50 protein-coding genes (1 of these 50 cut by a window edge) are annotated in these 56,440 nt (G+C 72.5%); 28 read left to right on the forward strand and 22 right to left on the reverse strand.

Features of this window, described 5'->3' with window-relative positions:
• The 3 genes from PSQ21_RS01995 to PSQ21_RS02005 all read right to left on the reverse strand — a co-directional run.
• Nucleotides 1-180: the 5' portion of a hemolysin family protein gene (locus PSQ21_RS01995; protein ID WP_274028660.1), read on the reverse strand. Its footprint begins 1,206 nt before the window's first position; only the first 180 of its 1,386 coding nucleotides appear in the window; it begins with the start codon at nucleotides 178-180; the stop codon falls past the left edge of the window.
• 322 nt (nucleotides 181-502) lie between these two features.
• Complete coding sequence (locus PSQ21_RS02000; RefSeq protein ID WP_274028661.1) at nucleotides 503-1,438, reverse strand: M56 family metallopeptidase; 936 nt, start codon at nucleotides 1,436-1,438, stop codon at nucleotides 503-505.
• Nucleotides 1,439-1,440: 2 nt separating this feature from the next.
• Entirely contained in the window at nucleotides 1,441-1,872 is a 432-nt protein-coding gene (locus PSQ21_RS02005) for a BlaI/MecI/CopY family transcriptional regulator (RefSeq protein WP_274028662.1), read from the reverse strand.
• A 255-nt stretch (nucleotides 1,873-2,127) separates the two neighbouring features.
• Here PSQ21_RS02005 and PSQ21_RS02010 point away from each other — a divergent pair, with 255 nt between their 5' ends.
• The 3 genes from PSQ21_RS02010 to PSQ21_RS02020 all read left to right on the forward strand — a co-directional run bounded on the left by PSQ21_RS02010 (nucleotide 2,128) and on the right by PSQ21_RS02020 (nucleotide 4,264).
• Nucleotides 2,128-2,703: a TerD family protein gene (locus PSQ21_RS02010; RefSeq protein ID WP_274028663.1), complete on the forward strand. Its 576-nt coding sequence runs from the start codon at nucleotides 2,128-2,130 to the stop codon at nucleotides 2,701-2,703.
• Nucleotides 2,704-2,772: 69 nt separating this feature from the next.
• The gene (locus tag PSQ21_RS02015; protein ID WP_274028664.1) at nucleotides 2,773-3,354 is read left to right on the forward strand and encodes a TerD family protein; all 582 of its coding nucleotides are present in this window, start codon (nucleotides 2,773-2,775) and stop codon (nucleotides 3,352-3,354) included.
• Nucleotides 3,355-3,493: 139 nt separating this feature from the next.
• Nucleotides 3,494-4,264 (forward strand): hypothetical protein, encoded by a 771-nt coding sequence (locus tag PSQ21_RS02020; RefSeq protein WP_274028665.1) that lies wholly within the window; start codon nucleotides 3,494-3,496, stop codon nucleotides 4,262-4,264.
• A gap of 76 nt (nucleotides 4,265-4,340) precedes the next feature.
• On the opposite strand, the gene PSQ21_RS02025 is transcribed toward PSQ21_RS02020, so the two are convergent.
• From PSQ21_RS02025 to PSQ21_RS02035, 3 genes are all read right to left on the reverse strand, one after another.
• Nucleotides 4,341-5,084 (reverse strand): gamma-glutamyl-gamma-aminobutyrate hydrolase family protein, encoded by a 744-nt coding sequence (locus tag PSQ21_RS02025; protein ID WP_274028666.1) that lies wholly within the window; start codon nucleotides 5,082-5,084, stop codon nucleotides 4,341-4,343.
• Nucleotides 5,085-5,191: 107 nt separating this feature from the next.
• Nucleotides 5,192-6,661 carry an ethanolamine permease gene (gene eat / locus PSQ21_RS02030; protein ID WP_274028667.1) on the reverse strand — a complete coding sequence of 490 codons (1,470 nt, stop codon included), beginning with the start codon at nucleotides 6,659-6,661 and terminating at the stop codon, nucleotides 5,192-5,194.
• Between the two features lie 212 nt (nucleotides 6,662-6,873).
• Nucleotides 6,874-7,644: a FadR/GntR family transcriptional regulator gene (locus tag PSQ21_RS02035; RefSeq protein WP_443334366.1), complete on the reverse strand. Its 771-nt coding sequence runs from the start codon at nucleotides 7,642-7,644 to the stop codon at nucleotides 6,874-6,876.
• Nucleotides 7,645-7,807: 163 nt separating this feature from the next.
• Between PSQ21_RS02035 and PSQ21_RS02040 the strand changes: the two genes are divergently transcribed.
• The 3 genes from PSQ21_RS02040 to PSQ21_RS02050 are packed head-to-tail and all read left to right on the forward strand — an operon-like array spanning nucleotide 7,808 to nucleotide 11,397.
• On the forward strand, nucleotides 7,808-9,172 hold the full coding sequence (locus PSQ21_RS02040; RefSeq protein ID WP_274028668.1) for a glutamine synthetase family protein: 1,365 nt from the start codon (nucleotides 7,808-7,810) through the stop codon (nucleotides 9,170-9,172).
• A 51-nt stretch (nucleotides 9,173-9,223) separates the two neighbouring features.
• Entirely contained in the window at nucleotides 9,224-10,606 is a 1,383-nt protein-coding gene (locus PSQ21_RS02045) for an aldehyde dehydrogenase family protein (protein ID WP_274028669.1), read from the forward strand.
• 5 nt (nucleotides 10,607-10,611) lie between these two features.
• Nucleotides 10,612-11,397 (forward strand): 3-oxoacyl-ACP reductase, encoded by a 786-nt coding sequence (locus tag PSQ21_RS02050; protein ID WP_274028670.1) that lies wholly within the window; start codon nucleotides 10,612-10,614, stop codon nucleotides 11,395-11,397.
• 47 nt (nucleotides 11,398-11,444) lie between these two features.
• On the opposite strand, the gene PSQ21_RS02055 is transcribed toward PSQ21_RS02050, so the two are convergent.
• Both PSQ21_RS02055 and PSQ21_RS02060 read right to left on the reverse strand, forming a co-directional pair.
• Nucleotides 11,445-12,650, reverse strand: coding sequence for a helix-turn-helix domain-containing protein (locus tag PSQ21_RS02055; protein WP_274028671.1), 1,206 nt, complete (start codon nucleotides 12,648-12,650; stop codon nucleotides 11,445-11,447).
• A complete protein-coding gene (locus PSQ21_RS02060; protein ID WP_176739579.1) occupies nucleotides 12,647-12,799 on the reverse strand; it encodes a hypothetical protein in 153 nt (50 codons plus the stop codon). The genes PSQ21_RS02055 and PSQ21_RS02060 overlap by 4 nt, the downstream gene beginning before the upstream one ends.
• Before the next feature lie 182 nt (nucleotides 12,800-12,981).
• On the opposite strand from PSQ21_RS02060, the gene PSQ21_RS02065 reads away from it, so the two are divergent.
• The 9 genes from PSQ21_RS02065 (at nucleotide 12,982) to PSQ21_RS02105 (ending at nucleotide 24,581) form a co-directional block, all read left to right on the forward strand.
• Nucleotides 12,982-13,965 carry a DUF3068 domain-containing protein gene (locus PSQ21_RS02065; protein ID WP_274028672.1) on the forward strand — a complete coding sequence of 328 codons (984 nt, stop codon included), beginning with the start codon at nucleotides 12,982-12,984 and terminating at the stop codon, nucleotides 13,963-13,965.
• Between the two features lie 305 nt (nucleotides 13,966-14,270).
• On the forward strand, nucleotides 14,271-15,464 hold the full coding sequence (locus PSQ21_RS02070; protein WP_274028673.1) for a glycosyltransferase family 4 protein: 1,194 nt from the start codon (nucleotides 14,271-14,273) through the stop codon (nucleotides 15,462-15,464).
• Nucleotides 15,461-16,180, forward strand: coding sequence for a class I SAM-dependent methyltransferase (locus PSQ21_RS02075; RefSeq protein ID WP_274028674.1), 720 nt, complete (start codon nucleotides 15,461-15,463; stop codon nucleotides 16,178-16,180). Before PSQ21_RS02070 ends, PSQ21_RS02075 begins: the two co-directional genes overlap by 4 nt.
• Nucleotides 16,177-20,571, forward strand: a complete 4,395-nt coding sequence (locus PSQ21_RS02080) for an alpha-(1->3)-arabinofuranosyltransferase domain-containing protein (protein WP_274028675.1) — start codon at nucleotides 16,177-16,179, stop codon at nucleotides 20,569-20,571. Before PSQ21_RS02075 ends, PSQ21_RS02080 begins: the two co-directional genes overlap by 4 nt.
• Entirely contained in the window at nucleotides 20,571-21,899 is a 1,329-nt protein-coding gene (locus PSQ21_RS02085) for a condensation protein (protein ID WP_274028676.1), read from the forward strand. The genes PSQ21_RS02080 and PSQ21_RS02085 overlap by 1 nt, the downstream gene beginning before the upstream one ends.
• Nucleotides 21,896-22,621: a class I SAM-dependent methyltransferase gene (locus tag PSQ21_RS02090; RefSeq protein ID WP_274028677.1), complete on the forward strand. Its 726-nt coding sequence runs from the start codon at nucleotides 21,896-21,898 to the stop codon at nucleotides 22,619-22,621. Before PSQ21_RS02085 ends, PSQ21_RS02090 begins: the two co-directional genes overlap by 4 nt.
• A 4-nt stretch (nucleotides 22,622-22,625) precedes the next feature.
• Nucleotides 22,626-23,519, forward strand: a complete 894-nt coding sequence (locus PSQ21_RS02095) for a hypothetical protein (protein WP_274035613.1) — start codon at nucleotides 22,626-22,628, stop codon at nucleotides 23,517-23,519.
• Nucleotides 23,520-23,583: 64 nt separating this feature from the next.
• Nucleotides 23,584-23,814, forward strand: a complete 231-nt coding sequence (locus tag PSQ21_RS02100) for a Trm112 family protein (protein WP_274028678.1) — start codon at nucleotides 23,584-23,586, stop codon at nucleotides 23,812-23,814.
• Nucleotides 23,811-24,581, forward strand: coding sequence for an FkbM family methyltransferase (locus tag PSQ21_RS02105; RefSeq protein WP_274028679.1), 771 nt, complete (start codon nucleotides 23,811-23,813; stop codon nucleotides 24,579-24,581). The genes PSQ21_RS02100 and PSQ21_RS02105 overlap by 4 nt, the downstream gene beginning before the upstream one ends.
• 127 nt (nucleotides 24,582-24,708) lie before the next feature.
• Here the strand turns inward: PSQ21_RS02105 and PSQ21_RS02110 are convergent, their stop codons facing one another.
• On the reverse strand, nucleotides 24,709-26,547 hold the full coding sequence (locus tag PSQ21_RS02110; protein WP_274028680.1) for a serine/threonine-protein kinase: 1,839 nt from the start codon (nucleotides 26,545-26,547) through the stop codon (nucleotides 24,709-24,711).
• 454 nt (nucleotides 26,548-27,001) lie between these two features.
• A complete protein-coding gene (locus tag PSQ21_RS02120) occupies nucleotides 27,002-28,921 on the reverse strand; it encodes a P-loop ATPase, Sll1717 family (RefSeq protein ID WP_443334367.1) in 1,920 nt (639 codons plus the stop codon).
• 172 nt (nucleotides 28,922-29,093) lie between these two features.
• Here PSQ21_RS02120 and PSQ21_RS02125 point away from each other — a divergent pair, with 172 nt between their 5' ends.
• Nucleotides 29,094-30,881, forward strand: coding sequence for a hypothetical protein (locus tag PSQ21_RS02125; protein ID WP_274028682.1), 1,788 nt, complete (start codon nucleotides 29,094-29,096; stop codon nucleotides 30,879-30,881).
• Nucleotides 30,878-32,032 (forward strand): serine/threonine-protein kinase, encoded by a 1,155-nt coding sequence (locus tag PSQ21_RS02130; protein WP_274028683.1) that lies wholly within the window; start codon nucleotides 30,878-30,880, stop codon nucleotides 32,030-32,032. The genes PSQ21_RS02125 and PSQ21_RS02130 overlap by 4 nt, the downstream gene beginning before the upstream one ends.
• Nucleotides 32,033-32,106: 74 nt before the next feature.
• On the opposite strand, the gene PSQ21_RS02135 is transcribed toward PSQ21_RS02130, so the two are convergent.
• A complete protein-coding gene (locus PSQ21_RS02135) occupies nucleotides 32,107-33,858 on the reverse strand; it encodes an acyl-CoA dehydrogenase family protein (protein ID WP_274028684.1) in 1,752 nt (583 codons plus the stop codon).
• A gap of 62 nt (nucleotides 33,859-33,920) precedes the next feature.
• Entirely contained in the window at nucleotides 33,921-34,487 is a 567-nt protein-coding gene (locus PSQ21_RS02140; protein WP_274028685.1) for a PadR family transcriptional regulator, read from the reverse strand.
• A 176-nt stretch (nucleotides 34,488-34,663) separates the two neighbouring features.
• Here PSQ21_RS02140 and PSQ21_RS02145 point away from each other — a divergent pair, with 176 nt between their 5' ends.
• Nucleotides 34,664-36,136, forward strand: a complete 1,473-nt coding sequence (locus PSQ21_RS02145; protein ID WP_274028686.1) for an aminotransferase class I/II-fold pyridoxal phosphate-dependent enzyme — start codon at nucleotides 34,664-34,666, stop codon at nucleotides 36,134-36,136.
• 107 nt (nucleotides 36,137-36,243) lie between these two features.
• Here PSQ21_RS02145 and PSQ21_RS02150 read toward each other — a convergent pair whose 3' ends face one another.
• The gene (locus tag PSQ21_RS02150; protein ID WP_274028687.1) at nucleotides 36,244-38,277 is read right to left on the reverse strand and encodes a CocE/NonD family hydrolase; all 2,034 of its coding nucleotides are present in this window, start codon (nucleotides 38,275-38,277) and stop codon (nucleotides 36,244-36,246) included.
• A gap of 56 nt (nucleotides 38,278-38,333) precedes the next feature.
• Entirely contained in the window at nucleotides 38,334-39,650 is a 1,317-nt protein-coding gene (locus PSQ21_RS02155) for an ATP-grasp domain-containing protein (protein ID WP_274028688.1), read from the reverse strand.
• 273 nt (nucleotides 39,651-39,923) lie between these two features.
• On the opposite strand from PSQ21_RS02155, the gene PSQ21_RS02160 reads away from it, so the two are divergent.
• From PSQ21_RS02160 to PSQ21_RS02170, 3 genes are all read left to right on the forward strand, one after another.
• A complete protein-coding gene (locus PSQ21_RS02160) occupies nucleotides 39,924-40,250 on the forward strand; it encodes a plasmid stabilization protein (protein WP_274028689.1) in 327 nt (108 codons plus the stop codon).
• 69 nt (nucleotides 40,251-40,319) lie between these two features.
• Nucleotides 40,320-40,793 carry a DUF5709 domain-containing protein gene (locus PSQ21_RS02165; RefSeq protein ID WP_274028690.1) on the forward strand — a complete coding sequence of 158 codons (474 nt, stop codon included), beginning with the start codon at nucleotides 40,320-40,322 and terminating at the stop codon, nucleotides 40,791-40,793.
• A 21-nt stretch (nucleotides 40,794-40,814) separates the two neighbouring features.
• Nucleotides 40,815-41,483: an HAD family hydrolase gene (locus PSQ21_RS02170; protein ID WP_274028691.1), complete on the forward strand. Its 669-nt coding sequence runs from the start codon at nucleotides 40,815-40,817 to the stop codon at nucleotides 41,481-41,483.
• Between the two features lie 72 nt (nucleotides 41,484-41,555).
• On the opposite strand, the gene PSQ21_RS02175 is transcribed toward PSQ21_RS02170, so the two are convergent.
• Genes PSQ21_RS02175 through PSQ21_RS02190 form a run of 4 tightly spaced genes read right to left on the reverse strand, consistent with a single transcriptional unit; the run spans nucleotide 41,556 to nucleotide 43,816 of the window.
• On the reverse strand, nucleotides 41,556-42,587 hold the full coding sequence (locus tag PSQ21_RS02175) for an iron-containing redox enzyme family protein (protein WP_274028692.1): 1,032 nt from the start codon (nucleotides 42,585-42,587) through the stop codon (nucleotides 41,556-41,558).
• Nucleotides 42,584-42,817, reverse strand: coding sequence for a CDGSH iron-sulfur domain-containing protein (locus PSQ21_RS02180; protein WP_274028693.1), 234 nt, complete (start codon nucleotides 42,815-42,817; stop codon nucleotides 42,584-42,586). Before PSQ21_RS02180 ends, PSQ21_RS02175 begins: the two co-directional genes overlap by 4 nt.
• Nucleotides 42,818-42,830: 13 nt before the next feature.
• The gene (locus PSQ21_RS02185) at nucleotides 42,831-43,550 is read right to left on the reverse strand and encodes a HemK2/MTQ2 family protein methyltransferase (protein WP_274028694.1); all 720 of its coding nucleotides are present in this window, start codon (nucleotides 43,548-43,550) and stop codon (nucleotides 42,831-42,833) included.
• Nucleotides 43,551-43,591: 41 nt separating this feature from the next.
• Nucleotides 43,592-43,816: a hypothetical protein gene (locus tag PSQ21_RS02190; protein ID WP_274028695.1), complete on the reverse strand. Its 225-nt coding sequence runs from the start codon at nucleotides 43,814-43,816 to the stop codon at nucleotides 43,592-43,594.
• Nucleotides 43,817-44,038: 222 nt separating this feature from the next.
• Here PSQ21_RS02190 and PSQ21_RS02195 point away from each other — a divergent pair, with 222 nt between their 5' ends.
• Nucleotides 44,039-44,725, forward strand: coding sequence for a DNA alkylation repair protein (locus tag PSQ21_RS02195; RefSeq protein ID WP_274028696.1), 687 nt, complete (start codon nucleotides 44,039-44,041; stop codon nucleotides 44,723-44,725).
• Between the two features lie 18 nt (nucleotides 44,726-44,743).
• Here the strand turns inward: PSQ21_RS02195 and PSQ21_RS02200 are convergent, their stop codons facing one another.
• Nucleotides 44,744-46,195, reverse strand: a complete 1,452-nt coding sequence (locus PSQ21_RS02200) for an MFS transporter (RefSeq protein ID WP_274028697.1) — start codon at nucleotides 46,193-46,195, stop codon at nucleotides 44,744-44,746.
• A 152-nt stretch (nucleotides 46,196-46,347) separates the two neighbouring features.
• On the opposite strand from PSQ21_RS02200, the gene PSQ21_RS02205 reads away from it, so the two are divergent.
• The gene (locus PSQ21_RS02205; RefSeq protein ID WP_274028698.1) at nucleotides 46,348-47,037 is read left to right on the forward strand and encodes a TetR/AcrR family transcriptional regulator; all 690 of its coding nucleotides are present in this window, start codon (nucleotides 46,348-46,350) and stop codon (nucleotides 47,035-47,037) included.
• Nucleotides 47,038-47,168: 131 nt separating this feature from the next.
• Here PSQ21_RS02205 and PSQ21_RS02210 read toward each other — a convergent pair whose 3' ends face one another.
• From PSQ21_RS02210 to PSQ21_RS02220, 3 genes are read right to left on the reverse strand one after another with little or no spacing between them, the layout of a single operon-like run.
• Nucleotides 47,169-49,331 carry a xanthine dehydrogenase family protein molybdopterin-binding subunit gene (locus tag PSQ21_RS02210; protein WP_274028699.1) on the reverse strand — a complete coding sequence of 721 codons (2,163 nt, stop codon included), beginning with the start codon at nucleotides 49,329-49,331 and terminating at the stop codon, nucleotides 47,169-47,171.
• Entirely contained in the window at nucleotides 49,328-50,320 is a 993-nt protein-coding gene (locus tag PSQ21_RS02215; protein WP_274028700.1) for an FAD binding domain-containing protein, read from the reverse strand. Before PSQ21_RS02215 ends, PSQ21_RS02210 begins: the two co-directional genes overlap by 4 nt.
• The gene (locus tag PSQ21_RS02220; protein WP_274028701.1) at nucleotides 50,317-50,895 is read right to left on the reverse strand and encodes a (2Fe-2S)-binding protein; all 579 of its coding nucleotides are present in this window, start codon (nucleotides 50,893-50,895) and stop codon (nucleotides 50,317-50,319) included. Before PSQ21_RS02220 ends, PSQ21_RS02215 begins: the two co-directional genes overlap by 4 nt.
• A 193-nt stretch (nucleotides 50,896-51,088) precedes the next feature.
• On the opposite strand from PSQ21_RS02220, the gene PSQ21_RS02225 reads away from it, so the two are divergent.
• From PSQ21_RS02225 to PSQ21_RS02245, 5 genes are all read left to right on the forward strand, one after another.
• Nucleotides 51,089-51,670: a TetR/AcrR family transcriptional regulator gene (locus PSQ21_RS02225; RefSeq protein ID WP_274028702.1), complete on the forward strand. Its 582-nt coding sequence runs from the start codon at nucleotides 51,089-51,091 to the stop codon at nucleotides 51,668-51,670.
• A gap of 108 nt (nucleotides 51,671-51,778) precedes the next feature.
• Nucleotides 51,779-52,879: a hypothetical protein gene (locus PSQ21_RS02230; RefSeq protein ID WP_274028703.1), complete on the forward strand. Its 1,101-nt coding sequence runs from the start codon at nucleotides 51,779-51,781 to the stop codon at nucleotides 52,877-52,879.
• A gap of 394 nt (nucleotides 52,880-53,273) precedes the next feature.
• Nucleotides 53,274-54,122 carry an MIP/aquaporin family protein gene (locus PSQ21_RS02235; protein WP_274028704.1) on the forward strand — a complete coding sequence of 283 codons (849 nt, stop codon included), beginning with the start codon at nucleotides 53,274-53,276 and terminating at the stop codon, nucleotides 54,120-54,122.
• A 27-nt stretch (nucleotides 54,123-54,149) separates the two neighbouring features.
• On the forward strand, nucleotides 54,150-55,667 hold the full coding sequence (gene glpK / locus PSQ21_RS02240) for a glycerol kinase GlpK (RefSeq protein WP_274028705.1): 1,518 nt from the start codon (nucleotides 54,150-54,152) through the stop codon (nucleotides 55,665-55,667).
• A 112-nt stretch (nucleotides 55,668-55,779) separates the two neighbouring features.
• Nucleotides 55,780-56,307, forward strand: coding sequence for a GNAT family N-acetyltransferase (locus tag PSQ21_RS02245; protein WP_274028706.1), 528 nt, complete (start codon nucleotides 55,780-55,782; stop codon nucleotides 56,305-56,307).
• Nucleotides 56,308-56,440: the final 133 nt, after the last annotated feature.

A 56,440-nucleotide genomic window follows, 5' to 3' on the forward strand; every position in this document is an offset into this window, starting at 1 on the left:
CATGAAGGAGAGCCGCTCCAGCACCTTCACGGCACGGGCGGCCCGCTTGTCCCCGGCGGCGGCCTCCCGGGCGAGGGTCAGCCGGTCGGCGGAGACGTACGCGAACTCCTGGGCCACGAAGTAGCCGGTCCCGGCGGTGAGGACGAACACGGCCAGCAGGCCGAGCAGGGCGGAGGTCATCGGTCACCCGCCCCGCGCTGGAGGCGGCGGGCGGCCCTGCCGGGGGCCGCGGGTCGGCGGCTGTGGGGGTCGGGCCCCGAGGGGCCCGGACTGGCGGACAACGCGTGGCTCCTGTCCGGCTGGATTCTCCAGCCATGGGTTCGAGTGGGGCGCACTCCGGCGGGAGGTGAGCACCCGGGCATGATTCTGCATGCCGGGCGGGTGAAGAACCGCCGTCGACGGGGCCCACGTTCCGCGGCTGATGAACTCTACAACTCTGTAGCGAAAGGGGTCGGGCCGGTCTTCGCGGCTCCGGACCGGCTCACCCGAGGGGCGCTCCGGACTACAGCGGCGTCGCGGCCTCCAGGACCAGGAACAGCGCGACGGCCGCGTTCAGCGCGGAAAGCGCGGAGACGGTCGTCCCGGCCGCGGCGACGAACGCGGCGATACCGGCCGGGGTGAGGGCGGGGGGCCAGCCCCGGTCCGGCGGTACCGGGCCCAGGAGCGCCGCGACCCGCCGCGGCACCGGCCCCGCGGCGGCGAAGGCGGCGAAGGCCGCGCCGCCGGGCACCGGGCGGGAGACGAGCGCCGCCTTGCCGACCGCGCGTGCGGTCAGCCGGCGGTCGCCGGTGATCCGGGCCGCCTCCTCGTCCGCCCAGCGCTCCGTGCTGTAGACCAGGGCCCCGAGCAGCGGCCACAGCAGCGGGTTGACACAGGCGGCCAGCCGGGTCGCGAGCAGCAACCGGTGGTGGCGCCCCGCCAGATGGGCCCGTTCATGGGCGAACAGCGCCCGGCGCTCGGCCGGTTCGAGGGAGGCGAGCAGTGCCGTGGAGACCATCACCCGCCCCGGGGAGCCGGGGAGCGCGTAGGCGTACGGGATGGCGTCGGGCAGCACGGCGACGTCGCCACCGCCCGGCAGGCCCGCGAGCGCCCGGTGGGCCCGCGCCCGGAAGCGGTAGTGGCGGCGGAGGGTGAATCCGCAGGCGGCCGTCACGACGACGATCGCGAGGATGGAAGCCTTGCCCGCGAACGCGTCGTGCGGCACGGCGTCGCGGACCTCGGCGTCGGACCAGCCGTCCGGCAGCGGGTTGCCGGGCAGCTGGGCCGTGCCCACCACCACCAGCAGTCCGAGGCACACCAGGCTGCAGGAGGCGAGGATCACGGCGACGGTGGTGAGCAGCCGGGCGGCCCTGCGGGGGTGCAGGTGCTGCTCGGCCAGGCGCGCGATCGGCAACGCGGTCAGGGGCAGAACGAGGGGCAGGTAGACGAAGACGCCCATCGTCAGCGCTCCGGCCGGTCCGAGGGCGTGCCGGGGCCGTCGGGACCGTTCTCGGCGAGCAGGGCACGCAGCAGGTCCTCGTCGTGCGAGGAGAGGACGGAGACGAAGCTGGAGAGCACCGCGTCGCGGTCGCTCTGCTTGTCGAGGAGCCGGCGCATCCGCAGGGCGGCGAGCCCCGCCTCGTTCGCCACGGGCTCCCACAGGACGGGGCGCCCCCGTCCGGTGCGCGTGACCGCCTGCTTGGCGTGCAGCCGCGTCAGGATCGTGATGACGGTGCTGTACGACAGGCCGGCGCCGAGCCGTTCCTGCACCCAGGCGGCGGTCACCGGCTCACTCGCCCCGCCCAGCACCGACAGCACCTGGGCCTCCAGCTCGCCCTGGCCACGCCTGCGGACAGGCGATTCCCGCTCGCCACCGGCTCCTTCGGCGTCCACGGCCCGACCCCTCTCTCCGTCCGTCCGCCCGGCTTCGTCCGTTCGGCCGCCCGGCCGTGGCGTTCCGCCCGCCGGGTGTCGGGAAATCGTATCCAGTCGGCGGAGCGACCGACGACCGGCCAGGGGGGCCGACACACCTCCTGGCCCCAAAAATCTACAGTGCTGTAGATTTTTCTCGTAGTCGCAGCGTGCCCGCGCCGTCACCCATGGCGTGGCCGCCACCACGTGAACACCCGTCGCACAAGGGAGAACATCATGGGCGTGAGCCTCGCCAAGGGCGGAAATGTCTCGCTGAGCAAGGAGGCCCCGGGGCTGACCGCGATCCTCGTCGGTCTCGGCTGGGACGTCCGCACGACCACCGGCACCGACTACGACCTGGACGCGAGCGCGCTGCTCTGCGACGAGGCGGGCAAGGTGGTGTCCAACGAGCACTTCGTCTTCTACAACAACCTCAAGAGCCCCGACGGGTCGGTCGAGCACACCGGTGACAACCTCACCGGCGAGGGCGAGGGCGACGACGAGATCGTCAAGGTCGACCTCTCCTCGGTGCCCGCGACCGTCGCGAAGATCGTGTTCCCGGTCTCGATCCACGACGCGGAGAGCCGGGGGCAGAGCTTCGGCCAGGTGCGGAACGCGTACATCCGCGTGGTGAACCAGGCGGGCGGCGCGGAGATCGCGCGTTACGACCTGAGCGAGGACGCTTCCACCGAGACGGCGATGGTCTTCGGCGAGCTGTACCGGCACGGCGCCGAGTGGAAGTTCCGTGCGGTCGGGCAGGGTTACGCATCCGGCCTGAGCGGCATCGTCGCCGACTTCGGCGTCAGCCTCTGAGCCGCCGGGCCCGGAAGCACACGCCCCCACCGAAGCCACCCCAGGCACCCAGTCACCGAAGGCGGAACGATGACGATCAACCTCACCAAGGGCCAGCAGGTCAGCCTCACCAAGTCCGGCGGCGGCGAGCTCGGCGTCGTACGGATGGGACTGGGCTGGAAGTCCGCTCCCCGGAAGGGATTCCTGGCGCGGCTGACCGCCCGCGAGATCGACCTGGACGCCTCGGCGGTGCTCTTCTCGGGCCGGACCCCGCAGGACGTGGTCTTCTTCCAGCATCTGACCAGTGACGACGGTTCGGTCCAGCACACCGGGGACAACCGGGTCGGCGGGGCGGGCGAGGGCGGTGACGACGAGTCCATCGTCGTCGACCTGCGGCGCGTGCCGGTCCATGTGGACCAGATCGTCTTCACGGTGAACTCGTTCACCGGCCAGACCTTCGAGGAGGTCGAGGCGGCCTTCTGCCGTCTGGTCGACGAGAGCAACGGCCAGGAGCTGGCCCGCTACACCCTGACCGGCGGCGGGCGGAACACCGCCCAGATCATGGCCAAGGTCCAGCGGTCCGGCGCGGGCTGGCAGATGACCGCGATCGGCGCGGCGGCGGACGGGCGGACCTTCCAGGACCTGATGCCCGCGGTCGCACAGCACCTCTAGAACGCCTTTCCGGAACGGCTCGAACGCCTCACCGGACAGCCGTGGGGGTGCGCACGCGGCACGCGCGCACCCCCACGGCCCGGCGGGCGGAACACCCACCACACAGGTGTCGGCACATCTGTGTCGACCGAGGGACAGCATGGGCAGACCTTCCCGGCTCGGGGACGAGGACAGATCCGACTACGGACGCGCACTCGACGAGGTGATCGCCTCCCCCGACATCCAGCGCCTGCTCGAACGCTCGGGGGTTCCCGGCGGGCGGCTGCGCGTCAGGGGCCTGGCGGCCGTGGCACGCACGACGTCCGCCGCCGACGCCGAGTACCGGCGGTACGCGGCCCTGCGGCGACGGGCCCAGGGCGGGCGGCAGGGCGCCGGGGTGTCGCCGCTCTCCGGACCGGGCGATCAGGAGCGGCCGGGGGCGGGAGTCCTGGCGGTCCTCGGGGTGCTGACGCCGGTGCTCGCCGCCGTGGCCGCGGCGACGTTCCTGCTGCTGGGCCACGGTCTGCGGCTCGCGGGGGCCCTGCCCGACCTGGCGGGCACGCTCGTCGGCGTCGGCTGGTTCAGTCTGGTGGTCGCGGCGGTCACGGCCCTGGTCAGCGTCGTCGCCCTCTACCGCACGGCGGCGAAGCAGTCGGCGGACGTCACGGCGACCGAGCCCGACCGGTCACCCGTTGTCGAGGACGCCCGTGCGGCATGGCTCACGGCGCTGCGCGACCGGGGTATCAGGCCGTTCCTCCTCCAGGAGCTGGCCGGGGCGGCATCGCCCGCGCCCCGTGCGGGCGACGCCCACGGCTCCCGCTTCAGCTCGCCGGCGTTCGCGGGACCGGACTTCTCCGGCCCCGGCTACGAGGGCTCCGGCTTCGAGGGCTCCGGCAGGCCCGCCCCGGGCGGCTCCGGCCCCCGCCGCTGACCGGCAGGGGCGGCGACCGCGAGACCGCCGCCCCTGCCGGGTCGGACCGGGGCGGTCAGGTCAGGGCGGTGGGCGGTCAGGTCAGGGCGCGTACGGGCGCTTCGACGGCGGGAAGGGCACCGGGCGGGCCCGACCGGCCCTGGGCGGCCTGGACCAGGGCGGCCATGACCCGGGGGTCCTCGCCCATCTCCGGGTGCCACTGCACCCCGAGCACCAGGCTCCCGTGCCCGGGGAGTTCCAGGGCCTCCACGGTCCCGTCGGGTGCGTGGGCGGAGGCCACCAGGCCGCCGCCGAGCCGGTCGACGGCCTGGTGGTGGTAGGCGGGCACCACGGCGGTCTCCGGCACGGCGTCCGCGTACGCGGTGCCGGGGACGGGGGTCACGGGGTGGCTGCCGAAGACGCCGGTGCCGCCGGTGTGGTCGTCCAGGTGCTGGTGCAGGGTGCCGCCGAGGGCGACGTTCAGCAGCTGCATGCCCCGGCAGATGCCGAGCAGCGGTACCTCGTGTTCGATCGCCGCCCGGATCAACGCCAGCTCCCAGGCGTCGCGTTCGCGGGCCGGGGGGCCGGTACGAGGATCGGCGACCGCCCCGTAGCGCGCCGGTTCGACGTCCGCTCCCCCGGCGATCACCAGCCCGTCGAGGGCGGCGACGGTGTCCCGGGCCGCGTCCCGCGCGTCGTCGGGCGGCAGCAGCACGGCGAGCCCGCCCGCCGCCCGGACGAGTCGGGGGTAGGCGGCGGGCAGCAGCACCGCGGGCATCTCCCACACACCCCAGCGGGCCGGGTCCTGGTAGGTACTGATGCCGATGACGGGCCGGGGCATGGAACGGGCTCCTTCGGGTCGGGATGATCGCGTGGCCGCTCTCCGGGGCGGGCTTCCCTCCCGTACGCCTCCGAGCGGCGGGAGGCCGCCGCCGCGGGGCGGCCGGCTCAATCGCGGGCGAGTTCGGCCTCGGCCGCCGCCAGTGCGGCGAACTCCTCCTCCGGGGCTCCCGCGACCAGCCGGTGACGGCTGTAGAGGGCGAAGTAGGCCAGCGCCACCGCGTACACGCCGAGGGCGATGAACGCCGCGTCGCGGTCCACCAGGAAGGTCGCCACCAGGGCCGAGCATGCCAGAACGAAGGCCACGGACGAGGTGAGCGCGCCGCCGGGGGTGCGGTAGGGACGCGGCAGTTCCGGTTCGCGGCGGCGCAGCACCAGATGGGAGAGCGCCATGAGGGCGTAGCTGATCGTGGCGCCGAGGACGGCCACGTTCAGCATCCGGCCGCCGTCGCCGCTCCAGGCTGCGAGCGTGAATCCGATGATTCCGGGGATCAGCAGGCCGAGGTAGGGGGACTTGCGGCGGTTGGTCAGCGAGAGGAAGCGCGGCAGGTAGCCGGCCCGGGAGAGGGCGAACAGCTGGCGGGACCCGGCGAAGATCAGGGAGAAGAAGGAGGCCACGAGTCCGGCGAGGCCCGCGTAGTTCACGAAGCGGCTCAGGGCGGTCGGCTCCCCGGTGCCCTGCAGGGCCACCACGAGCGGGTTCCCGGCCTCCTTGATGGCGTTGGCCCCCTGGGCGCCGGTGGCGGAGATGAAGGTGATGACGGCCAGGAAGACCAGCACGACGAGCGAGATGGCCAGCGCTTTCGGCATCGAGCGGACCGGGTCCTTGGCCTCCTCGGCGGCGAGGGGCACGCCTTCCACGCCGAGGAAGAACCACATGCCGAAGGGGAAGGCCGCCCAGATCCCAAGGAGCCCGAACGGCAGCCAGGAGGAGGAGCCGAAGGCGGAGGCGTCCGCCGGGATGTCGTTGAGGCGGCCCGCGTCGAACTCGGTGAACGCGCCGACGGCGAAGATCAGCAGCGCGGCCACCGCGATGGCGGTCACCACCAGGCTGAAGCGGAGCGCCTCTCCGACTCCCCAGAGGTGGATGCCGATGAAGATCGCGAAGCAGGCGAGGTAGACGGGCCAGCCGGAGGTGAGGCCGAACAGGCCGAGGGACTCGACGTAGTCGCCGATGAACAGCGCGATCGCGGCGGGCGCGAGGATGTACTCGATGAGGATGGCCGTGCCGGTGAGGAAGCCGCCCCAGGTGCCGAGCGCTCGCCGGGCGAAGCCGTAACCGCCGCCCGCCGTGGGCAGGATGGCGGAGAGTTCGGCCAGCGCGAAGACCAGACAGGCGTACATGACGCCCATCAGGACCATGGCGGCGGCGAGTCCGCCGAAGCCTCCCTTGGACAGGCCGATGTTCCAGCCGGAGAAGTCGCCGGAGACGACGTAGGCGACGCCGAGCCCGGTCAGCAGGAGCCAGCCGGCGCTGCCCCGGCGCAGGGTCCTGCGGTGCAGATACGCGTCGGTGCCGGACGCTTCCGAAGTGGCGTCACCGGGTGGGCCGGCGGGTTTTTCGGTTCCCTGAGCCATGAGGCGCTCCAGATGTGTGTCGACTTCAGCGTGGGCACTGCTTCGACCAATGGTTCGTCGGCACACCTTTGTGGAACGCCGGGAGAATGGCAAGGGGCGTGCGTCGAAGAGTGGTTACGGATGCGCCTCCGCGCCGGACTCCCGCGCCCCGGGGGCGCCGCCCACCGAGGGCCTCCCGCCGGATGCCTCCCGCCGGTCGGGCCGGGGCCGGCTCAGGCGAGGAAGCCGCGCAGCAGGGCCGCCGTGCCCCCGCAGTGCTCGCGCATCATCTCGCGGGCGGCGTCCGCGTCCCGGTCGAGCACCGCCTCGACGACGGCCGCGTGCTGGCGCTGGGAGTGCTCCAGGTTGCGCACCAGCAGCGGGATGCAGTCGAGCAGTTCGTTGAGGGTGGCCCGGACCGCGGCGTACTGGGCGGCGAGCGTACGGGAGCCGGAGAGTTCGGCGAGTGTGAGGTGGAGCAGGGTGTCCTGGCGCCGGTAGTCCTCCAGCCGGGCGCCCCGCGTCGCGTCGAGCGCGGACCGCAGTCTGGCCCCGCCGTCCGCCGGGAGCACTTCGGCGCACAGGCCCGCCGCTCCGGTCTCCAGCACCTCGCGGAAGCGCAGGGTGTCCTCCACGTCGGCGGCGGCGACGCGGCGGCGCAGTTCGCCGCCGTCGGGGGCCGCGGTGCGCGGCAGGACGAACGTTCCTCCGTAACGGCCCCGTCGGCTCTCGACCATGTTCTGGTCCTGGAGGACCTTGAGGACCTCGCGCAGCGTCACCCTGCTGATCTTCAGATGCTGGGACAACTCGCGTTCGGGGGGCAGTCGTTCGCCGGGCGGGACCAGGCCCAGCCGCAGGAGCTGGAGGACCTGCTCCAGTGCCTCCTCGAAGCCGTTGCCCGCGCGGACGGGCCGCAGCACGGAGCCCGGCCGGCCGGTCGCGGCGCCGCTCCCGCCCCCGGAGGTGCCGGCCCCCGCCCCTGCGGCCGCGGCCGTTCCCGCCACCCCTGACGTTCCCGCAGCCCCTGACGCCCCCGCCGTTCCCGCCGTTACTGCCGCCGGACGGGTGTCGTCCGCTCGCCGCCTCGTGGCCACTGGCCGATCCCCTTCCCAAGCAATGGTCCCCTGCCATACCTTAAGCCTCCCGGTTCACCCAAGGAGGAATCCCGTGGCAGACCGCACACCCCCGCTCGGCATCGACGAGCTCCGCTCACGGGTCGCCGACGGGTCGACAGACACCGTGGTGCTGGCCTTCCCGGACATGCAGGGCCGGCTCCAGGGCAAGCGGTTCGCGGCCGGGTTCTTCCTCGACGAGGTGCTGGAGCACGGCACCGAGGGCTGCAACTACCTCCTGGCCGTCGACACCGAGATGCGGACCGTCGACGGCTACGCGATGTCCTCGTGGGAGAACGGCTACGGCGACTTCGGCATGGTCCCCGATCCGGCCACCCTGCGCCCCGTCCCCTGGCACGAGGGGACCGCCCTGCTGATCGCGGATCTCGCGTGGCCCGACGGCAGTCCGGTGGTGGCGGCCCCGCGTCAGATCCTGCGCCGCCAGCTCGACCGGCTGGCGGAGCTCGGTTGCACCGCCCAGGTGGGCACGGAGCTGGAGTTCATCGTCTTCCGGGACAGTTACGAGGAGGCCTGGGACCGCGACTACCGGGGGCTGACCCCGGCCAACCAGTACAACATCGACTACTCGATCCTCGGCACCGGGCGTATCGAGCCGCTGCTGCGCCGGATCCGCAACGAGATGCAGGCGGCCGGGCTGACCGTCGAGTCCGCCAAGGGCGAGTGCAATCCCGGCCAGCACGAGATCGTCTTCCGCTACGACGAGGCGCTCACCACCTGTGACCAGCACGCCGTCTACAAGACGGGCGCCAAGGAGATCGCGGCACAGGAGGGCGTCTCGCTGACGTTCATGGCCAAGTACGACGAGCGCGAGGGCAACTCCTGCCATATTCACCTCTCGCTGACCGACGCGGACGGCACGAACCTGATGGCGGGCGAGGGCGAGGGCGGCATGTCCGAGCTGATGCGGCACTTCCTGGCCGGCCAGCTCGCCGCCCTGCGGGACTTCTCCCTTCTCTACGCGCCCACCATCAACTCCTACAAGCGTTTCCAGCCCGGCTCCTTCGCCCCCACGGCCGTCGCCTGGGGCGTCGACAACCGCACCTGTGCCCTGCGGGTCGTCGGCCACGGGCGCTCGATGCGCTTCGAGAACCGGCTGCCCGGCGGTGACGTCAACCCGCACCTTGCCGTCGCCGGTCTGGTCGCCGCCGGACTGTACGGGGTCGAGCACGGGCTGGAGCTGCCCGAGGCCTGTACGGGCAACGCCTACACCGGGGACTACGACCAGGTGCCGACGACCCTGCGCGAGGCCGCCGAGCTGTGGGAGGCCAGCCCCATCGCCAAGGAGGCGTTCGGCGAGGAGGTCGTCGCGCACTACCTGAACATGGCCCGTGTCGAACTGACCGCGTACGACTCCGCGGTGACCGACTGGGAGCTGCGCCGCTCCTTCGAACGCCTCTGACAGCCGGCAACCCTCCGTGCCACCACCCGCTTCCGTGATCGGAGTCCGAACGTGCCACCACCCACCCTGGACGTCCTGAACCCGGCGACCGCCGAGGTCGTCGCCACCGTCCCCGCGGCCTCCGCCGCCGATGTGGACGCGGCCGTCCACGTCGCCGCCTCGGCCCAGCGCCGCTGGGCGGCCGCCGCCCCTGCCGACCGGGCGCGGCTGCTGCGCCGCTTCGCCGTCGTCGTCGACGAACACATCGAGGAACTGGCCCGGCTGGAGGTGCGGGAGGCCGGCCACACCATCGGCAACGCCCGGTGGGAGGCCGGCAACGTCCGCGATCTCCTCGACTACAGCGCGGGCGGGGCCGAACGGCTGCTCGGCCGGCAGATCCCGGTGGCGGGCGGTATCGACTTCACGGTCCTGGAGCCGCTGGGGGTCATCGGGGTCATCGCCCCGTGGAACTTCCCGATGCCGATCGCCGCCTGGGGTCTCGCCCCGGCCCTCGCGGCGGGCAACGCCGTCCTTCTCAAGCCCGCCGAGACGACGCCGCTGACCGCTCTCCGGCTGGCCGAACTCGCCCTGGAGGCAGGCCTTCCCGAGGGGCTGTTCCAGGTGCTGCCCGGTGAGGGCCCGGTGGCCGGCAGCGCCCTGGTCGAACACCCGGGCGTCGCGAAGATCGTGTTCACCGGCTCCACCCGCACCGGCAAGCACATCATGACCCGCTGCGCCGAGCGGGTGAAGCGGCTCACCCTGGAGCTGGGCGGCAAGAGCCCCAACGTCATCTTCGCCGACGCCGATGTGGCGGCCGCCGCGGCGGCCGTACCGATGTCCTTTCTGGACAACGCCGGTCAGGACTGCTGCGCCCGCACCCGGATCCTGGTCGAGCGGTCCGTGTACGACCGCTTCCTCGACCTGCTCGTCCCGGCGGTGTCCGCCGTCGTGGTGGGCGATCCGGCGGACGAGAAGACCCAGATGGGGCCGCTGATCTCGGCCGTCCAGCGCGACCGCGTCCGGGGCCTCGTCGACGGCGGCCGGAAAGCCGACGGCGCCCGGACCATCCTCGGAACGGCCCCGGAGGGCCCCGGGTTCTGGTACCCGCCGACCGTCCTCACCGGGGTGTCGCCCGAGGCGCCGGTGGCGGTCGAGGAGGTCTTCGGGCCGGTCGCCGTGGTCCTGCCGTTCGAGGACGAACAGGACGCGCTGCGCCTCGCCAACGCCACCGACTACGGGCTCGCCGGCTCGGTCTGGACCCGGGACGTGGGCCGCGCGCTGCGCGTGAGCCAGGGGCTGCGGGCGGGCAACCTCTCCGTCAACTCGCACGCCAGTGTGCGCTATGCGACCCCCTTCGGCGGCTACAAGCAGTCGGGCCTGGGCCGCGAGCTCGGCCCGGACGCGCTGGCCGCCTTCACCGAGACCAAGAACGTCTTCATCAGCACGGAGGCCTGAGCACCATGACCGACACCTCTTCCGTCTGCCGCCGCCTGGTCGGCCGCACCGCCGTCGTCACCGGAGCCGGCAGCGGCATCGGCCTGGCCACCGCCCGGCGGCTGGCCGCCGAGGGCGCGCACGTCGTCTGCGCCGATGTGGACGAGGAGCGCGGCGAGGCCGCCGCCGCCGAGACCGCCGGGCTCTTCGTCCGTACCGACGTCACCGACGCCGAGCAGGTCGACGCCCTCTTCACGACCGCGTTCGACACCTACGGCTCGGTCGACGTCGCGTTCAACAACGCGGGCATCTCCCCACCGGACGACGACTCCATCCTGGACACCGGCCTGGAGGCCTGGCGGCGGGTGCAGGAGGTCAACCTGACCTCGGTGTACCTCTGTTGCAAGGCGGCGATCCCCTATATGCGCGACCAGGGCAAGGGCTCCATCATCAACACGGCGTCCTTCGTGGCCCGGATGGGCGCGGCCACCTCACAGATCTCGTACACCGCGTCCAAGGGCGGGGTCCTGGCGATGTCGCGCGAGCTGGGCGTGCAGTTCGCGCGCGACGGGATCCGGGTCAACGCCCTGTGCCCCGGCCCGGTCAACACCCCGCTGCTGCAGGAGCTGTTCGCCAAGGACCCGGAGCGGGCCGCCCGGCGTCTTGTGCACATCCCGGTCGGCCGGTTCGCCGAGCCGGCCGAGATCGCCGCCGCCGTCGCGTTCCTGGCGAGCGACGATTCCTCGTTCGTGAACGCCACGGACTTCCTGGTCGACGGCGGGCTCGCCGGGGCGTACGTCACCCCGGTCTGAGCCCGAAGGTCCCGGCGATCCCGGCGGCCGGGCCGACCGGCCGCCGGTCAGCCCGTGGTGGTGGCCGAATCGTCCCGAAGACGCCGGGCGCGGAGCACCAGGAGCATCTCGAAGCGCTGGTCCGGTTCGTCGATGGCGTCACCCCACAGCTCGCGGATCTGCCGCAGCCGGTAGCGGGCCGTCTGCGGGTGGATGCCGAGGCGGGCGGCCACCTCCGGGGCGCCCCCGGGGGTCTCGATCCAGGCGAGCAGCGTCTCGGACAGGCGCCGGGCCTGGGTCGGACCGAGGTCGTCCAGCGGGGCGAGGCAGCGGCGGGCGGACGCGTCGATCAGCTCCTCGGCGGGGAGCAGCAGCAGTTCCTCCGTCCGCTCGGTGCAGTACAGCACCTCGCCCTGCGGCAGCAGGCCCTTCTTGATCAGCTGGACCGCGGTCTCCGCCCAGCGCAGCGAGGTGGCCGCGGCCGCCAGCGGTACCGCCGGGCCGATCGCCCCGGACCAGCCGGCCGTGGCGCGCCGCAGGATCTCCGCACGGCCCGCCGTGTCCGGGTCCGGGATGACGATGCGCGGCTGCTCGCTCTCCATCTCCAGCAGAATGCCCTGCCCGACCGCCGGGGCCACGGCCTCGCGGGCCGGGCGCATGAGCACGCCCACGGAGATCGTCTCCGGAAGCTCCCAGCCGATGCGGGCGGCCCGCTCGGCCAGGGCCACGGACACGTCGCCCCGGTGTTCCACCAGGAGGAGATCGATCAGCTGGCGCTGGAGGCGGAGCCGTTCGCTGGCGCGCCGGGCCGCCGCCTCGGCGTAGCCCCGTACCGACTGTTCCACGAGCCCGTCCAGATACTCGAATCCCGATTCGGCGAGCTCGTACATCGCGGGCGCGGGGATGTCGGCCTGCTGGCCGATCTCGGCGAGCCTGCGCCAGGTGAGCCGGACCCCGAGGCGATAGATGGCCTGGAGCGCGTCGAGGCTGCGGCCCTCAAGGCCCTCGCCCCGCCCGAACTCCTGGAACATCTCCGGCGGCACCCGTGGGTGGGCTCCCTCGGTGAGGTTGTGGACGAAGCCTTCGATGGCGCGGCGAATTCCGACGAGGGCCAGCGGCTCCCCGGACTCGTCCTCGACCAGGTGCAGATAGGGGTATTCCTGACGTATCTGGTGCAAAATCGTCTGGGCGAGCTCCGGGGCCTCGGCCCGGGCGATCGCCTCGAAACGGTCGAGCTTCGACCGGGGGACGTCCTGCCAGGCCGGGCGGGTCACGGAGCCGCCGGGGCGGTGTCGTAGCTGATCAGGGGCGTGTTGGGCTGGTCGGGAGTGGCGTCGAGCAGTGCCACGACACCGACCGCCGCGCCAACGGCGAGCGTGGCGGCCACCAGGACGGTGACAGCTGCGGCGATGAGTCTGCGCATAGTCGGGTCAGCTCCTTGCTGGAGGCGATCCCCACCCCTGCAGCCGGGCCCCTCCGGCTGGGACACAGTGTCGACAGCACATTGACATCCGTCAAGGGCGTGCCTACTGTTCACGCCAATCAAGGGCTGACCGGCCCGGGCCCGTGCACCTCCGCGAAGAGATTCGACCCAGGAGTGCCCGGATGCGCCACAACGCTTCACCCCTGTCGCTTGTCCTGCTGGGCGCAGGGGTTTTCCTGCTCGTCCTCGCGCCGCTGCTCGTCTGGTACGTCCAGCCGCATGCCAAGCGCACCCCCATCGACATCGACACCACCACCGTCTTCACCGGGACGGGCAGCTATTTCGACACGTCCGAGGTGGAGACGGTCGAGGGCAGAACGATCACGATCACGCGGCAGGTGCGCGGGGACGTGGCCGACAGCGAGAAGAGCGGCAACGCCGTGTGGGACGTCTCCACCTCGGTCGACCACCAGGGCACCCTGCCCGCCTCGGACCCCCGTGACGCCCTCCAGTGGACGCTGGAGCGCTGGGTGACCGACCGGACCACGAACGAGCCGGTCCACTGCTGCGAGGAGTCCCCGACGTTCGACGGGGAGGCCTATCTCAAGTTCCCCTTCGACGTCGAGAAGCGTTCCTACCGCTGGTGGGACAGCACGCTCGGCGGGGTGGTGCGGCTCTCCTACGCCGGTGAGCAGGAGGTTCAGGGCTACTCCGGTCTGCTCTTCAAGGGCGAGGTCGAGCCCACGAAGACCGGGGTGCGCCAGGTGCCCGGAGTGCTCGTGGGGAAGAAGAAGATCCCCCAGGTGCTGGCGGAGGAGTGGTATGCCAACAGCGGCATCGAGCTGGTGGTGGACCGGCGCACCGGCCGCATCATGAACGCGGCGATCGGCCCGAGGAAGACGCTGCGCGCGCCGGGCTCGGAGAAGGACGCCGTCGTGCTCCTGGAGAGCAAGCGCGTGGAGTTCACCGAGGAGACCCAGCTCAAGCAGGTCGAGCTGGCGTCGGCGGACAGCGACCGGCTGGCGATGCTCGGCACGACCGCGCCGGCCGGGGCGGCGGGGCTGGGCGTCGTGCTCGCGGTGGCGGGCGTCGTGCTCGTCGTCCGGGGGCGCCGGACGGAGCCGGAAGCGTCGAATACTCACATGATGACGATTCCGCGCATCTGAGTTACCGGCAAGTTGTTGCACCGGTGAGTAGCCGGGCGCGTACCGGTGCCGAAAACTGTCTATCCCCACCAGAGCACGGCCCCCCGGTCCTGTCCCCGTCCGCCCTCTCCTCTTCACTTCCTCACCCTCCTCATCACCCTCATCGCCTCTTCTCTCACCACCCTTCTCGATCCCTCGCCCCGCAGCCGGGCTCCCGGCCCGGCGCACCCCTGTCCCGGCCCCCCGGTACGTCCCCTCTCCAAGCGGCCCCCGCCCCGGGTGCCGCTCCCCCGAGTCCCCTCTCCCCGAGCCGAGTTGGAGCACTCATGCCCCAGCACGTCCCTCCCCCACTGCTTGACGCCGTCGCGCGTCCGGGTCAGGGCCCGGCGCCCGCCACGGTCCCCGCCACCCCGAGACGCATCGTCTTCCTCGCCCACCGCGACCTGGGCAATCCGGCCGCCGGCGGCTCCGAACTGCTGGTCGACCAGCTCGCCCTGGGCCTCACCGAGCAGGGCCACGACGTCACGCTGCTGTGCGGCGGACCGGCCTCGCGCCGGCCCTACCGGGTCGTCTCGGCGGGCTCCGCCCTGGGGCACTACGTCGGCGCGCGGTCCGCGTTCGCCCGGCGGATCGGAACGTGCGACCTGCTCGTCGAGGTCTGCAACGGCATGCCGTACCTGGCCCCGCTGTGGCACCGAGGCCCCACGGTGTGCCTGGTCAACCATGTGCACACCGACCTGTGGGACATGCGCTTCCCGGCGCCGGTGGCCCGTGCCGGGCGGAGGCTCGAACACTGGGCCCTGTCCCGGGCCTACCGCGACCACCTGATGATCGCGGTGTCCCCGTCCACGGCGGGCGCCCTGCGTGAACTGGGCGTGCCCGACCGGCGGATCCGGGTGGTGCACAACGGAGTCCAGGAACCGAGCCCGCAGGGCGAGCGGTCCGCCACACCGCTGTTCGTGGCGCTGGGCCGGCTCGTCGACTACAAGCGCATCGATCTGCTGCTCCAGCTCTGGGAGCGGGTCCGGCCGGTCACCGGAGGCCGGCTCGTCATCGTCGGCGACGGCCCCGAGCGGGCCCGGCTGGAACAACTCGCCGGTCCGGGAGTGGAGTTCGCCGGGCATGTGACCGAGGCGGAGAAGCACCGGCTGCTCTGCGCCGCGTGGATGCTGCTGCACCCGGCAGCCGTGGAGGGGTGGGGTCTTGTGGTCACGGAGGCCGCTGCCCGGTCCACCCCGACCTTGGGCTTCGACGTGCCGGGGCTGCGCGACTCCGTCGAGGACGGTGTCACCGGGATCCTCGCCCCGGGCGCGTCCTCCTTCGCCGCCTCCTGGTGCGCGCTGGCGCTGGACGACGAGCGGCGCGAGGCGATGGGCAGGGCGGCCCGCGAACGGGCCGCCGACTACCGGTGGACCGCCAGTGTGCACAGGTTCGCGGCGGTGGCCGCCGAGGCGGCGGCCGGTTCCGCGGCTCCGGCGGCGAACGGCCCGAACGCCCCGACGATCGGCGCGAGCGCGTGAAGGATCCATCGTTCCGGCGGTCGGCCGCCCTGTTCCGCGCCTTCCTGCGCGAACAGGGCGACCCCGCCACGGCGTACACCCTGCTGGCCCGTGACGCGGCCGACCAGGTCGAGCGGCACGGCCCGCTCCGCGACAAGGTCGTCGTGGACATCGGCGGCGGCGACGGCTACTTCACCCGCGAGTTCCGGCGGCGCGGGGCGCACAGCTACCTCTTCGAACCGGATCCGGCGGAGATCGGCCCCGGGCAGCGCGCGGACACCGTCGTCGCCGACGGCTATCTGCTGCCGCTCGCCGACGGCGCGGCCGACGTCTGCTTCTCCTCCAACGTGCTGGAGCACGTCGCCGATCCGCACACCTTCCTCAGCGAGATGGCGCGGGTGACCCGCCCCGGCGGCCTCATCTACGTCTCGTACACCAACTGGCTCTCCCCGTGGGGCGGCCATGAGTGGGCGCCCTGGCACTACCTCGGCGCCGAACGCGCCCGGAGCCGCTACGAGCGGCGCACCGGCCACCCGGCCAAGCACCGGCTCGGCGAGAACCTCTTCAAGATCGGCGTCGGGGAGACCCTGAGCCACGTCCGGAGCCGCTCCGACGTGTCCGTCGTCTCAGCACGCTCGCGCTACTGGCCCGTCCTTCCCCAGCTCGTGCCGCGCATCCCCGTCCTGCGGGAATTCGCCACCTGGAACCTCCTCCTCATCCTCCGGCGGTGTTCATGACCAGCGCTGTCCACCCACCCCGGTCCACGGCCCCGGACGGCGCGGGTCCCGCGCCCTCCGGCCCCGCCGACGGGCCGCCCACGCCTCGTTCACGGCGCTGGCTGCTGGGCTTCTGGGCCGCCGTGTTCGCGGCGTTCCTCGCGGTGTCGCCCGGCCGGATGACGTTCGACACCAAGCTCGGCGTCGTCGTGGACCCCTGGCGCTTCCTGGGCGATCTGGGCGAGCTGTGGCACAGCCGGGCCGGGTTCGGCGGGATCGCCGACCAGTACGTCGGCTACGCCGTCCCGATGCTGCCGTACTACGGGGCCGCCGACCTGCTGCACGTGCCGGTCTGGCTCGCGGAGCGGCTGTGGCTGTCGCTGATCGTGGCGACCGCCTTCTGGGGTGCGCTGCGGCTGGCGGAGCGGCTGGCCGTGGGCTCCCCGGCCACCCGGCTGCCGGCGGCGGTCGCGTACGCGCTGTGGCCGACGTACACCATCGTCGTGGGCTCGACCTCGGCGGCGGCCCTGCCGGGCGCCCTGCTGCCGTGGGTGCTGCTGCCGCTGACGAACCCGCGCCTCGCGCCGAGGACCGCCGCGGCCCGGTCCGCGCTGCTGATCCCGCTGATGGGCGGCGTCAACGCCGCCTCCACGCTCGCCTCATTGCTGCCGGTGGGCCTGTATCTGCTGTCCCGTCCCGGCGGGCCACGCAAGCGCGCCCTGCTGGGGTGGTGGATCCCGGGCGTGATCCTGGCGACCGCCTGGTGGGTCGTTCCGCTGCTGCTGCTGGGCATCTTCGGCGAGAACTTCATGCCGTACGTGGAGTCCTCGTACACCACCACCACGACCATGTCGGCGACCGAGGTGTTGCGCGGCGGCGGGAACTGGGTCGGCTATCTGAACTTCGGCGAGGCCTGGCTGCCGGCCGGCTGGACCGTCGCCACCGCGACCGTCACCATCCTGGGCTCGGCGCTCGCCGCCGCCCTGGGCCTGGCGGGGCTGGCGCGCCGTGATCTGCCCGAGCGCCGCTGGCTGGTGCTGACCGTGCTGTGCGTCGCGCTCATCACGCTCGCCGGGTACGGCGGTGCGCTGGGCGGGCTGTTCCACGGGACCGTGCAGGACTGGCTGGACGGCTGGCTGGTGCCGTTCCGCAACATCTACAAGTTCCAGACGGGTCTTGCGCTGGCCCTGGCCCTGGGACTCGCGCACCTCACCGCGGTGGTCTCCGTCGCAGCGGCGGCGCGTGGCGGCGGCAACCCGGTGCGCGCCCGGCGGCTCGTGCCGGTGGTCGCCGCGGCGCTCGTGCTGCCGGGGCTCGCCTGGCCGTACGTCAACGGCTCGATCCTGCAGACGGGTTCGTTCCAGCAGCTGCCCACGTACTGGGAGACGACCGGGAGCTGGCTGAAGAAGAACTCGGCCAACGACCGCGCCCTGGTCGTCCCCGCGACCGCGCACGGCATCTACACCTGGGGCTCCCCCATCGACCAGCCGCTGGACGTGCTGGCGAACTCGCCCTGGGCGCAACGGGATTACGTGCCGTTCGGCACGCCGGGCAACCGGCGGGCGATGGACGCCGTCGAACAGGCGCTGACCACCGGCGGCGAGGTCCCCGGACTGAGCGAGTACCTCAACCGGGCGGGGCTGCACTATGTGGTGGTCCGCAACGACCTGGATCCCGACCAGTTGGGGTACGTCCCCACGACCACGGTGAAGCGCACCCTGGAGGCGTCCGGATACCGGCGCGTCACCGGCTTCGGTCCCGTGATGACCGGCGGCCGGATCGCGGCGGACACCCCCGTGCAGGTCGAGGGACTCTATCCGCGGCAGCGGGCCGTGGAGATCTACGAGCCGCCGGCCGGGACGGAGCGTCCGGGGCGGGCGACCACGTCCCCGGTGGCCTCGACGGCCGTCGTGAGCGGCGGCCCCGAGTCCCTGCTGCCGCTGTCGGCGAGCGGCGCGCTGAACGGCCGGCCGGCCGTGCTGGCCGGCGACGCGCACCCGGGCCTGGGGCGGCCGTCGCTGTACGCGGCGGGCGACGGGCTGCGACGCGCCGACACCCGGTTCGGGCTGGTCAACTCCAACACCTCGTACACGTACACCTCCGATGAGCGCAACGCGGTGGACGCCGCGCAGGATCCGGACCGCAGACCCCGGCAGATCCTGCCGACGTCCGGCGCGGAGCACCAGACCACCGCCGTACTGCGGGGCGCGAAGAAGGTCAGCGCCTCGTCGGTGGGGAACTGGCTGTTCCATCTGCCGCAGTACGACCCGGTCAACGCCTTCGACGGCAACCCGGACACCGGCTGGGCGGAAGGGTCCCCCGGCTCGCCGGAGAACGAGTGGGTGCGGATCGACTTCACCGCCCCGACGGAGCTTCCGGCCTCGCTCCAGGTGACGCCGCTGCCCAGCGCGAACGTACGGGCCGCGCCGACCGTCGTGCGCGTCGAAACCGAGCGGGGCTTCAAGGACAGCCCGCTGAAGCCGGACGGATCGACGCAGACCGTGGCCGCGCCCACCGGGCAGGCGGCCTGGCTGAAGGTGACGATCCTGGAGTCCCAGCAGGGGCGCCCCGGGCTCACCGGCGCCGGGTTCACCGACATCGCGGTCCCCGGGGTGCAGGTGACCCGGATGCTGGAGCTGCCCTCGGACGCGCCGCGCGAGGGCGCGGACTCCACGGTCTACTCGCTGCGGCGGGGCAGCGACCCGGGCGGTCTGTCGTCGGTGGCGGCCGAGGTCGGCCTGCACCGGCAGTTCACCGCCCAGGAGGCGGGCCCGTACCGGGTGTCCGCGAGCGCGGTGCCGGTGCCCGGCGAGGAGCTGGACAAGCTGCTGTTCGAGCTGACGGGCGAGCGGGACAAGATCGAGGTGAGCGCCGACTCCACCGCACGGCTGGGCACCAACCTCAGCCCGCGCAATCTGACCGACGGTGATCTGACCACGGCGTGGATCGCGGGCGAACGCCCCACGCTGCGTCTGTCCTGGCCGGAGAAGAAGGAGGTCGGGGAGATCGTCTTCGCGGCGGCCGGCGGTCTGTCCACCCGCCCCGAGCAGGTGCAGATCAGCTCCCCCGACGGCACGGCGGTGGCCTCCGTGGACGAGAACGGCATGGCCCGCTTCTCGCCCATCAGGACCGACCGGATGGACATCACCATCTCGCGTCAGGCGCCGCTGACCGTCCACAACCCGGTCGCCGACGACCAGTTGCAGTTGCCGGTGGGGCTGAGCGAGGTCTACATCCCCGCCCTGGAGGAGTACCGCTCGCCGCAGCCGAAGCCGGGCAAGAAGTTCAGCCTGGCCTGCGGCAAGGGACCGGTCCTGTCCGTCGGCGGTACGTTCCTGGAGACCCGCGCCGAGGGCCTGGTGCGGGACCTGACACAGCGCCGCCCCATCGAGGTCACGCCGTGCACCGAGGGCGGCACGGTGGAACTGGCCGCCTCGTCCACCACCGTCGAGGCGGGTGACGCGGGACCGCTCGCCATCACGGACGTCACGCTGAGCAGGGGGAACTCGAAGGCCGCGTCGAGCACGCCGCGTTCCGTGGACGTCGAGCGGGGCGACGGCGACCGGCGCACGATCGCCGTCGGCGCGGGCGAGGCCTCCTACCTGCAGATCCACGAGAACCACAACAAGGGCTGGAAGGCCACCCTGGACGGCGAGGAGCTGACGCCGCTGCGGATCGACGGCTGGCAGCAGGCCTGGCTGGTCCCGGAGGGCGAGGGCGGCAAGGTCACCCTGGAGTACGAGCCGGCCCGGATCTACCAGGTGGGTCTGATCGGCGCGGGGGTCCTGCTCCTGGTGCTCGTGGGGCTCGCCTTCGGGCGTCGGCGGGGAGCCGAGCCGTACGCGGCCGGGGAGCAGCCCGTCGTGTCCGGCCCGGGTCCGGTCCTGGGCACGGTGGCGCTCACCCTGGTGGGGGTGGTGATCGCGGGGCCGCTCGCCCTGGCGGTGCCGGTCCTCGCCGTACTCGCCCACTTCCGGCCGAAGCTGCTCGCGCCGCTCGCGTTCGCGGCGATGGCCGCCGCGGGTGTCGTCGCCGCGGTGGGCACCGGGGACGCCACGGCCGAGGGCGAGGGCGCGTTCGGTGCGACGGCCCAGTTCCTGGCCCTGGTCGGGCTGTTCGCCGCCCTGGTCACGGTCGGACGCGGGCCGCTCGGCAGGCGCGCCGCCGGGGGACGGAGCACGGTGGCCCCCGCGGGCGGCGAGGCGTCCACGGTGCCGGCGCAGGTCACCGGTTCGGGCCGGACGCTGTCCACCGACCCGAAGCATCCACGGGGAACTCCGCCTCCCGCGCCCGGTATCGGATACGGAGCCGGCTCGGGCGAAGGGGCCGGCGACGGCCAAGGCGGTGACGGCCCGGCGCGGCAGTCCGGCGGTCAGCAGCCACCTCCTTCCCGTCCCGGGGAAGGCACCTGATGGCGACCACACGGCACCCCCGGGCGCGGGGCGGTACGCCCTGGCCCGGGGCCCCGGGCCGGGTGCCGTTCCCGGTGGTCGACGAGGTGGCCCGGCACTGTGCCCAGGACGCCGAGCCGAACACGGTGCACATCGAGATCCATCTGCCCGGCCGGGTGGACGAGGGGCGGCTGCGCTCCGCGTTCGCCGAGGCGCTCGCCCGGCACCCCCGGGCGCTGATGCGGGAGCGCCCGCGCTCCCCGTTCGCCCGGCGCTACGAGTGGGAGCTGACCGGGGGCCCCGACACGGATCCGGTCTCCTTCCCGCCGTCCGCGCCCGGGGCGCTCGCCCGGGCCCGGGCGCGGGCGCTGGACGAGGCCCCGCCGCTTACGGCCTCGCCGCCGCTGCGGCTCGCCGTGGTCCAGGAGCCGGGGACCGAGGGGTGCGCGCTGCTCTTCACCGTGCACCACACCGCCCTCGACGGCCCGGCCTGCATGCGGCTGGCGGCGACGGCCGCCGAGGTCTACGGCGCGCACCGCGTACCGCCGGCCTCCGCACCGGCGCGGCCGGCGTCCGGGCCGCTCGCCGGGGAGTCCCCGGCGGCGCCGCTGGCCCGGCCCGTCCGGGTCGCGGCGGGCTCACCGGGGCCCGCGCCCGTACCGGGCAACGCCATGCTGCTGGCCGAACTGCCGGTCCCCCGGCGGGAGTCCGGCGCTCCGTACACGGTGAACGACCAGCTGATGGTGGCCACCGCGCTCACGGTGGCCGACTGGAACCGGACGCAGGGCGCGCCGGGGGCCGACCGCCGGCCGTTGCGGATCACCATGCCGGTCGACGACCGCACCCGGGGGCCCGAGATGCCGATCGGGAACGGCACCCGGCTGGTGGAGGTCGGCTTCGCCGCGTCCGAACTGGCGCCCGGGGCGGACATCCCCGCGCTGCTCCGGGTGACCGCTGGACGTACCCGGGCGCTCAAGGCGCGCCCCCGCCCCCCGCTGGGCCGCTCCGCTTCCCTGCTGACCGCGCCGCTGCTGCCGGTGACCGCCCGCGCCGCCCTCACCCGGGGGCTGCGGGTGCTGGCGGGGCCGTGGACCTCGACGACGCTGCTGAGCAACATCGGCCGGGTGCCGTACCCGCTGGACTTCGGGGAGGCTGGCCGGGCCACCGCCGTGTGGTTCTCCGCGCCCGCCCGGATGCCCCGGGGGCTGACGTTCACCACGGCGTCCACGGGCGGCCGGCTGCATCTGACGCTGCGCTGGTCGCGCACCCTGCTGGGGGACGAGGACGGCGTACGCCTGCGCGAGATGTTCACCCGACACCTGGCATCGACGTCCTCGGAGACCGTATGACCGGCACCACCTCTCCCCCGTCCGGGCTGCGGGACTTCTACGAGAACCCGGCCGTCCCGGTCGCGTCGGGCGACGGGCGCACCCTTCGGCAGGCCCGACTGCTGGCCGACGCCCTGGGCGAGCCGGGCCAGGTGATCCTCGACATCGGGTGCGGCGACGGCACGGCGGCGGCCACGGCGGCCCCGGTTCTCGCCGGTCACCGGCTGGTCGGCGTCGACTGGTCGCAGGACGCGCTGCGCAGGGCCCGGCCCCGGATGGGGCTCGTGGTGCGCGGCGAGCTGGAGCACGGTGGGCTGCCGCTGGCCGACGGATGCGCGGACGCGGTGCTGTTCAGCGAGATCCTGGAACATCTGGTCGACCCGGACCAGGCGCTGGACGAACTGCGGCGGGTCCTGCGGCCCGGCGGCCATCTGATGCTGTCCACCCCGAACCTGGCGGCCTGGTACAACCGGGCGCTGTTGCTCGCCGGGGTGCAGCCGGTGTTCTCGGAGGTCAGTCTGCGCGGGATCCACGGCCGCCCCGGCTCGGAGGTGGTCGGGCATCTGCGGCTGTACACGGCCCGTGCGCTGCGCTCGTTCCTGGCGGCGTCCGGCTTCGACGACGTGAGGATCACGGGCGCCCCCTTCCACGGGGTTCCGCGTGCGCTGCGGCTGCTGGACCGGGCGGCGTGCGCGGTGCCCGGGGCGGCCTCCATCCTGCTGGCCCACGCGCGGCGGAGGTAGCGTGGTGTGGTGGGGCGTCGGCGCGGCGCTGGTGGCCAACGCGCTGTACAGCGTGGGGTTTGTGGTGGAGAAGCGGGCCCTGGGCTCGCTGCCCGCGCTCTCCGCCGGCCGACCGCTGCGGGTGGTCCGGGTGCTGCTGACCAGTCCGCTGTGGATCGTCGGCGCGCTGGCGCTGGCGGCCGGGTTCGGGGCCCAGCTGATCGTCTACCGGGCGCTGCCGATCGCGGCGGCGCAGGGCATCTTCGTCTCCGGTCTGGTGCTGCTCCTGCTGTTGTCGTCGGCCGTGCTCGGCGAGGAGTCGACGGGCCGCGAACGCTACGCGCTGGGCGGGGTGCTGGTCGCCCTGCTGATGGTGGTCGCCTCGGTGCGCGAGGGCGAGGACGTGGTGAGCGGCGGCGCCCCGTGGGCGCTGGTGCTGCTGGTCTGCCTGCCCGCGCTGGGGGCGGGCGTCTGGCTGTACGTACGGGTCGAGGGCCGGGCGGCCAAACGGCACCGGGTCCCGACCAGCGGCATCGGGTACGGGGTGGCGGTGGGCCTGCTCTACGGGGTCAGCTCGCTGGCCATCAAGGGCACGTCCAGCCGGCTGACCGGCACCGATCTGGGCGAGGCCGCGCTGTCGCTGCTGGCGTCCCCGTATCCGTATCTGCTGTTGTTCACCGCGGGGGCGGGTCTGGTGATGTCGCAGACCGCGTTGCAGCGCTGCCGGGCCTCCCTCATCGTGCCGGTGTGCACCACGGTGACCTGCCTGTTCACCGCGGTCCTCGGGACGCTCGCGTTCGGCGAGACGCTTCCCGACGATCCGCTGCTGCTGACCCTGCGGGTGGGCGGCACGGCGCTCGCCCTCTCCGTCCTGCTGGCCATGCCGCGCCACGACCCCCAGCCCGCCGCCCCGTCCTGACCCGGGTCCGGTACCACCGGCACTCCCGGCATCCCCGCCACCCCCGACCCCGAGGAGCCACCCGATGAACCCCGACGACCCGCTGCTCGCCCTGCTGGCCTGCCCGCTCGACAAGGGCCCACTGTCCCTGGTGGCCGACGAGGAGACGGCGGAGGCGGCGCTCTACAATCCCCGGCTGCGCCTGAGTTACCCGATCGTGGACGGCATCCCGCAGCTGCTGCCCTCATCGGGCCGGAAGGTCGGGGCGGACGACCACGAGCGCCTGCTCACGCGGCTCAAGGCCTCGGCCACATGACCACGTTCGCCGCGGCGGTGGCGTCCCGGCTGCCCGGGGGCCTCGTCGGATCGGCCGCCGTCGCCCTGTACCCGCGCTTCGAGCCCGAGCTCCGGCGGCTCGCCGACTTCTGCCCGCCGGACGGTGTCGCCGTCGACATCGGGGGCTGGTACGGCCCCTGGTCGCGGCGGCTCGCCGCCCGCTGCGGCGAGGTGGTCACCATCGAGCCCGTGCCGCATCTGGCCGAACACCTGCGCCGGACGCTGCCGTCGAACGCCCGGGTGGTCCAGGGCGCGGCGACCGACCGGACGGGTACGGCGCGGCTGTGGTTCCCGGAGGGAGACCGGGGCGACCGGGGGGTGTCGTCGCTGGCCCGCCGCGACATCCACGCGCACTGCCTGGAGGTGCCGTCGATCACCGTCGACAGCCTCGGGCTGAGCGGGGTCGGCTTCGTGAAGATGGACGTCGACGGCGGCGAGCGGGCGGCGCTGCGCGGTGCGGCGGAGCTGCTGCGCAGGGACCGCCCGGCCCTGCTCATCGAGCTGGAGAGCCGGCTCGGCCCGATCGCCCCGGCGGTTGACCTGCTGACCGGCCAGGGTTACGCGGGCTGGCTCCTGGCGGACCGGCGCTGGATCCCGCTCGACGGGTTCGACCTGGTGGCCCACCAGGCACGGACGGAGCACCTGGTGCACCAGGGACTGCTCCGCCGGGCCTTCGTCCCGCACCGCGAGCGGTACATCAACTCGGTGCTCTTCCTGCCGGACGGTCGGACCCCGGGCACCACCTGACCGACTCTGACCGGCCCTGCCCTGACCTGCGATACCGCCGTGCCCCTCGCTCACTGACCGCCAGGGCGTCGTCGCCCGCCCCTCACCGGCGGGCGACGCGACCCGGGGGCCACGCCCGGGCGTGCCGTCAGCTCCGCCGGGCCTCCTCGGCGTTGCGCCAGACCGTCAGGTCGATGGTGATGTAGCGGCTGGGATCGTTGGCACCCGACTTGCCGCGATAGGTCACCACGGCGATGTGCCCGGCCTTGCTGAGCACACAGATCTGCGATCCGGACGTGAGCTGGTCGAGTCCGATCTTCTCGGTGAAGCGGGTCTCCTCGCGGCAGACCTTCAACGAGCCCTTCTGCGAGTTCTTCAGCACGACCAGCTTCCCGTTCGCGCTGCCCACCTGCTCGTCGCCGAAGAGGGAGTCCCGGTAGAAGTAGAAGTCCTTCTTGCCGTACATGACGCCGCTGTCCTCGTCCTCCAGCGGCCGGGGCGGGTTGTCGGCGAGCTGCAGCGCGTAGTTCGCCGTGACGTCGATGCCCTTGTACGCGACAGGCTCGGGATCGACCGGCTTCTCCCGGCCCTCGCCCCCGGAACCGCCCCCGCTCGCACCGCCGTTGGAGGACGCCTCGGACCGGTCGCCCTTGCCGGAGGTGTCGGGGTCCTCCGGCAGCAGCGCTCCGATGACACCGAGGACGACCAGCGCGCCGAAGACCGAAGCGGCGACGATCAGACCTGTCCGCTTGGGGCGCGGCGCGGCGGGCTGGAAACCGGGCGAGACCCAGCCGGGCTGCTGGTGGCCGGGCTGAGCGAATCCGGACGGGTGGTGGGGCGGCGGAGTGGCGTAGCCCTGGGGGCGGGTGTTCTGCTGCCAGTGACCGGTCGGCACGGTTCCCGGCGCCCCGGGAGCCCCCGGCGCTCCGGGTGCGGCCGGCCCGGTCTGGGTGGGTGCGGCGGCCACGGCGTAACCGGTCGGGGTGTACGGGTGGGCGGGGCCCGGTCCCGGGGGCTGCGAGGAGTGCTGCGTGGGCGTGGGCCCGGTGGTGGGCAGTGGTGGCGGGGTGGGTGCGGGGGCGGGGAGCCGGTGCCGTTCGGTGATGGAGCCGGCGACTGCCTGCGGGAGCCAGTCCTCGCCCTGGCGCAGTGGTTCGGGGGAGATCTCGTGGCACATCCGGATGATGTCGGTCAGGGCGGGGCGGTCAGCGGCGTCGCGGCTGAGGCAGCGGGTGACCAGGGGGCGCAGCTCGTCGGGCAGCCGGCTGAGGTCGGGGTCCTCGTGGACGATCCGGTAGAGGACCGCGTGCGAGGGGCCGTCGCCGAACGCGGGTGCGCCGATCGCGGCGTAGGCGACGATCTGGCCGAGGGCGAAGACGTCGGTGGCCGGGGTGACGGTGCCGACGGCCGCCTGCTCCGGTGACATGAACGCCGGGGTGCCGACGCTGACGCCGGTGCCGGTGAGGGCGGTCGCGTCGGCGGCCCGGGCGATACCGAAGTCGATCACCCGGGGCCCGTCGGCGGCGAGCAGGACGTTCGCGGGCTTCAGGTCACGGTGGACGATGCCCGCACCGTGGATGACACCGAGCGCCTCGGCCACCCCGATGGTCAGCAACAGGACACTTTGCAAAGGGAGTCGGCCGTGCCGGGTCACCGCGTGCGCGAGCGAGGGGCCCGGCACATAGGCCGTCGCCAGCCACGGCTGCGCCCCCTCGGTGTCATCATCGATGACCGGCGCGGTGTACAGGCCCTGCACCCGCTGCGCGGCCCGCACCTCCTGCCGGAAACGCCGCCGGAACTCCGGATCCTCGCTGAACTCCGCCCGGATCACCTTGATCGCGAGAGGACGGCCGCCCGGCGTGTAGGAGAGGTACACCTTGCCCATACCGCCCGCGCCCAGCACGGCGGCCAGCCGATAGCCGCCCACGACAGCCGGATCATCGGCCTTGAGCGGCTGGAACGGGTCGGTCGAAGGCGCGCTGCTCATAAGGAACCATCCCCCTGGTCACGGCAGTCCGGAGCCTGCACACGCCCCGAAGATCAGACGAGAGCGTACCCAATGCCGGGGCGGGCCAGGGCTTGGCCGCAGGGAGGCATCCCGCGGCGGCACGCGGACTCGACCCACGTCGCGTCACCGCCCCCAGCAGGGCTCGGCGCCGAGGTCCGCCGTTCCGTCGTCGGCCGCCTTGCTCGTGGCCCTGCCCAGCGGTTCGTCGGGGTCTCCGTCGGCACCCGCCCGACCGGGACGCGCCGCATGGCCGGGGGCGACGACGCGAGCGACATGCCACGGCACCGGTTCAACAGGTCACCCAACGGATCGCACGGACCGAGAGGTGAACCGAACGCCATCGGCGATGTCAGCTCCGGGGAGGCGAAGGCTTTCCCACGCGAACGCGATGTCGACCGCCCGTAAACAGAGGTGGTGCCCCGGCGTGACCCGGTCATCCGGAGTCGGATCCTCCGCCTCCGCCTCCGCCGATCGATCCCCCGACGGACCGGATGAGGGCCCGGGCCTCGTCCTCCAGGCCCCTCGTCACCGTACGGTCCCGGAATCCGTGCGCGGCCAGTCGCGTCGCGAGCGCGTCGAAATAACCCGAAGCCGTCAGGACATGCCTCGGCACGTCCAGCCTGCCGCCGTCGGCCTGCTCGCCCCGGGACGCCTCTGCCGCGGCCATGACCTGCGCGATCTCGACGTACACCTCCTCCCGTGTTCCGTCCGGCAGGTCGGACCGGGACAGTTGCCGGAGCAACCGGTCTCCCGCGGCGGTCACCTCGTTGAGCAGGCGCACGTTCCGGTTGACCGTGAGGCCGACGTCGGCGGCGGTGATCGCGGCGGCGAGCGAGCCGTGTCCCACGACCGGATGGCGGGCGCGGCTGGGCAGATAGGCGGGCAGCTCCATCGCTCCGAGACAGTTCAGCGCCGGCCTGAAGCATGGGTGCACATGGAACTCGTGCTCGTCGGGCAGCGGCGGCGTGGCGCTGCCGCCGGCGTAAACGGTGTCGTTCCCACGCTTCACCCCGATGAAGCCGACTCCGTAGAGGGCATCGATGACGCCTTGGGTGGTGAGACTCTCGGTGTAGTCGGAGAACTCCCGGTGCAGGGTTTCCCTGCGGCCCTCGAAGCGTTCCTCCAAGGTGGACCGCATCACGACGTAACCCGTGTTCTCGAAAAGCGGGAAGAGAGAACGCAGGAAGGGATGATTGATCAGGTATTCCTTGGCCAGGTCCTGGAGCTTCCAGCGCGAGAACTGGTCCGTGGCGGCCAGCACGTCATCCTCGGAAATCGTGTAGCGACCCGCCTCGTCGGCGATGTTACGACAGACGTTGAGAAATTGGATGGTGTCGCGCGGGCGCGGCAACGAGCGCCGGAAAATGTAATCGGACGTCCGCTCGCCCATGACGCTCACCGGGAACAGCCCCTCCCACAGCTCATGCCTGGTGAGCGGAAGTCCGATCGAGGCTCGCGCCCGGGAGAGCGCCAGGTCCTCCAGGGCTTCCCGCGTCCAGGAAATGCGGATCTCGTCGCTGTGGAATTTGTCGCCGTCACCGAAGTTCAGGGTGTCGTAGATGTCCGCACGGATGAACAGTGCCGTGCGGACAGCGTTGCCGTAGAAGGAGACGGCGTGCTTCGCGGCCAGCAGCAGACCCGTCACCAGTGCGTGGCTCTCGGGCTCGATGGTCCACACCTGCTCCAACTGGTCGACGAGGAGCAGGAGCGGTGGATGCAGGCGGGCGCAGTCGAGATCGGCGAACCCGGCCCGCACCCCCGCTTCCAGGACATCGAGCTGGCGGGAGGCCTCCGCACCCTCGGAAGCGCCGCCGATACCCAGAGCCGCTTCGACACCGAAGGCCTTGAGCGAGAGATCAGCGGACTGGAGCCGCCCGATGCCTCGGCGAAGCCTCTCGTACAGACGCGCGTCGTCCGACTCTCCGTTGGCCTCCAGGAAGGAACGCACCGCACGGACGGAACCCGGCACTCGGCGGCCGTGGGCGGCTCGTGCGTGGCCGGTGAGATGGCGTGCCGCGTGAACGGCGAAAAGGTAACGCCAGATCAGCGATTTGGCCGTGTCCGGAGTAAGTCCCTGCAGCGCGAAACGACGGATCTCGTCTCCGGCCGCGTCGTCCGGCGCGATGAGGACCGAGGCGCCAGGGTGGCCCTCAGGAGTGGCCAGTTGACGGCAGATCGCGCTCTTTCCCGAGCCTTTTCGGCCGATGATGAGAGACTTCCGGCCGGACAGTGCCTCACGATAGGCGTATGTGGGACGGAAGACCGGCCCTTTCAGGAGGCCGTCCCGCAGGTCCGTTTCGGCGTCATCACGCCCGAAGAACAGAATACTGACCGGCCCTGTATCCGGCTGCACGCTTCCCCCGCCCTGCTGTGCTGTCCATGAATCTTCAGAGTAGGCCCCGCCGGGCGGGAACGTCCCGATAATGGGTGCATGAGCTCGGCCGACAGTGCCGGGCCCGGCCGTCATGTTGCGCGCACGCCCAGGGGGACCGGTGCAGGGACCTGAAGATCCGCAGGAGGACCTGGTGGCGTTACTCGACGCGCTCTCCGATGTGGGGCGCGATGTCACCACGCTCAAGGAGCGGCAGGAACAGGACCGTTCCGGGGCGGCCCGCGAGCTGAGCTCCCTGCGGACGAACGTCAGCGGTATTCAGAACCGGCTGGAGAGCGTGGCCGACGAGGTGTCCCGCACGGAGACGTCATTGCGTGCCGTGCGGAAGACCACGGAGGAGACGCACAAAGCGCTGGAGGACTTCGTCGAGCGCTACGGCCGCGACCAGATCGTGGCCCACGCGCAGGCGGACCTGACCCGGCTGACCATCGAATGGACGGCCCGGTTCGCTCAACGGCAGCACACGCGTGCGCTCGCCCGGGGGCTGGCGCACGCGTTGACGGAAGACGCTCTCGCGCGGCAGCTCACGGACAGTGCGACGATCGAGGCGTGTCTCAAGGAGCAGTTCCTCCTGGAGCCGACGTTCTGGCTCGCGCCCGCCGTTCTGGCGGTGGCCGCCGAGCTGACGGGCGATTCACGGAAGGCCGCGCGGGCCCGCAGTCACGCCCTGACGCTCGGCCAGAACAAGGCCACCTTGTTCTTCGCGCTGATCGCCTCCCGCCGCAAGATGCAGGCGGAGGCGGCCCATTGGATGGACTCGTACCTCGGCGGGCTGGACGCCTCCCACCTGGGTGAGGAGTTCCGCGTGGTTCTGGAAGCCGTGGCCTGCGCGGAACTGGGGTACGACGCGCTGTCCTACGCGCGTCAGGCGATGAACCGCTGGGACCGGGAGAGGAACGCCCGGATCTACGCCCGGCACCAAGGGGGCAACGTGGCGAACCTGATCCGGTGGGAGCCCTGGATCGTCCGACGGACCGAGGTCGCCTCGACGGGGTTCGACGCACTGCGCCGACTGTCCGGTGACGGCTGGGAGCTGTTGGAGGAGGGCTGGGAGACGGCTTCGGCGGTGCAGGCGACGGCCGGGTTCCTCCGCGAGTCGTACTCGGAGCAGCCCACCGTGGACACGGGGAACCACCGGTCGGACACCGCGCTGCGACACCTGATCGGCCAGCTCGACCCCGATGAGTCCGAGGTCCAGGAGCAGATGCGGCGGCTCAAGAGGATCATCGCCGACGGGGGCCGCACCCCGCCGGAAGAGATGTCCGGCGTGGTCGCGGACGCGACAGACTTCGGAACGCTCCTGGAGCAGGCCGTCTTCGAGCCCGAGGCGGCGGACCTGGAATATCCCGCCCGGCTACTCGCCCTGCACAGCGCGTGGCCGAGTCTGCGAACCGCCGTCGCCATGCTGACGCGCCGTTCGCGGTCGCTGGTACCGGACCACCTGGACCTCCATGTGGACGGCTGGAGCTGCCGCCTGACCACCTCGTCGAGCACTCCGGACGAGCGGGAACGGCTGTTGCGCGAGCTGGTGACGTACGTGGACGATCGGACGTCGGCGAGCACGCGTGCGGTCGCTCCGCTGTGGCCGCGCATTCTCGGTGGTCTGGCCTGCGCGCTCCTCGGAGTGATGCTCGGCCTGTGGCTGCGGGGCGGCGTGGGCGGCATCGTCATCACCGTGTCCCTGTTCGTGCTGGTCTACGCCGTTTGGGGAGTGGTCAGCGTCCCCGTACGCCGCCTTCTGATCCGGCAGGACGGAGCCAGACAGCGGACCCGGGCGGCAGCCGATCTCACGGCCGCCTTCGACCAGCATGATGCGCTGATGTACCAGTGGCAGAGCGGTCTCGCCACAGCGGCCCGGTTCGGTTCCTGGTCGCCCTCTCCGGGATACGGGTCGGTGCCACGACAGGCCGACACACCGTGAGCGGCCACCTGGTGGCCGACCGCTATCGGCTGGAACACCTGCAGGGAAGCGGCGGCATGGGAGACGTCTGGCTCGCGCTGGACACACATCTGGACCGGCCTGTCGCCATCAAGTTCCTCGCGCTGAACCGGCTGCACGAGCGCCACGACAACCTGCCCGGACTGACCGCGCGGGAAACGAACCGGTTCCTGCGGGAAGCACGGGCGTTGGCCCGAATCAACAGCCCGCATGTCGTCACCGTTCACGACCAGGGCGAGCACGACGGACGTATCTACCTCGTCATGGAGCAGGTAGAAGGACGAGCGCTGACGCGTCTCATGGGAGAGGGCACGCCGGCGACTCTGGCCCAGACCACCCGCTGGGGAGCCCAGGTGTGCGAGGGTCTGGCCGACGCCCACGAGGTGGATGTCGTCCACCGGGACGTCAAGCCCGCCAACATCATGATCACCGGACGCAGCGACGTGAAGCTGGTCGACTTCGGGCTCGCCCGCCTGATCGACAACACCGTCACCCATGGCACTGGCCTGACCTGGCTCTACGCCTCTCCCGAGCGGTGCGAAGGCCGGCCCGGTGATCATCGCACCGACCTGTACTCCCTGGGCTGCGTCCTCTACGAGATGCTGACCGGCCGACCGCCCTTCGGAGATACGGAGACAGCGCTGTTGGCCATCGCGAACATGCATCTGCATGCGGTTCCCGCCGCGCCCCAGGACGTGCGCCCGGGCGTCCCCGCCGGGCTCGGCGATCTGGTGCTGCATCTGCTCGCCAAGAATCCGGACGACCGTCCGAAAGACGCCCGGTCGGTAGCCCGCCTCATTCACCAGGTCGAGCATGTTCCCGAGGCCCCGCCTTCCGGGACCGTCGTGCTCTCCGTCGACCCGCATGTCAATCCCGACTACATGGAGCGGATCCGCGAGCTGGAAAGCATGATCGACCGGCTCCGGTCGACGCACCGCGCGACGGATCCGGTCGTGCTCGACGCGCGGATGCAACTCGCGGACATCACCGGGGAGTCCGGTGACACGCGCGGGGCGATCACGCTGTACCGGACGCTGGCCGGAGAATGCCGTGCGGATCTCGGCCCTTACGACACCCGCACCCTGGACGCGTTCGAGGCGATGGCCCGATGGATCTCCGGCTCCGGCCGGTAGCTCCCTGACGCCGGCGTGGGTCCGCAGGAGCGCTCCTGCGGACCCACCACGCGCCTGTGGCGGCTCGGAGAGGGCTACTGCCCCATCTCGTACGCCCCCGACAGCGCCTCGACGCGTTCCCAGATCCGCCCCGAACGGGCCGCGTCGACGACGGGTCGGCGTACCGCTCCGAGCGCCCAGCCCTGCTGGTCCTCGGTGGCGGAGTCCTTGCCGTGCAGTTCGACGGCGTGGGCGGAGAAGTCGCGTACGAGCACGGCGAACAGTTCGTCGAGCAGCTCCTCGTCCAGGCCGGTCAGGCGGGCCTGCTCCAGGATCAGCTGGCCGTGGACGACGAGCGCGAACAACTGGCCGACGGCGAGCAGGAGATCGAGGTCACGGCTCTGCTCCTCGTCGGGGGCGGCCGTCTCGACGAAGGCGCACAGGGCGTCCGCCTGCTCACGGAAGCGGGCGACGTTCGGCACCTCGGCGTACGCGTCGAACGCGGGGCGCCAGTCGTGGAAGCGTACGGAGCCGAGGCCGCGCGCCGGGCCCTGCTGGAAGAGGAACGCGTCGTCGGCGGCGTCCAGGCGCGTCGGGACGGCCGGGAAGTCGACCGGGTTCAGCAGGTGGTTGCGCATGAACTTGAGGATCAGCGCGAGGTTCACGTGGACCGTGCCCTCCAGCTTCGGCAGGCCCCGGATCTCGACGGCGGCCTGCGCGAAGTAGTTGTCCTTCTCGAAGCCCTTGGCGGCGATGACGTCCCACATGAGGTCGATCACCTTCTCGCCCTCCGTGGTCACCTTCATCTTCGTCATCGGGTTGAAGAGCAGGTAGCGGCGGTCCTCGGGCCCGGCGGAGCGGAAGTAGTCGACGGCGCGGTCGCTGAACAGCTTCATTCCGACGAGCCGGACGTAGGCGTCGGTCAGCTCGCGGCGCACGTGCGGGAAGGCGGTGACGGGGCGGCCGTACAGGATGCGGTTGCTCGCGTGGGTGACTGCCTCGTACATCGCGTGCTCGCAGATGCCGATGGAGGCGGTGCAGAGGTTGAACTTGCCGACGTTGACGGTGTTGAGCGCGGCGTCGAAGGCGGCTCGGCCCGTGTGCAGGATGTCGGCGGGGGCCACCGGATAGCCGTCGAGGCGGAACTCGCTGACGTACTTGGAGGAGTCGACGACGTTCTTCACCAGGTGGTACGCCCCGTGGCGGCTGTCGGCCGCGAAGAAGACGTAACCGTCGGGGCCCTCGACGTCCGTGCGCCGGCCGAAGACGGAGACGAGGCCGGCGGCGTTGCCGTTGCCGATGTAGTACTTGGAGCCGGAGGCCCGGAAGCCGCCGTCGACCTCGCTGTCCGGCTCCAGCAGCATGTCGGTGGAGTAGATGTCGGCGCCGTGGGTCTTCTCGGAGAGGCCGAAGGCGAACACCTCGCCCTGGGAGAGGAGTTCGGCCGCCCGTTCGCGGGCCGCGGCGTTGTCGCTCTGCCAGACCGGGCCGAGGCCGAGGATGGTCACCTGCCAGGCGTACCAGTAGTCCAGGCCGTAGAACCCGAAGATCTCGTTGAGCGCGGCGATCCGGGCGGTGTCCCAGCGCCGGTCCTCGCCCGCCGCGGAGGACGGGGCGGAGGACGTGGCGGAGACGGGGGTGAGGAAGGTGGCGAACAGCCCCTCCTTCGCGGAGAAGGCGAGAAAGTCGCCGAGCCAGGCGCGGGAGCGGTAGTCCTCGATCAGCCGGCGCTTGCCGCGCGCCTCGAACCAGTCGACGGTGGCGCGCAGCAGCCTGCGGGTCTCCGGGTCGAAGTGCTGGGGATCGTAGGTGTGCGGGTTGAACAGCGGGGACGCGGACTCAGCCATGGCGGTGCCTTCCCGAAGGGTGAGGGTCGTGGTGGTTACGGAGGTGGCGGCCGGGGCGCCGTTCAGGCGTCCGGCCCCGGGGCCGCGAGGCGGTTGAGGGTGTCGAGCACGTCGTCGAGCCAGGCGACCGTCATGCGCTCGAACGCGATGCCGCCGCGCAGCACGACGTGCTGGAGTTCCTGGCCGGCGTCCAAGGACGCGGGGGCGTCGGGCCCGGTGAAGTCGCGCAGTTCCCCGGCGAGGTAGTGCGCGAGCCGGTCCCGGTGCACCTGGTGGTGCCGCTCGACCTCGCGGATCAGGGCGGCCGGGTCGTCGAAGGCCGCGCCCCGGATCTTCACGGCGAGGTCGTGCCGGAGGCTCTCCGGTTCGATCGGCTTGTGCAGCCACGCGGCGAGGGCCGAACGGCCGGGCCCGGTGACGGAGTATTCCTTCTTGTCCGGCCGGCCCTCCTGCGGCACCTCGCGCACGAGGAGCAGGCCGTCGGTCACCATCCGACCGAGCACGCGGTAGATCTGCTGGTGGGTGGCGGTCCAGAAGTAGCCGATGGACCGCTCGAACCGCCGGGCCAGCTCATAGCCGGAGCCGGGCTGCTCCAGCAGGGAGACGAGGATCGCGTGGTCGAGGGCCATACCGCAATCCTTCTATGCAACTCGTTGCATAGACAAGTCGAGGAGCCCCGGTGAGACACGGCTCACCCGGGCCCGGCCGGGCTCACCGCCGGGACCGCGGGCGCCCCCGGCGGCACATCACCGGCCCGAGCCGATGCGCGTGATTGATCCACACCGCCCCCGGGAAAGCGTGCAGAATGACTCCGAACCATCACGAAGCACCCGTTCTCGATGCCCTCGCCGCCTACCACGAGCGGGACGAACTGGGCTTCTCGCCGCCCGGTCACAAGCAGGCCCGGGGCGCGTCCCCCGCGGTGCGCTCCCTGCTGGGGGACGCGGTGTTCTACGGAGACGTGCTCGCCACGGGCGGGCTGGACGACCGGCGGGAGAGGTCCGGTGTGCTGCGGCGCGCGGAGAAGCTCATGGCGGACGCCGTTCACGCGGAGCACACGTTCTTCTCCACCTGCGGCAGTTCCCTCTCGGTGAAGGCCGCCATGCTGAGTGTCGCCGCCCCTCATCGGAAGCTGCTGGTCGGCCGCGACGCGCACAAGTCCGTCATCGCCGGCCTCATCCTGTCCGGTGTCGAGCCCGTCTGGCTGGAGCCCCAGTGGGACGCGGAGCGCCACCTGGCGCACCCGCCGTCGCCCGCGACCCTGGAGGCGGCCTTCGCGGAGCACCCCGACGCGTGCGGCGCCCTGGTCACAAGCCCCACCCCGTACGGAACGGCGGCCGATCTGCGCGCGATGGCCGACGTCTGCCACCGACGCGGCAAGCCGCTGATCGTCGACGAGGCCTGGGGCGCCCATCTGCCGTTCCACCCGGACCTGCCCTCCTGGGCGATGGACGCGGGCGCGGACGTCTGCGTCACCAGCATCCACAAGATGGGCAGCGGACTGGAACAGGGTTCCGTCTTCCACCTCCAGGGCGATCTGGTGGACCACGACACCCTGGCCTCGCGCGCGGACCTCCTCGGCACCACCAGCCCGTCCGTACTGCTCTACGCGGGAATCGACGGCTGGCGCCGCCAGATGGCCCTGGACGGGCAGGATCTGCTCTCCCGGGCCCTGGAACTCACCGCGGGGGTGCGCGAGAGCATCGAGCGGATCGACGGGATGCACGTCAACGGGGAGGAGGACTTCTGCGGACCCGGCGCCGCCGCCGAGTTCGACCCCCTGCCCGTGATCATCGATGTCGAGGGGCTGGGCACCACCGGCTACCGGGCGGCCGACTGGCTGCGCCGGCATCACCGGATCGACATGCACCTCGTGGACCACCGCCGGATCAGCGCCCAGTTCACCCACGCCGACGACGCGACCACCGCCGACCGCCTCCTGACCGCGCTGCGGGACCTCTCCCGGAACGCGCACGCGCTCCGTCCCGCCCCTCAGGTGGACGTACCCACGCCGGAGGAACTCCGCCCCGTCCAGGACTGCCTCCCTCGCGACGCCTACTTCGCCGCGACGGAGGACGTCCCGGCCGCGAAGGCCGTGGGGCGGGTCGCCGCCGAGATGATGACGCCGTACCCTCCCGGCATTCCCGCCGTGCTGCCGGGTGAGCGGATCACCGAACCCCTGCTGCGCTATCTGCGCTCCGGGGTCGAGGCGGGCATGAACGTGCCCGACCCGGCGGATCCGACCCTGGAGACCGTCCGGGTGCGGGCCGAGCGGTAGGGCCGCCGGGCGCGCCGAGGACGGCGGCGCTCCGCCCGGACGGGCCGAAGAGGGGGCGGGCCCCGGTGGTGACCGGCACGTCCGGGCCCGCCCTCCCCGCCGTGCCGTCAGGCCAGATCCCGGGGAACGGTCTCGTTCCAGGTGCGGGAGAAGACCCGGCGGCCGTCCTCGTAGCCGTCCAGGGTGGCGTCGACGCTGAACTCGTCCGCGTTCGCCGTCAGGACGGTGCTCGTCTCGACCCGCACGTCCCAGCCGGGCCGGGAGAACCGCATGGTCCACGCGGACCGGCCGCTCGGCGAGGTGAAGTCGTCGGCCACGGAGGTGTACTTCTCACAGGCCCGCAGCCCCACCTCGATGCCGTTCTCCTCGTACCGCTGCCTGCCCCGGTCCTTCACGATGTCGAGGGCCGAGTGGTAGTCCACCAGGCTCCTGGAGACGTTCCAGGCCTGCTCGGGCTCGCTCAGCCGGGTGACGGGGGGCGGCCGGCAGCCCTCCGGCTCCCCGAAGCCCGTCCGGGGCATGCCGTCCGGCTCCTCGGTGGGACGCACGGGCAGGATCAGTTCACCGCCGTCCTCATGGACGGTGAGCAGGACGGGTTCCGGCGCCGGCCACACCAGGGGCCAGTACGAGGTCGAGAGGGAGAGCCGGACGCGGTGGCCGGGCGGGAACGCCTGGGCGACCCCGTTCAGCGGGATCCGGACGCGGCAGCGCCGGCCGGGCTCCAGTGGTTCGGGGTGCTCGTCGCTCTCGCGGTGGGTCAGGTTCAGCACGCCGTACGTCACCCGGGTGGCGCTGCCGTCGGGCGCGACGTCGGAGATCCTGGCCGTGACCTGGGCGACCGGGGCGGAGGCGGAGACCTCCAGGCCGACGGAGGGCGAGCCGAGGATCTCCAGTCGGTCGGCAAGCGGTTCGGTCTCGAAGACCAGGGAGCCGCCGTCCTCCTCGCGCTGGTCGTAGGGCAGATCCGGCGGAGCGTTGTACGAGGCCCACTTGCCGGCGAACTGGCCGACGGACAGCGGCGACCGGACGGTGCGGGTCCGGCCTCGCGGGAGGGGCTCCTCGTCGTCCGCCGTCACGATGGTGGAACCCCGCAGCGGGTGCGCCACTTCCGTGATCCGCGGTGACGGCCAGGAGGGCTCGGCGACCCAGCGGCCGGGGCGTTCCTCGTAGGACGTGGACGGCGGGACGCTCTCCTGCATCCATGCCTGGAGCATCGGCCCGTCCATCACCCCGTTGTCGATGCCCTTGAGCCAGTGGTCCCACCACTTGACGACTTCCTGGAGGTAGCCGATGGCCGGGCCGGGCTCCCCGAGGTGCGGCAGCTTGTGGGACCAGGGGCCGATCAGCCCCTTGCGCGGGACGTCCACATGCGCCAGGAGCCGGGTGACGGCGTTGGAGTAGCCGTCCGCCCAGCCGCTGGAGGCCAGGACGGGGCAGCGAAGCCTGCTGTAGTCCTCGTTGAGCGAGGCGTGCTGCCAGTAGGAGTCACGGTGCGGGTGGCGGAGCCATTCGAGGACCCAGGGCCGGGCGGCCTCCAGCCGTTCCCGCCACATGTCGCGCCACCGCTCCCCCACCACGTCGGGGTCGGGTGGGCAGGTGGCGTAGGCGAACATCGTCCCGGCTTCGGCGAGGTTGTCGGAGAGCATGGCGCCACCGAGGTAGTGCATGTCGTCCGCGTACCGGTTGTCGGTGAAGGAGGCGATGACGATGGCCTTCAGGCTCTCGGGCCGCCGGGCCGCCGTCTGGAGCGCGGCGAAGGCTCCCCAGGAGATGCCCATCATGCCGGTCCTCCCGTCGCACCAGGGCTGCGCGGCGACCCAGGCCAGCACCTCCTCCGTGTCGCGCTGTTCCTGCTCCAGGTACTCGTCCAGGAGCACGCCCTCCGACTCCCCCGTCCCCCGCAGGTCCACGCGTACGCAGGCGTAGCCGTGGCCCGCGATGTACGGATGGTGGATGGCGTCACGGGTCGAGGTGAGGTCGTTCTTGCGGTAGGGGACGCACTCCACGACCGCGGGGACCGGCTCCCCGTCGGACGAGACGGGCCGCCAGATCCTCGCCGACAGGCGTACCCCGTCCCCCATGGTGATGGTGACGTGCTTCTCTTCCCTCGTCTCGTGAGGGAACTGCTCGACGTATCGCATGCGGGCAGCGGCTTCCTTCCTGACGTCGGGTCCGGGGGGCACGGATACCCGGGACGTCACGATGAATTCCGGCCGCGCCCGCCCGGTCGTGTGTCGTCGAAACGCAGGCCGAGGGCGGCGACGCACGCGTCGAACTTGCGGCGCAGGTCGTCCTCGTCGTCGCCGCCGGTGAAGATGTGGGCGACCTCGTAGCTGTAGCTGTCCTGGCCCTTGACCGAGGAGAGCAGCTGGCCCTCGGTGGGGACCATGTCGATGTGGACGCCCGGGATGTCCCGCTCGATGGCGGCGATCTCCTCCGCGGTCGGCACCTGGTGGACGCGGCCTTCGCCGAACCAGCGGTAGTACCACTTGGCGGCCGTTTTGTAGCGGCCGCCCCCCGGCGGCAGGGCCGGGTCGCCGCCCAGGGCGAGCCGGAACATCCGGTGGTGGTTGGGCACACCGTCGACGAACGCGAACAGCTCCGCGTGCGACTGGGAGTGCCGGGGGTTGATCTCCAGCAGGCTGATGTCGCCGGTCTTCGGGTCGTAGAAGTACTCGATGCTGAAGGTCGCCGCGTCCATGCCGATCTGCCGCATGGTGCGTTCGCTGACCTCGTGCAGCCGCCGGATCACCGGGGCCGGAAGGGTACTGGGGTACTGGTGGCGCAGGAACGACGAGGAGTCCGGGTAGTTGATCGAGTCGAGCACGCCGTAGACAGTGACCTCGCCCCGGTGCGCGTAGCCCTCGACGGCCACCTGGATACCCGTCATGGCCTCCTCGGCCAGACAGACCTGCCCGCCGACCCCTGCCATCTCCGGGGGGAGTTCCAGCAGATCGAGTACGGCCTCGAAGGGCTTGCCCACCCGGGCTATTCCCTCGCGTATCTCCGCGACCGCCGCCCGGAACTCCGCCATGTCCGAGACGCCGAACGCCAGCTCGGAGGAGTAGGCCAGTGCGGGCTTGAGCCACATGGGGAAGCTCATGCCGTCCGGCGGGCGAGGGTCGTCACTGTGCAGATCCACCATGCCGAAGCGGGGGTGCTCCTCGATGACCTTCCGCTGCTCCAGCCGGCTCCAGTACTTGTGCTCACACTTGACGACGGATTCCAGGCTGGTACTGGTCGTGCCGTACTCCTTGCTCAGCAGGGGTACGAGGGTGCTCACGGGAAAGTCCCAGTAACCGACGATCGCGTCGATGTCACCGTCGTGCGCGTCGAGCACGGCCCGTGCCCGCGCCATCAGCTCCTCGACGGTGTTGCTGTCCTCCTGCAACTCCTTGACGCTGAGCAGCGGGTGCAGACGGTGGTCGTCGGCGTCCGGAACGGCCTCCAGCGTTCGCAGGTTGGCCTCGTCCATTCCGATGACGAAGATGTTCTTGCGCCGGTCTCGGGACACGGGGTCTCCTCTCGCACGGGTCCGTCGGGATCTGCGCCGTCTACCCACGCGCGGACGTTCAAACGGGGCCCGGCCCCTCCCGTTCGCCGGCGTACGCGGTGCTCGGGCGCCGGCCGGCCGGGAGAACAGCCGTCGGTGCCGCCCGCCGGCTTCGGGGTCGCCACACCTGAAGGACGCCTCCGGGGGCGGGACAGCGGTGTGCGTTGTTTAGTGGGATCCGTACGGGAAACGCGGTGGTCGCTCCCGGAACCCACGAGAGAGCGGAGACATCCCATGCCCGCTGGATCCAACAAGAAGCGTGAACGGCAGTACGAGCACATCAAGGAGAGCCAGGAGGAACGGGGCGCCTCGAAGGGGCGTGCGAAGGAGATCGCGGCCCGGACCGTGAACAAGCAGCGTGCCCGGTCCGGCGAGTCGGAGACGGCGAGCAAGACCTCCACACAGGACAAGAAGTCCGCCTATCAGCGTGGTGGCGAGCGCTCCCACAAGGGCGCGCAGGGTCCCACCAAGGACCAGCTCTACGAAGAGGCCAAGAAGAAGAACATCGACGGACGTTCCTCGATGAACAAGGAACAGCTCCGCAAGGCCCTCGGGCGCTGACGCCCGACGTACGCCGAAGAGCGCCCATCAACGCCCAGGGCGGCCGCCCGGACGAGGGAGGAACAGGACATGCCCGCAGACGCGCGCGGCGACGATGTGTACCAGCCGCAGGACGACGACGGACAGGACCCGCCGAACGATGACCTAGACCTGCAGAACACGCTCGGCGAACGGGGTCTGGACGACCACATGGAGGAGGGTTACTCCCCTCCCGAGCGTCCCTTGGGCGTGAACAAGTTCGGCACCACGGGGGCGGAGGAACACCGCGGTGAGTCCCTGGACCAGCGGCTCGCACAGGAGACCGCCGATGTGGAGCCGCCCCCCGGCGACGGCATCGGCGATCTCGCCGGGGGCGAGGGCGAACCCCTGGACGTGTCCGAGCGTGAGCCCCGGGCAGGCCGGCTGAGGGAGGCGGACGACGCGACCGGACGGGAGAGCGACGTCTTCGCCGAGGACGTGGGCATCGACGGCGGCGCCGCGTCGGCGGAGGAAGCGGCCGTCCATGTCACGGACGAGGCGGACGTCCAGGGGCGCGAAGCCTGACGGCGGGAGAAACGGGAGACCATGGCAGGCGCGGCGATCTTCGATGTGGACGGCACGCTCACCGACACCAACCACCTCCATGTGGTGGCGTGGTGGGAGGCCTTCCGGCAGGCCGGGCACACCGTGCCGATGCCGGACATCCACCGGGCCGTCGGCCTCGGCTCCGGTGATCTGATCGAGCGGCTGCTGGGGTCCGACCGGGACCCCGGGCAGGATGCCGACATCAGCTCCGCCCACACCGTGCTCTACGCGACGTATTTCGACCGCCTCCCCGCCTTCCGGGGTGCGGGCGAGCTGCTGCGCACGCTGGCCGGACGCGACTGGCGGGTCGTTCTCGCCACGTCGGCGAGCGGGGCGGAACTGGCGGCGCTGCGGCGTGCGGTGGACGCGGACGACGCGATCTCGGCCACGGCGAGCTCGGACGACGTCGACCGGGGCAAACCCTCCCCGGAGCCCGTGGAGCTGGCCTGCTGGCTGGCCGGGGTCGACGCGGAGCAGGCGGTCTTCGTGGGTGACACCGTGTGGGACATGGAGGCGGCGGCCCGCGCGGGCGTGGGCGCGGTGGCCCTCCTGTCGGGCGGTATCCCGCGCGCCGACCTGGAGCGGGCGGGGGCGGAAGCGGTCTACCGGGACGTCGCAGAGCTGCTCGACCGCCTCGACGAGAGCCCTTTCGGGCCGGGCCCCGACTGACGCTCGGCTCACCAAGCCGCCGGCGGCTCCGGCTCACACGGCCGTCGGCGGCTCTCGGCGCGTCGGCGGCTGTCAGCTCGTCAGGGGTGTGCGCAGCGCCGAGCGCCCGTCACGCCACGCCGCCAGCAGGTGATCCCCGAGGAGGTCCTCCAGGTGACCGGTCGCCTCGATGCCCAGGACGATGTCGGCCGCCAGTGCGGGCTCGTCCTCCAGCAGGCCGCCGATCACCTCGTGGCGCACCACCTGTTCGTGGACCGCGTCGGCTTCCACGTGCTCGTCGTAGAACCGCTGGGCCGCGCCGCCCGCGCCCGCGCGGCGCAGCGCCTCGGCCAGCCTCCTCGACCCGGGTGACGAGGTGATCTCCACGGCGGCGAAGTGCCCGACCAGCGCGCCGCGCAGCCGCCGGTGGAGTCCGAACAGGGACATCAGGTTGACCGTGGCGAGCGCCTGGGCGGGCGCGGCGTCGAGGTAGCGGCCGTACCGCGCGTCGAGGCCGAGGTCGGTCATCAGGTCGGCGAAGAGCTGGGCGTGGATGTCCTCCGCCCGGCCCGCTCCGAATTCGTCGAACTCCACGGCGACCATCGCCGCCTTCGCCCGGCCGCGCAGCCTGGGGACCACCCACAGATGCGGATCGGCTTCCTTCAGGTGGTACAGGGAGCGCACGGCGGCGTACTCGCGCAGCTGCCACAGCTCCCCCTCCCGCTGGAGGTGGTGGCTGACGCTGTGGCCGTCGTCCCCGACGGGTTCCAGCTGGAGCGCGTCGACCGCCTGCGCCACGTCCTTCCCACCCGGGCCGCTGTCACGGCGCAGGGCGTCCAGGAAGACGTCCTCGGCCGCGGCGCGCACGCCGAGCAGGGCGGGGTCCCATTCCAGACGCTCGTCCACGCCCGTGAACCCCCGGTAGTGGAGCTCGTACAGGACGTACAGGAGCAGGTGCAGGTCGTCCCCGTACGGGTCGGAGCGGCGGACCGCCCCGGGATCGGGCAGGCCGGTGCCGCCGCCCGCCAGTACGGCGAGGACGTTCTCACTCAGGGGTCCGCGCGCCCGGGGAAGTCCGGAGGGGGCGGCGGGGCCCCTGTCGGTGGTGGTGGCCGGGGTCGTCACGGTCGGGAGTCCTCCTCGCCCTCCTGGGGCTGTCGGCCGCCGGGCGGGGCCCCGGAGGGCCCGGCGGGCTTGCGGCGGCGGTGGCTGGTGTCGCACCAGGGGTAGGCGCGGCTGCGGCGGCAGGTGCAGACGGCGACGACGAAGCGGTCGGACCGGGCCGTCGTGCCGTCGTCGCCCACGACCTCGACCGGCCCTTCCACCAGAATCGGGCCTTTCGGGTTCAGCACCACGCGTCGCGGTTTCTCATTCCTTCCGGGCACGGATCACCACCAGTTCTTCGCGGTCCAGATGGTCCCGCAGCAGGCCCCGGGCCCGCAGCCAGGCGGCCCGGCCGCGGGTGACCGGTCCGAACGGGATCGTCACCCGGTCGGTCACCGTGACGTCCAGCCCGGCCTCGGACAGCCGGCCGACCGTGTCCTCGGGCCGGCTCAGTCCCGACTGGACCAGCAGGAGCAGACCGCCGGGGCGCAGGGCGGCGAAGGCGTCGTCGCAGATGCGGTCGAGGACGGCCCGGCCGTCGGGGCCCGCGTCCCAGGAGCGGCCGGCCCCGTGACGGGGTACGGACAGACCGGGGGCGGGAACGTACGGGGGGTTGCTGACGACGGCGTCGAACGTGCGGCCCGGCAGGGCCCGGAGCAGGTCCCCCCGCCGTACGGTGACGGGCAGCCGGGCGAGCGCGGTGTTCAGCCGTGCGGACGCCACGGCCCGGCGGCTGATGTCCACCGCGGTGACGCGGGCGCCGAGCCGGGCGGCGTGCACGGCCAGTGCGCCGCTCCCGGTGCAGAGATCCAGCAGGTCCGTGCCCGGGCCGATTCCCTCGCGGCGCATGGCCAGGGCGAGGAGAAGCGTGTCGGTCTGCGGCCGGTACACACCGGGAAGCCGCACGACCCGGCCCGGCCGTGGGGCTTCCGCGCCCTGCCGCACGGCCCTGCCGGACGCGTGCGGCAGGGCCTGCCGCCTCATCGGGCCGTCTTCGTCCTCGGGTGCCCGGACCCCTCGACCGGTCAACGGCCCGGCCGTCCGTCGGGCCGGTCCCGCCGCTCCTGGCGGCGCGCCCGTTCCTGCTGCCGCCGGCCCTGGTCCTTGCGGTCCGGGTCGTCGAGCGCCTTGCCGTCCGATTCCGTGACCAGTCCGCGGGCCTTCAGCACCTTGGCCCGCAGAATCTTGCGGACATCACGCATCGTGTCCTCCTGTGCGGTCAGCAGTCGTTCCATCGTCGAGCGGTTCATCTCTCCTCGTCCTCGGCACGCACTCCAGAATCCGTCACGCGGGGCGGGCCCGCTCGCGGTGGCTCGCGCCGTTGTACTGGAGTGACCCCGAACAGCCTCGGCAAACCTGCGCCGCCCCGCTCCGGGGCGCGGGGCGTGCGCCGGAGGTCCGTCGTAGGCTGGATCCCTCGTTCGGGCCGGCTGGGCCCGGACGAGCGACGAACGGACCGACAGGAGGCCGAGGTGGCCGCACAGACGCCGACCGGCGCGACGGTGGCCGAGGTGATGGCCGAGCTGGCCGCGCTGGAGGATCCCCGAGCGCGCGCGGTGAACGAGAAGCACGGTGACGATCACGGGGTGAACCTCGGAAAGCTGCGTGCGCTGGCGAAGCGGCTGGGGACGCAGCAGGATCTCAGCCGCCGGCTGTGGGAGACGGATGACACCGCGGCGATGCTGCTGGCCGTCCTGATCGGTCGGCCGAAGGCGTTCGAGCGGGACGCGCTGGACGCCATGGTGCGTGAGGCCCGCGCGCCCAAGGTGCACGACTGGCTCGTGAACTACGTGGTGAAGAAGAGCCCGCACGCCGAGGAGCTGCGGGTGGCCTGGTCCGCCGATCCGGATCCCGTGGTCGCGAGCGCCGGGTGGGCGCTCACCACCGAGCGCGTCGGGAAGAAGCCCGAGGGCCTCGACCTCCCGGGGCTGCTCGACGTCATCGAGGCGCGGATGAAGGACGCTCCGGCCCGCCTTCAGTGGGCGATGAACCACTGTCTGGCCCGGATCGGGATCGACCACCCCGGCCTCCGCGCCCGCGCCGTCGGGATCGGCGAGCGGCTGGAGGTGCTCAAGGACTATCCGACCTCTCCGGGCTGCACGTCCCCGTACGCGCCCGTCTGGATCTCCGAGATGGTGCGCCGGCAGAACGCCGCGTAGCGGAGCCTTCGGCGGTCCTCATGTCCGGGCGGGCGAGGGATCGCCGCCTTCCTCCGCCGAGGCGGGGGCGGGGGCCGGGCCGCCGCCGGGGGCGCGGCGCAGTCCGATGAGCGTGACGGTGGTGAGCACGGCGACGACCGCGAGCGCCGCGGACACGCCCAGTACGGCTCGGGCGCCGTCGGTGACCGCCTGGGCTCCGTCGCCGCCCTGGAGGGTGAAGACCGCACCGAGCGCCGCGGTGCCGACCCCCGCGCCGAGGGATGCGAGGGTGGCGACGGTCCCGGCGACCATGCCGACCCGTTCGGGGGCCGTGACCTGCACGGCGACGGCCATCACGGGTGCGCCCGCGATGCCGCCGCCCGCGCCCCAGGCGAGCAGCGGCACCAGGAGCGCCCACCACGGGGTGCCGGGGGTGATCAGCAACGCCAGGGCGGCGAAGCCGATGCCCTTGAGCGCGTAGCCGGCGCCGATGACCAGGCCGGGGGGCCGGTCGCCGATCAGCTTGGAGCCGACCATGCCCATGACGATCTGGGCAAGGAAGATCGGGGTCATCAGCAGGCCCGCCTCGGTCGGGCTCAGGCCGAGGCCGTCGGAGAAGTACAGCACCAGGTAGACGGAGCCGCCGATGGTCAGGACGCGCGAGAGCAGGACGGCCAGCATCGCGCCCAGGAACGCGGGCCGGCCGAACATCCGCAGCTCCAGGGTCGGCGCGGGCACCCGGAGCTGTACCGCCAGGAAGGCGGCCAGCGCCAGGCCGGCGGCAAGCAGCACGGCGGTCTCCCGCCCGGACCAGGGGGCGTCGCCGGAGCGGAGCATCAGCAGCGTCCCCGCGCCGAGGCCGAGCATGAGCAGCAGGCTGCCGAGCCAGTCCGTCCGCCCGTCCCCCGAAGCACCCGGGGATCGGGGCAGCACGCGTACGGCGAGCACCCAGGCGGCCACGCCGAGGGGCAGGTTGACCGCGAAGACCGCCCGCCAGCCGAAGCTCTCGGCCAGCACCCCGCCGAGGGTCGGTGCGAGCAGGCCCGCCGCGGTGGCGAACGAGCCCCAGGCGCCGATCGCGAGGTTGCGCTCCTCGCCCGTGTAGCGGTCGGAGAGCAGTGGAATGCCGTTCACCATGATCGCGGCGGCTCCCGCCCCCTGGACCACACGGGCGGCGTTGAGCCACAGCAGATCCGGTGCCACGGTCGCGGCCAGGGACGCCAGGGTGAACACGGCGATCCCGGCGAGGAACAGGGCACGTCGGCCCCACCGGTCCGACAGGCTTCCGACGACCTGGGTGAGCGCGCCCATGGCGACCATGTACGTCACCACCACGGACTCGGCCGAGGCTCCGTCCGCGATGTCGGCGCTGATCAGCGGGAGCCCGATGGCCACGATCGTCAGATCGACGACCACCAGACCGGTGGAGGCCATCACGAGCACCAGAACCCCGCTCAGCGGCGGAAGACGGCGGGACTTCTGAGCGGGCATGCGGGAACCGGCCTCCGGGTGTCGGTGGGCATACGGGCCCGCACGGCGAGAGCGGGCGGACGGGCCCGGACGGCCCGTGCCCGGCCAGCCTGACCGCACCCACCGTTAAAGTCAACATGTGTGAAGTTCAAGCGGGACCGTACGCTGTCGCCATGCCTGCCACGCCTCGCCGCCGCCCCGCCACGCGCAAGGGCCGCCCCGTCCTCACCCGCGAGATCATCGCCGCCAAGGCTCTGGAGATGGCGGGCGCACACGGGTTCCCGGCCATCACCATGCGCGCCCTCGCCGGCGAACTGGACGTGACCGTACGGGCGTTGTACAACCATGTCGAAGACCGCGGGGAGGTCGTCAGCCTGGCCGTCGACCTCATGCTGACCTCCTGGAACCCGCCCCCGCTCGACCCCGCGGCCTGGGAGACCTCCGTCGCCGGCTACGCCCGCTCCCTGCGCGCGCTCTACCGCCGCTGGCCCCGCGCTCTGCCGGTCTCCCTGGACGAGGACACACCCCCGGCCTCGGTGCACCCCAACCGTCTGCTCAACCTGGAACGCTTCCTCCGACTGCTGCGCGACATCGGCCTGGACCTCCCGGCGGCGCTCGCGGCACACCGTCAGCTGGCCTTGCTCGTGCTGTCCTTCGCGCTGGTGGTGGACGGGCCCGCCGGGCAGGCCGGCGACGACCCGAAGACGCTCGTCCCCGACACCTGGCTCACCGCCCACGCCGACCTGGACATTCCCGTCCTCAGGGAGGCCGCCGCGCTGCCTCTTCCCACACCGGACGAGCAGTTCGACGAGCTCGTGTCGGCGGTCGTCGACCGGATTCGCGGCGGCCTCAGCGCCGGCTGACGCCCCGCCGTTCCGGGCCGGGCTCCCGGTGGACGGGCTCCGCTCCCCCGGTCAGGGGCAGTCCCGTGCCGCCCCGCCGGGCCGACGGGGGTGCCCCTGAGATAGCGGTGGGGCCAGTCGACGACGACCTGTCACGCATCCGCCGCTCGCCCACCCGCCCCGGTGGAGTCGGACACGGCCGCCGCGAGGACCCGGTCGGGGCGGATCGGCAGGTTCCGGTGGCGGGCGCCGGTGGCGTGCCAGACCGCGTTGGCGACGGCCGCCGCCGCGCCCACGATGCCGATCTCCCCGACGCCCTTGATGCCGACCGGGTCGTCCGGGTCGTGGTCGTCCACCCAGTCCGCCTCGATGTCCGGAACGTCGGCGTGGGTGGCCACGTGGTAGCCGGCGAGATCGGGGGCGTAGTGACCGCCGCTGTTCCGGTCGCGGACCGCCTCTTCGTGCAGGGCCATGGAGATGCCCCAGGTCATCCCGCCGACGAGCTGGTTGCGGGCGGTGAGCGGGTTGACGATCCGGCCCGCCGCGAAGATGCCCAGCATGCGGCGCACCCGCACCTCGCCGGTGGCTGTGTCGACGGCGACCTCGGCGAACTGGGCCCCGTAGGAGTGCCGTTCCTTCTGCGCGAGCGTCCCGAGCGCCTCGGTGGTGTCGGACCGCACCGTGATCCCCTCCGGGGGGATGCTCGTGGTGACCGCGAGCCGCTCCCGCAGTTCGGCGGCGGCGGCCGTGACCGCCCAGGCCCAGGAGCGGGTGCCCATGGAACCCCCGGCGATCATCGCGGGGCCGAAGTCGCTGTCGCCGATGCGGACCCGGACCCTTTCGGGTGCGGTCCCCAGCGCGTCGGCGGCGATCAGGGTCAGCGCGGTACGGGCTCCGGTGCCGATGTCGGCCGCGGCGATCCGTACGGTGAAGGAACCGTCCGCCTCCGCCGTGACCAGGGCGGTGGACGGGGCGGCCCCTGCGCCGAAGGAGGCCGCCGCCGTGCCGGTGCCCAGCAGCCAGCGGCCGTCGCGGCGCGTGCCGGGACGCGGATCGCGGTCGGCCCAGCCGAACCTGCGCGCGCCCTCGCGGAAGCAGGCCGCCAGATTGCGGCTGCCGAACGGGAGCCCCGAGACGGGACCCACCTCCGGTTCGTTGCGCAGGCGAAGCTCGATCGGGTCGACACCGGCGCGTGTCGCGAGTTCGTCGAGGGCCGACTCGATCGCGAACGACCCCGGGGCCTCCCCCGGTGCGCGCATCCAGGTCGGGGACGGCACGTCGAGCCGTACGACGTGGTTACCGGTGCGGTGCGCCTCCGCCTCGTACATCACCCGGGCGACGCCCGCGCTGGGCTCGACGAACTCGTACACCGTCGACGTCTGGTTCAGGGACAGGTGTTCCAGGGCCAGCAGCCGGCCGTCGGGGGCCGCGCCGAGCCTGATCCGCTGGGTGGTGGGACTGCGGTAGCCGCCCAGGGTGAACGTCTGCCGCCGGGTCAGCACCACGCGCACCGGGCGCCCCAGGGCGGTGGCGGCCATCACGGCGGACACCTGGTGGGCGCGCAGGCCCTTGCTGCCGAAGCCGCCGCCGATGTGTTCGGAGCGGACCCGCACCGAGGACGCGTCGAGGGAGAACATCGCGGCCAGCTCGCTCTGCACCCACCTGGCGCCCTGGTTGGAGTCGACGACCTCCAGCCGGCCGCCGTCCCAGCGGGCGGTCGCCGCGTGCGGTTCCATCATGCTGTGCTGCTCTTCGGGGGTGGTGTACCGCGCGTCCACCACATGGGCGGACGCGGCCAGCCGGTCCTCCAGGTCGCCCTTCTCCGTCTCGGCCGGCATATGGCCGTCGGCGGGGTAGGCCCCCGGGTGCCCATCGACGAGCGTGGTGTCGTGGGGCTGCTGGTCGTAGGTCACCACGAGCGCTTCGGCGGCTTCCCGGGCCTCCTCGGAGGTCTCGGCGACGACCAGCGCGACCGGCCAGCCGGCGAACGGCACCCGGTCGTTCTGGAAGACGGCGCAGGTCGGGTCCGGCGGGGTGCCGAGCATACCGAGGTAATCGAGGTTCAGACGCGGGGCGTTGCCGTGGTGCAGCACGGTGAGCACGCCCGGCATGTCGAGGACCGGGGCGGCCTCGACGTCAAGGATCCGCCCCCGCGTCACCGTGGACAGCACGAGCCAGCCGTGGGCCAGGTCCGGATACGGGATCTCGCCCGCGTAGCGGGCCGCGCCGGTGACCTTGTCGCGGCCCTCGACGCGGGTGTGGGCGACGCCGACGGCTCCGCGCACGGCCGGGGGTCCCGGTGTGGTGGCCGTCATCGGGTGTCCCTTCCGGCGAGTTCGGTGAGTACGGAGACCACGAGGTTGCGCATGAGGGTCACCTTGTATCCGTTGTCGGGCAGCGGCCGGGCGGCGGCCAGTTCGGCGTCCGCGGCGGCGGCGAAGGCCGCGCCGTCGGCCGGAGCGCCGGCCAGGACGGCTTCGGCCGCGCGGGCGCGCCAGGGGCGGGAGGCGACGGCTCCGAGGGCGAGGCGCGCCTCGCGTATGCGGCCGTCCTCGATGGTGAGCGCGGCGGCGACGGAGCCGATGGCGAAGGCGTACGAGGCGCGTTCGCGCACCTTGCGGTAGCGGGAGTGGGCGGCGACCGGCGCGGCGGGCAGGCTGACGTGGGTGATCAGGGCGCCGGGCGGCAGGATGGTCTCCCGGTGCGGGGTGTCGCCGACGGGAAGGTAGAAGTCGGTGATCGGCGTCTCGCCGGGCCCGTCGGCGCTCTCGTAGGAGACCACGGCGTCGAACGCCGTCAGCGCCACGCCCATGTCGGAGGGGTGGACGGCCACGCAGTGGCCGGAGGCGCCGAGGACGGCGTGGTTGTGGTGCTCGCCGGCGACGGCGGGGCAGCCACTGCCCGGGGCCCTCTTGTTGCAGGGCTTGGAGACGTCGGTGAAGTAGCCGCAGCGGGTGCGCTGGAGGAGGTTGCCGCCGACGGTGGCCATGTTGCGCAGTTGCCCGGAAGCTCCGGCCAGCACGGCCTGGGCCAGCGCCGGGTAGCGGCGGCGGATTTCGGGATGGGCGGCGAGATCGCTGTTGGTGACGGTCGCCCCGATGCGCAGACCGCCGTCCGCGGTGGGTTCGACGCGGTCCAGGGGGAGTTCGCGGACGTCGACGAGCAGGGCGGGGCGCTCCACGCCGGCCTTCATCAGGTCGACGAGGTTGGTGCCGCCGCCGAGGAACCGCGCCTGCGGGTCGGCGGCGAGGAGGGCGACCGCCCCGGCGACGTCGTGGGCGCGCTGATAGCCGAACTCCTTCATGCGGTGGCCTCCTTCGTGGCTGCCGTCCGCTCCTCGGCGTGCGCCTCGGCGGCGCGGGCGACGGCCTGGACGATCGAGACGTAGGCGCCGCAGCGGCACAGGTTGCCGCTCATGCGCTCGCGGATCTCGTCGGGCGTCAGCGGTGGCAGCCCCGCCTCGGGCCCGGGATCGTCGGTGACGGCGCTCGGCCGGCCGGCCGCGTGTTCCTCGATGACGGCGATGGCCGAGCAGATCTGCCCGGGTGTGCAGTAGCCGCACTGGTAGCCGTCGAGATCGAGGAAGGCCTGCTGGACGGGGTGCAGTTCGTCGCCCTCGGCCACGCCTTCGATGGTGGTGATCTCCCGCCCCTCGGCCGCGACCGCGAGGCTGAGGCAGGAGACGACGCGCCGCCGGTCGACCAGGACGGTGCAGGCGCCGCACTGTCCTTGGTCACAGCCCTTCTTGGTGCCGGTGAGGTCGAGGCGCTCGCGCAGGGCGTCGAGCAGGGTGGTGCGGTGGTCGATGGGCAGGTGGTGCTGCTCGCCGTTGACGTTCAGGGTGATCGCACTGGACGTCGACGAGGTCGCTGGGGCCATGGTCAGCCTTCTCTGGTGTCTGGTGACGAGGAACCGGGTCGCCGACGGGCGACCGGTCGAACCGGGGACCGGCGAACGCGACCGACGCTAAGGTAGCCCTAACCGGACTGTTGTCCGCTCACGGAAAAAACGTAACGGACAGCTGTCCGGTCAACAAGGACGGGTTTCGGCCACGAGCCCACGAGGAGGACCCGTGTCGCAGCCGAAGAAGGACGCCCCCCTGCGTCTCGACGCGCAGCGCAACCGAGAGCGCATCCTGCGGGTGGCCATGGTCGAGCTGACGCTGTGCGCGGACGCCCCCCTGAGCGCGATCGCCAAGAAGGCGGGCGTGGGGCAGGGCACGTTCTACCGGAACTTCCCGCACCGGGAGGCGCTCGTCCTGGAGGTCTACCGCTACGAGATGCAGCAGGTCGCCGACGCCGCGGGCGAGTTGCTGCGGACGCTCCCGCCCGAACGGGCCTTGCGCGAGTGGATGGACCGCCTCGCCCGCTTCGCCCTGACCAAGGCGGGTCTGGCGGACGCGATCCGGCTGGTCACCAGCGCGCCGGGCGGGCCCGCCAAGCCCGGCCCCACCCCGGTCATGGAGGCGGCCGGAACCCTGCTCCGCGCCTGCGAGGAGGCCGGTGCCGTCCGCCCCGGGGTGACCCCGGACGACTTCTTCCTCGCCATCGCCGGTCTCTGGCAGATCGGTCCGCACGAGGACTGGGAGCCGAGGGCCGGCCGGCTCCTGGACTTCGTCATGGACGGACTGCGCGTCGGGGCCCCCGGCCGGTGACCGGTCCGCCCGCCCCCGGTGCCGGCGGACCGTCCGTGTGATGATGCCCCGTGCGACGCTCGGGCCTGGGGAGGGACCGAGCACAACACACGTGACGGGAGCGGTGCGTTGAGTAAGGGCGGGGCGTCCATACCGGACGAGGAGTGGGAACGCTTCCTGAGAGAGGCCGAGGCCGGGGGCCACGGCGCGCCCGAGGAGCCGTCGGCGCGGGCCCGGATGGTGACACAGCGGCTCCAGGAAGAGCCCGGCCGTCCGGAGGGGTGGCGGACGTACACGCCGCCCCGGCGGCGCGGGGGCAAGGGCTGGGCGGCGCTCGGTCTGGCGGCCGCCGTCGCCGTGGTGGTCATGGCCGTCGGCCCCTGGGGGGTCACCGACTGGTTCGACGGTGGCGACGGGCCCGCCGCCACACCCCTCGCCGCGGAGTCGGAGCGCCCGACCGGGCCGCCCGGGCAGGTGGCGGCGGGCCGGGCTCCCACCTTGGACGAGCCGTTCAGGGGGTCGCCGGCCGCGCGCTGGAGCGACGGAACGGCGGGCATCCATCTGCCCGAGGCGCGGGCGACCGGCTGGATGAACAGGGCGGAGGTCGCGGAAGCGCTCGCGAAGACCCGGGACTTCCTCGCCGCGTCCAGCCTCGACCCCGCCGTACTGCGCGGCGAGCGGCCGGACCGGGCCATCGCGCTGATCAACCCGCACCAGTCGGACGTGCGGGGCTTCCTTGACAAGGCGTTCCGCGCGCCCGACCGCGAGAACGACCCGCTCCTGCTGTTCAGCCGCTTCCGGTCCTCCGACGTGCGACCGGCCGGGGACGTGGTCAAGACGCGCGGCCGGGTCACCTTCCGGGAGGGCGAGCGCGGTGCGGTGGAGGTGTCCACCGACGTCACCTACGTCTACCCGGTCGTGCGGGCCGCGAGGGGCAGCAGCGAGGTCGCGCGGACCATCGTGCGCCGTGAGGTGGTGATGAGCTGGGACGACCCGGCGAAGATCGTGACGGAGCCGGGGACTTTCTCCCTCGTCTCCTACAAGGTGGACACCACCAACGGCGGTTGTGACACCTACACCGGCTATCTGACCCCCGCGTTCCTCGCCGAGCGCGCCGTCGCCGAAGCGGGCGACGGCGCCGTGGTCGACCCGTACGACCGGAGCACCTCGATGGAGGAGCGGATGCGCGCCGGCGACGACGAGGGCTGCGGAACCGCCACCCGCTCCTGACCCCGGGACGGTCCGCGCTGCGCTCGGGAGCGTCCCGGGGGGGCGCCGCGAAGCAGGCTCTGTTTGGCGGTGCCGCCCCTGCGGAGTCCCGCGAGGCCGCCTGTCCGTGGCGCTGCCCCGGCGGAGCCACCCCTTCCCCCCGATCGGGTGAGCGTCGCCGTACTCCGGTCCCGGGCGGGTTCACCTCGCCCGGGACCGGCCCTCCGGCGAGCCCTCGCCCCGCGTTCCTGGCCCTGGCCCTGGCGCCGTGGTGAGCCCCCGTCGGCCGCCGCTCGACGCTCCGACGCCCAGACGTCCCGAACATCCCGATATGCCCGACCGCGTGAAACGCCTTAGCCTGCTGACACTGCTCGGATAGTCGACAGCCGGCGCCGTCGGCGGAGGGCGAGCTTCCATGGCTGAACTACGCAGGAAGTCCGGATTGCTCGGCGAGTTGTCCGCCGAGTTCGCGGGCACGATGATCCTCATCCTCTTCGGATGCGGCGTCGTCGCCCAGGTGGTGGCGGGCGGAGCCCTGACCGATCCCCCCGGCGGCCTCGGGGACCACGACAGCATCGCCTGGGCGTGGGGGCTGGGCGTCACGCTGGGCGTCTATGTGGCGGCGCGGCTGAGCGGGGCCCACATCAATCCCGCGGTGACGCTCGCGCTGGCCGTGTTCAAGGGGTTCCCGTGGAGCAAGGTGGCGCCCTACGCGCTGGCGCAGACGGCAGGTGCGTTCGTGGCCGCGCTCCTCGTCCGGTGGAACTACAGCGAGGCGCTGGCGAAGGCGGACCCCGGGCACACCCTCAAGACGCAGGGGGTGTTCTCCACGCTGCCGGGCAACGGCAACCCCGCCCTGCCGGTCCACGAGTGGGGCGCGTTCCGCGACCAGGTCATCGGCACCGCCATCCTGCTGCTGCTGATCCTGGCCATCACCGACATGCTGAACACCCCGCCCGGCGCGAACCTGGGCCCCTTCATCATCGGACTGATCGTGGTCGCGATCGGTATGGCCTGGGGAACCAACGCGGGCTACGCGATCAACCCGGCCCGCGACTTCGGCCCCCGGCTGGCGAGCTTCCTCACCGGCTACGGCGGGGCGTGGCGGGACCAGTACGGGAATCTCTACTTCTGGGTGCCCATCCTCGGCCCCCTGGTCGGCGGCCTGCTGGGGGCGGGGCTCTACAAGGCCCTCGTGGGACGCTTCCTGCCGTCCGCCGCACCCGAACCGCCGGGGCGTGTCCCGGCGGCCTCCAAGGACTGACGACACCGGCCGGAGAGGCGACACATCATGGCGGACTTCATCGGCGCGGTGGACCAGGGGACCACCAGCACCCGGTTCATGATCTTCGATCACGGCGGCAACGAGGTCGCCAAGCACCAGCTGGAGCACGAGCAGATCCTGCCCCGTTCCGGCTGGGTGGAGCACGACCCCGTGGAGATCTGGGAGCGCACCAACTCGGTGATGCAGAACGCCCTGCGGCACGGCGGCCTGTCGCCGAGCGACCTGGCGGCCATCGGGATCACCAACCAGCGCGAGACCACGGTGGTCTGGGACCCGCGCAACGGACGGCCCTACTACAACGCCATCGTGTGGCAGGACACCCGTACCGACGCCATCGCGGCGAAGCTCGAACGCTCGGGGCGCGGCGAGGTCATCCGCCGCAAGGCCGGGCTGCCGCCGGCGACGTACTTCTCCGGCGGCAAGATCCAGTGGATCCTGGAGAACGTCGACGGCGTACGGGAGGCGGCCGAGGCCGGGCACGCTCTCTTCGGCAACACGGACGCCTGGGTCCTGTGGAATCTGACCGGCGGCCCGAACGGCGGTATCCACGCCACCGACGTGACCAACGCGAGCCGCACCATGCTGATGAACCTGGAGACCCTCGACTGGGACGAGGAGCTCCTGGGCTTCTTCGGTGTCCCCCGGACGATGCTTCCGAAGATCAACCCCTCGTCGCATCCGGAGGCCTACGGCTCCACCCGCACCTCCCGGCCGCTGAGCGCCGCCATTCCCATCGGGGGCGTCCTCGGCGACCAGCAGGCGGCCACCGTCGGCCAGGTCTGCTTCGCCCCCGGCGAGGCCAAGAACACCTACGGGACAGGCAACTTCCTGGTGCTCAACACCGGCACCGAGCTGGTCCGCTCGGAGCACGGGCTCCTCACCACGGTGGCTTATCAGTTCGGCGACAGTCCGGTGGTCTACGCGCTGGAGGGATCCATCGCCGTCACCGGGTCGGCGGTGCAGTGGCTGCGCGACCAGATGAAGATCATCAAGTCGGCGGCCGAGAGCGAGGAGCTGGCCCGGAGCGTCGAGGACAACGGCGGCATGTACTTCGTGCCCGCGTTCTCCGGCCTGTTCGCGCCGTACTGGCGCTCCGACGCCCGCGGCGCGATCGTCGGTCTGGCCAGGTACAACGACAACGCGCACCTGGCAAGGGCCACCCTGGAAGCCATCTGCTACCAGAGCCGCGATGTGGTCGAGGCCATGGAGCGGGACTCCGGGGTCCATCTCGATGTGCTCAAGGTCGACGGCGGGGTCACCGCCAACGACCTCTGCATGCAGATCCAGTCCGACGTCCTCGGCGTCCCGGTGAGCCGTCCCGTGGTCGCCGAGACGACCGCTCTCGGCGCGGCGTACGCGGCGGGGCTCGCCACAGGTTTCTGGCGGAACACCGACGAACTGCGCACCCAGTGGCACGAGTCGAAGCGCTGGTCGCCCCAGTGGTCCGAGGAGCAGCGCGCGGAGGGGTACGCGGGCTGGCAGAGGGCGGTGGAGCGCACCCTCGACTGGGCGAAGGTCCCCTGACCGCCACCGCCCCCTCCGTCGGGTCGCGGCCCGGGCGCCCTCGCCCCGGCCGGGCGGCCCCTCTGCCATAGGTTGGCCGTCCCACCCGCCGCACCACGACGAGGACCGGCCCATGCGCAGCAGCACCAGGATCCGCCTGATCGAACCCGCCGACGCCGCCCCGATCGCCGCGCACAGGGTGCGGGACGCGGAAGCCTTCCGGCCGTGGGAACCGGCCCAGCCCGCCGACTACTTCACCCCGGAGGGCCAGGCGCGGCGGATCGAGGACCTGTTGGCCGGTCACCGGGCCGGCACCGTCTGGCCGGGGGTGGTGCTCGCCGACGACCAGGTGATCGGGCAGGTCACCGTGGGAGGCATCCTGCCGCAGCCGCATCTGCGCCGGGGCTCCGTCGGCTACTGGATCGCCTCCGTCGCCCAGAATCGCGGGCACGCCGGGAACGCCGTCGGGCTCGCGCTGCGGGTGATGACGGACGAACTCGGCCTGCACCGCGCCGAGGCGTCCACCAACCTGGAGAACCTGCCGTCGCAACGGGTGCTGCGCCGCAACGGGTTCACCCCGTACGGTGTCGCGCACTCGGCGATCTTCCTCGACGGGAGCTGGCGGGACGGGCTGCTGTGGGAACGGATCCTCGGCGACTGAGCAGGTCACGGGACCGGACCCGGCGCAGGGGCGTCCCGGCCGCGCTTGGATGTGAGCCACTAAGTTGATTAGTATGCGCGGCACGGCCTCCGCACGGCCGGTAGCCCGCCCGGGTCACCGGTGGAGGCGCCGC

Source organism: Streptomyces sp. MMBL 11-1 (assembly GCF_028622875.1).
Classification (GTDB): Bacteria; Actinomycetota; Actinomycetes; order Streptomycetales; family Streptomycetaceae; genus Streptomyces.

Coding starts and splice junctions, on each gene's coding strand:
- PSQ21_RS02000 (WP_274028661.1), bottom strand. CDS start 1,438: ATGGGCGTCTTCGTCTACCTGCCCCTCGTTCTGCCCCTGACCGCGTTG.
- PSQ21_RS02010 (WP_274028663.1), top strand. CDS start 2,128: ATGGGCGTGAGCCTCGCCAAGGGCGGAAATGTCTCGCTGAGCAAGGAG.
- PSQ21_RS02015 (WP_274028664.1), top strand. CDS start 2,773: ATGACGATCAACCTCACCAAGGGCCAGCAGGTCAGCCTCACCAAGTCC.
- PSQ21_RS02020 (WP_274028665.1), top strand. CDS start 3,494: ATGGGCAGACCTTCCCGGCTCGGGGACGAGGACAGATCCGACTACGGA.
- PSQ21_RS02025 (WP_274028666.1), bottom strand. CDS start 5,084: ATGCCCCGGCCCGTCATCGGCATCAGTACCTACCAGGACCCGGCCCGC.
- eat (WP_274028667.1), bottom strand. CDS start 6,661: ATGGCTCAGGGAACCGAAAAACCCGCCGGCCCACCCGGTGACGCCACT.
- PSQ21_RS02050 (WP_274028670.1), top strand. CDS start 10,612: ATGACCGACACCTCTTCCGTCTGCCGCCGCCTGGTCGGCCGCACCGCC.
- PSQ21_RS02060 (WP_176739579.1), bottom strand. CDS start 12,799: ATGCGCAGACTCATCGCCGCAGCTGTCACCGTCCTGGTGGCCGCCACG.
- PSQ21_RS02065 (WP_274028672.1), top strand. CDS start 12,982: ATGCGCCACAACGCTTCACCCCTGTCGCTTGTCCTGCTGGGCGCAGGG.
- PSQ21_RS02070 (WP_274028673.1), top strand. CDS start 14,271: ATGCCCCAGCACGTCCCTCCCCCACTGCTTGACGCCGTCGCGCGTCCG.
- PSQ21_RS02080 (WP_274028675.1), top strand. CDS start 16,177: ATGACCAGCGCTGTCCACCCACCCCGGTCCACGGCCCCGGACGGCGCG.
- PSQ21_RS02085 (WP_274028676.1), top strand. CDS start 20,571: ATGGCGACCACACGGCACCCCCGGGCGCGGGGCGGTACGCCCTGGCCC.
- PSQ21_RS02090 (WP_274028677.1), top strand. CDS start 21,896: ATGACCGGCACCACCTCTCCCCCGTCCGGGCTGCGGGACTTCTACGAG.
- PSQ21_RS02100 (WP_274028678.1), top strand. CDS start 23,584: ATGAACCCCGACGACCCGCTGCTCGCCCTGCTGGCCTGCCCGCTCGAC.
- PSQ21_RS02105 (WP_274028679.1), top strand. CDS start 23,811: ATGACCACGTTCGCCGCGGCGGTGGCGTCCCGGCTGCCCGGGGGCCTC.
- PSQ21_RS02110 (WP_274028680.1), bottom strand. CDS start 26,547: ATGAGCAGCGCGCCTTCGACCGACCCGTTCCAGCCGCTCAAGGCCGAT.
- PSQ21_RS02135 (WP_274028684.1), bottom strand. CDS start 33,858: ATGGCTGAGTCCGCGTCCCCGCTGTTCAACCCGCACACCTACGATCCC.
- PSQ21_RS02140 (WP_274028685.1), bottom strand. CDS start 34,487: ATGGCCCTCGACCACGCGATCCTCGTCTCCCTGCTGGAGCAGCCCGGC.
- PSQ21_RS02145 (WP_274028686.1), top strand. CDS start 34,664: ATGACTCCGAACCATCACGAAGCACCCGTTCTCGATGCCCTCGCCGCC.
- PSQ21_RS02150 (WP_274028687.1), bottom strand. CDS start 38,277: ATGCGATACGTCGAGCAGTTCCCTCACGAGACGAGGGAAGAGAAGCAC.
- PSQ21_RS02160 (WP_274028689.1), top strand. CDS start 39,924: ATGCCCGCTGGATCCAACAAGAAGCGTGAACGGCAGTACGAGCACATC.
- PSQ21_RS02165 (WP_274028690.1), top strand. CDS start 40,320: ATGCCCGCAGACGCGCGCGGCGACGATGTGTACCAGCCGCAGGACGAC.
- PSQ21_RS02170 (WP_274028691.1), top strand. CDS start 40,815: ATGGCAGGCGCGGCGATCTTCGATGTGGACGGCACGCTCACCGACACC.
- PSQ21_RS02185 (WP_274028694.1), bottom strand. CDS start 43,550: ATGAGGCGGCAGGCCCTGCCGCACGCGTCCGGCAGGGCCGTGCGGCAG.
- PSQ21_RS02190 (WP_274028695.1), bottom strand. CDS start 43,816: ATGAACCGCTCGACGATGGAACGACTGCTGACCGCACAGGAGGACACG.
- PSQ21_RS02200 (WP_274028697.1), bottom strand. CDS start 46,195: ATGCCCGCTCAGAAGTCCCGCCGTCTTCCGCCGCTGAGCGGGGTTCTG.
- PSQ21_RS02205 (WP_274028698.1), top strand. CDS start 46,348: ATGCCTGCCACGCCTCGCCGCCGCCCCGCCACGCGCAAGGGCCGCCCC.
- PSQ21_RS02210 (WP_274028699.1), bottom strand. CDS start 49,331: ATGACGGCCACCACACCGGGACCCCCGGCCGTGCGCGGAGCCGTCGGC.
- PSQ21_RS02215 (WP_274028700.1), bottom strand. CDS start 50,320: ATGAAGGAGTTCGGCTATCAGCGCGCCCACGACGTCGCCGGGGCGGTC.
- PSQ21_RS02220 (WP_274028701.1), bottom strand. CDS start 50,895: ATGGCCCCAGCGACCTCGTCGACGTCCAGTGCGATCACCCTGAACGTC.
- PSQ21_RS02235 (WP_274028704.1), top strand. CDS start 53,274: ATGGCTGAACTACGCAGGAAGTCCGGATTGCTCGGCGAGTTGTCCGCC.
- glpK (WP_274028705.1), top strand. CDS start 54,150: ATGGCGGACTTCATCGGCGCGGTGGACCAGGGGACCACCAGCACCCGG.
- PSQ21_RS02245 (WP_274028706.1), top strand. CDS start 55,780: ATGCGCAGCAGCACCAGGATCCGCCTGATCGAACCCGCCGACGCCGCC.